The sequence below is a fragment of the Streptomyces sp. TAA204 genome, from assembly GCF_000424965.1.
Genome location: NZ_AUKW01000022.1, coordinates 1 through 57,671, shown reverse-complemented (window position 1 = coordinate 57,671; position 57,671 = coordinate 1). Strand labels below are relative to the sequence as shown.

Annotated in this window: 42 protein-coding genes and 1 pseudogene; 17 read left to right on the top strand and 26 right to left on the bottom strand. The window is 71.1% G+C overall.

Annotated features, from left to right (window positions below; genetic code table 11):
* Window positions 1-303: 303 nt before the first annotated feature.
* The 7 genes from H343_RS36095 to H343_RS0122465 form a co-directional block, all read right to left on the bottom strand.
* Entirely contained in the window at window positions 304-2,364 is a 2,061-nt protein-coding gene (locus H343_RS36095; protein ID WP_486587012.1) for an ABC transporter ATP-binding protein, read from the bottom strand.
* Window positions 2,365-2,495: 131 nt separating this feature from the next.
* Window positions 2,496-3,686: a glycosyltransferase gene (locus H343_RS0122495; protein ID WP_028432979.1), complete on the bottom strand. Its 1,191-nt coding sequence runs from the start codon at window positions 3,684-3,686 to the stop codon at window positions 2,496-2,498.
* Window positions 3,683-4,489 carry an alpha/beta hydrolase gene (locus H343_RS0122490; RefSeq protein ID WP_037904744.1) on the bottom strand — a complete coding sequence of 269 codons (807 nt, stop codon included), beginning with the start codon at window positions 4,487-4,489 and terminating at the stop codon, window positions 3,683-3,685. Before H343_RS0122490 ends, H343_RS0122495 begins: the two co-directional genes overlap by 4 nt.
* Before the next feature lie 5 nt (window positions 4,490-4,494).
* Entirely contained in the window at window positions 4,495-4,749 is a 255-nt protein-coding gene (locus H343_RS0122485; RefSeq protein WP_486587014.1) for an acyl carrier protein, read from the bottom strand.
* An 85-nt stretch (window positions 4,750-4,834) separates the two neighbouring features.
* Window positions 4,835-9,637 carry a type I polyketide synthase gene (locus H343_RS32240; RefSeq protein WP_037904774.1) on the bottom strand — a complete coding sequence of 1,601 codons (4,803 nt, stop codon included), beginning with the start codon at window positions 9,635-9,637 and terminating at the stop codon, window positions 4,835-4,837.
* Between the two features lie 5 nt (window positions 9,638-9,642).
* Window positions 9,643-16,569 (bottom strand): type I polyketide synthase, encoded by a 6,927-nt coding sequence (locus tag H343_RS0122475; RefSeq protein ID WP_037904742.1) that lies wholly within the window; start codon window positions 16,567-16,569, stop codon window positions 9,643-9,645.
* A gap of 391 nt (window positions 16,570-16,960) precedes the next feature.
* Window positions 16,961-17,821 (bottom strand): peptidoglycan DD-metalloendopeptidase family protein, encoded by an 861-nt coding sequence (locus tag H343_RS0122465; protein ID WP_028432975.1) that lies wholly within the window; start codon window positions 17,819-17,821, stop codon window positions 16,961-16,963.
* A gap of 429 nt (window positions 17,822-18,250) precedes the next feature.
* Between H343_RS0122465 and H343_RS32235 the strand changes: the two genes are divergently transcribed.
* On the top strand, window positions 18,251-20,365 hold the full coding sequence (locus H343_RS32235) for a hypothetical protein (protein WP_051265772.1): 2,115 nt from the start codon (window positions 18,251-18,253) through the stop codon (window positions 20,363-20,365).
* A gap of 75 nt (window positions 20,366-20,440) precedes the next feature.
* Here H343_RS32235 and H343_RS32230 read toward each other — a convergent pair whose 3' ends face one another.
* From H343_RS32230 to H343_RS0122445, 3 genes are all read right to left on the bottom strand, one after another.
* Window positions 20,441-21,058: a hypothetical protein gene (locus H343_RS32230; RefSeq protein WP_486587011.1), complete on the bottom strand. Its 618-nt coding sequence runs from the start codon at window positions 21,056-21,058 to the stop codon at window positions 20,441-20,443.
* 20 nt (window positions 21,059-21,078) lie between these two features.
* A complete protein-coding gene (locus H343_RS0122450) occupies window positions 21,079-22,461 on the bottom strand; it encodes a molybdopterin-dependent oxidoreductase (RefSeq protein ID WP_078506030.1) in 1,383 nt (460 codons plus the stop codon).
* Between the two features lie 228 nt (window positions 22,462-22,689).
* Window positions 22,690-23,592, bottom strand: coding sequence for an alpha-lytic protease prodomain-containing protein (locus tag H343_RS0122445; protein ID WP_028432973.1), 903 nt, complete (start codon window positions 23,590-23,592; stop codon window positions 22,690-22,692).
* 512 nt (window positions 23,593-24,104) lie between these two features.
* On the opposite strand from H343_RS0122445, the gene H343_RS32225 reads away from it, so the two are divergent.
* On the top strand, window positions 24,105-27,032 hold the full coding sequence (locus tag H343_RS32225) for a LuxR C-terminal-related transcriptional regulator (protein WP_051265769.1): 2,928 nt from the start codon (window positions 24,105-24,107) through the stop codon (window positions 27,030-27,032).
* Window positions 27,033-27,130: 98 nt separating this feature from the next.
* Here the strand turns inward: H343_RS32225 and H343_RS0122435 are convergent, their stop codons facing one another.
* The 3 genes from H343_RS0122435 to H343_RS0122425 all read right to left on the bottom strand — a co-directional run bounded on the left by H343_RS0122435 (window position 27,131) and on the right by H343_RS0122425 (window position 29,587).
* Entirely contained in the window at window positions 27,131-28,072 is a 942-nt protein-coding gene (locus H343_RS0122435) for a transporter substrate-binding domain-containing protein (RefSeq protein WP_028432972.1), read from the bottom strand.
* 16 nt (window positions 28,073-28,088) lie between these two features.
* Window positions 28,089-28,691, bottom strand: a complete 603-nt coding sequence (locus H343_RS0122430; RefSeq protein WP_158679598.1) for a hypothetical protein — start codon at window positions 28,689-28,691, stop codon at window positions 28,089-28,091.
* Between the two features lie 344 nt (window positions 28,692-29,035).
* Window positions 29,036-29,587, bottom strand: a complete 552-nt coding sequence (locus H343_RS0122425) for a hypothetical protein (RefSeq protein WP_037904740.1) — start codon at window positions 29,585-29,587, stop codon at window positions 29,036-29,038.
* A 357-nt stretch (window positions 29,588-29,944) separates the two neighbouring features.
* Here H343_RS0122425 and H343_RS0122420 point away from each other — a divergent pair, with 357 nt between their 5' ends.
* Window positions 29,945-30,916, top strand: a complete 972-nt coding sequence (locus tag H343_RS0122420) for a phage baseplate protein (protein WP_037904738.1) — start codon at window positions 29,945-29,947, stop codon at window positions 30,914-30,916.
* Between the two features lie 227 nt (window positions 30,917-31,143).
* On the opposite strand, the gene H343_RS0122415 is transcribed toward H343_RS0122420, so the two are convergent.
* The 3 genes from H343_RS0122415 to H343_RS0122405 are packed head-to-tail and all read right to left on the bottom strand — an operon-like array spanning window position 31,144 to window position 32,460.
* Window positions 31,144-31,329 carry a DUF397 domain-containing protein gene (locus H343_RS0122415; RefSeq protein ID WP_028432968.1) on the bottom strand — a complete coding sequence of 62 codons (186 nt, stop codon included), beginning with the start codon at window positions 31,327-31,329 and terminating at the stop codon, window positions 31,144-31,146.
* Window positions 31,330-31,378: 49 nt separating this feature from the next.
* On the bottom strand, window positions 31,379-31,564 hold the full coding sequence (locus tag H343_RS0122410; RefSeq protein WP_028432967.1) for a DUF397 domain-containing protein: 186 nt from the start codon (window positions 31,562-31,564) through the stop codon (window positions 31,379-31,381).
* On the bottom strand, window positions 31,561-32,460 hold the full coding sequence (locus tag H343_RS0122405) for a DUF5753 domain-containing protein (RefSeq protein ID WP_486587010.1): 900 nt from the start codon (window positions 32,458-32,460) through the stop codon (window positions 31,561-31,563). The genes H343_RS0122410 and H343_RS0122405 overlap by 4 nt, the downstream gene beginning before the upstream one ends.
* A 17-nt stretch (window positions 32,461-32,477) precedes the next feature.
* Between H343_RS0122405 and H343_RS32220 the strand changes: the two genes are divergently transcribed.
* The 4 genes and pseudogenes from H343_RS32220 (at window position 32,478) to H343_RS32210 (ending at window position 35,882) form a co-directional block, all read left to right on the top strand.
* The gene (locus tag H343_RS32220) at window positions 32,478-32,825 is read left to right on the top strand and encodes a hypothetical protein (RefSeq protein WP_051265767.1); all 348 of its coding nucleotides are present in this window, start codon (window positions 32,478-32,480) and stop codon (window positions 32,823-32,825) included.
* Between the two features lie 195 nt (window positions 32,826-33,020).
* A pseudogene (locus tag H343_RS34455) lies at window positions 33,021-33,339 on the top strand (helix-turn-helix domain-containing protein); the annotation flags it as partial.
* A gap of 113 nt (window positions 33,340-33,452) precedes the next feature.
* Complete coding sequence (locus H343_RS32215; protein WP_199778977.1) at window positions 33,453-33,809, top strand: hypothetical protein; 357 nt, start codon at window positions 33,453-33,455, stop codon at window positions 33,807-33,809.
* A 429-nt stretch (window positions 33,810-34,238) separates the two neighbouring features.
* Window positions 34,239-35,882 carry an FAD-dependent oxidoreductase gene (locus H343_RS32210; protein WP_051265764.1) on the top strand — a complete coding sequence of 548 codons (1,644 nt, stop codon included), beginning with the start codon at window positions 34,239-34,241 and terminating at the stop codon, window positions 35,880-35,882.
* On the opposite strand, the gene H343_RS0122380 is transcribed toward H343_RS32210, so the two are convergent.
* Window positions 35,872-36,279 (bottom strand): RidA family protein, encoded by a 408-nt coding sequence (locus H343_RS0122380; protein WP_028432965.1) that lies wholly within the window; start codon window positions 36,277-36,279, stop codon window positions 35,872-35,874. The genes H343_RS32210 and H343_RS0122380 overlap by 11 nt on opposite strands.
* Before the next feature lie 166 nt (window positions 36,280-36,445).
* Here H343_RS0122380 and H343_RS0122375 point away from each other — a divergent pair, with 166 nt between their 5' ends.
* From H343_RS0122375 to H343_RS0122365, 3 genes are all read left to right on the top strand, one after another.
* Window positions 36,446-36,826 carry a winged helix-turn-helix transcriptional regulator gene (locus H343_RS0122375; protein ID WP_028432964.1) on the top strand — a complete coding sequence of 127 codons (381 nt, stop codon included), beginning with the start codon at window positions 36,446-36,448 and terminating at the stop codon, window positions 36,824-36,826.
* 173 nt (window positions 36,827-36,999) lie between these two features.
* Window positions 37,000-37,836 (top strand): alpha/beta fold hydrolase, encoded by an 837-nt coding sequence (locus H343_RS0122370; RefSeq protein ID WP_028432963.1) that lies wholly within the window; start codon window positions 37,000-37,002, stop codon window positions 37,834-37,836.
* A gap of 214 nt (window positions 37,837-38,050) precedes the next feature.
* The gene (locus H343_RS0122365) at window positions 38,051-38,980 is read left to right on the top strand and encodes an SAM-dependent methyltransferase (protein WP_028432962.1); all 930 of its coding nucleotides are present in this window, start codon (window positions 38,051-38,053) and stop codon (window positions 38,978-38,980) included.
* A gap of 57 nt (window positions 38,981-39,037) precedes the next feature.
* Here H343_RS0122365 and H343_RS32205 read toward each other — a convergent pair whose 3' ends face one another.
* The 7 genes from H343_RS32205 to H343_RS32195 form a co-directional block, all read right to left on the bottom strand.
* On the bottom strand, window positions 39,038-39,862 hold the full coding sequence (locus H343_RS32205) for an endonuclease/exonuclease/phosphatase family protein (RefSeq protein WP_158679597.1): 825 nt from the start codon (window positions 39,860-39,862) through the stop codon (window positions 39,038-39,040).
* 180 nt (window positions 39,863-40,042) lie between these two features.
* A complete protein-coding gene (locus H343_RS0122355) occupies window positions 40,043-40,726 on the bottom strand; it encodes an HAD family acid phosphatase (RefSeq protein ID WP_028432961.1) in 684 nt (227 codons plus the stop codon).
* Window positions 40,727-40,931: 205 nt separating this feature from the next.
* Complete coding sequence (locus H343_RS0122350) at window positions 40,932-41,888, bottom strand: hypothetical protein (RefSeq protein ID WP_028432960.1); 957 nt, start codon at window positions 41,886-41,888, stop codon at window positions 40,932-40,934.
* Complete coding sequence (locus H343_RS32200) at window positions 41,885-42,826, bottom strand: ABC transporter ATP-binding protein (RefSeq protein WP_037904736.1); 942 nt, start codon at window positions 42,824-42,826, stop codon at window positions 41,885-41,887. Before H343_RS32200 ends, H343_RS0122350 begins: the two co-directional genes overlap by 4 nt.
* Window positions 42,823-43,227 carry a GntR family transcriptional regulator gene (locus H343_RS0122340; protein WP_486587009.1) on the bottom strand — a complete coding sequence of 135 codons (405 nt, stop codon included), beginning with the start codon at window positions 43,225-43,227 and terminating at the stop codon, window positions 42,823-42,825. The genes H343_RS32200 and H343_RS0122340 overlap by 4 nt, the downstream gene beginning before the upstream one ends.
* Before the next feature lie 306 nt (window positions 43,228-43,533).
* The gene (locus H343_RS0122335; RefSeq protein WP_028432958.1) at window positions 43,534-44,154 is read right to left on the bottom strand and encodes an L-threonylcarbamoyladenylate synthase; all 621 of its coding nucleotides are present in this window, start codon (window positions 44,152-44,154) and stop codon (window positions 43,534-43,536) included.
* Between the two features lie 153 nt (window positions 44,155-44,307).
* Window positions 44,308-45,438 carry an acyltransferase family protein gene (locus tag H343_RS32195; protein WP_051265761.1) on the bottom strand — a complete coding sequence of 377 codons (1,131 nt, stop codon included), beginning with the start codon at window positions 45,436-45,438 and terminating at the stop codon, window positions 44,308-44,310.
* Between the two features lie 345 nt (window positions 45,439-45,783).
* Here H343_RS32195 and H343_RS32190 point away from each other — a divergent pair, with 345 nt between their 5' ends.
* From H343_RS32190 to H343_RS0122300, 6 genes are all read left to right on the top strand, one after another.
* Complete coding sequence (locus H343_RS32190) at window positions 45,784-46,146, top strand: SseB family protein (protein WP_037904734.1); 363 nt, start codon at window positions 45,784-45,786, stop codon at window positions 46,144-46,146.
* The gene (locus tag H343_RS32185) at window positions 46,143-46,640 is read left to right on the top strand and encodes a hypothetical protein (RefSeq protein WP_199778976.1); all 498 of its coding nucleotides are present in this window, start codon (window positions 46,143-46,145) and stop codon (window positions 46,638-46,640) included. Before H343_RS32190 ends, H343_RS32185 begins: the two co-directional genes overlap by 4 nt.
* Window positions 46,637-51,070 (top strand): DUF6531 domain-containing protein, encoded by a 4,434-nt coding sequence (locus tag H343_RS32180; protein ID WP_051265758.1) that lies wholly within the window; start codon window positions 46,637-46,639, stop codon window positions 51,068-51,070. The genes H343_RS32185 and H343_RS32180 overlap by 4 nt, the downstream gene beginning before the upstream one ends.
* A 10-nt stretch (window positions 51,071-51,080) precedes the next feature.
* The gene (locus tag H343_RS0122310) at window positions 51,081-51,425 is read left to right on the top strand and encodes a hypothetical protein (protein ID WP_028432957.1); all 345 of its coding nucleotides are present in this window, start codon (window positions 51,081-51,083) and stop codon (window positions 51,423-51,425) included.
* Window positions 51,426-51,933: 508 nt separating this feature from the next.
* On the top strand, window positions 51,934-52,188 hold the full coding sequence (locus H343_RS35365) for a hypothetical protein (protein ID WP_158679596.1): 255 nt from the start codon (window positions 51,934-51,936) through the stop codon (window positions 52,186-52,188).
* A gap of 435 nt (window positions 52,189-52,623) precedes the next feature.
* Window positions 52,624-53,094 (top strand): hypothetical protein, encoded by a 471-nt coding sequence (locus tag H343_RS0122300; RefSeq protein ID WP_028432955.1) that lies wholly within the window; start codon window positions 52,624-52,626, stop codon window positions 53,092-53,094.
* Between the two features lie 187 nt (window positions 53,095-53,281).
* Here H343_RS0122300 and H343_RS32175 read toward each other — a convergent pair whose 3' ends face one another.
* Complete coding sequence (locus H343_RS32175) at window positions 53,282-53,767, bottom strand: VOC family protein (RefSeq protein WP_078506027.1); 486 nt, start codon at window positions 53,765-53,767, stop codon at window positions 53,282-53,284.
* The gene (locus H343_RS0122290) at window positions 53,764-54,675 is read right to left on the bottom strand and encodes a helix-turn-helix domain-containing protein (RefSeq protein ID WP_078506026.1); all 912 of its coding nucleotides are present in this window, start codon (window positions 54,673-54,675) and stop codon (window positions 53,764-53,766) included. The genes H343_RS32175 and H343_RS0122290 overlap by 4 nt, the downstream gene beginning before the upstream one ends.
* A 230-nt stretch (window positions 54,676-54,905) precedes the next feature.
* Here H343_RS0122290 and H343_RS0122285 point away from each other — a divergent pair.
* Window positions 54,906-57,671: SpoIIE family protein phosphatase/ATP-binding protein (locus H343_RS0122285; RefSeq protein ID WP_078506025.1), on the top strand; the 2,766-nt coding region annotated here is incomplete at its 3' end.

The following is a 57,671-nucleotide window of genomic DNA, read 5'->3' as shown; positions in this document are numbered from 1 at the left end:
GGTACTCCCGCCGCGGTCCGGCGGGGCAGAAGGGCGTCCGCCGTATTCGGCGGGCGCCCTTCCTGTGCTTCCCCCGCCGGCCTTCGCAGTCGTGCCTGCCCCGGCCCTCACCGTCCCGCTGCCCCTTGCCTTTCCCGCTGCCGTTCCCGCTGCTGTTGCTCCTGCGATCGTCGGGTTCCGCGATCGACCGGTTCCCGGGAAGGTGGCCGGGGAGTCCGGGGCCGGGCCCGGCGTCCGGTGCCGGTACGGCCGCCGACCCGGCGTACGGGTCACCCGGTCACCCGGTCACAGGTCATCGGCGTTTCACCGTGCGGCCTGGGCCAGTTCGTCGGACGGGCCGCCGTCCTCGCCGACCAGCATCTGTGAAGCGGCGAGTTCACGGTAGAGGCCGTCGGACTCCACCAGTTGCTTGTGGCTGCCGAGCGCGCGTATGTCGCCGTGCTCCATCACCACGATCTGGTCCGCGTGGGTCACCGTGGACAGCCGGTGAGCGATGGCGATGACGGTGCACCGGCGGGCGGCCTGGTCCACCGCCTCCCGGAGGGCCTGTTCGTTGCGCGCGTCGAGCTGCGCGGTGGCCTCGTCCAGCAGCAGCACCTGCGGCTTGCGCAGCAACGCCCGTGCGATGGCCAGCCGTTGGCGCTCACCGCCGGAGAGCGAGACACCGCGGTTGCCGACCTCGGTGCGCAGGCCGTCGGGAAGCCTTTCGAGCAGCGCGTCGAGGCGGGTCACGCGCAGCGCCTCCGCGATGTCCGCCTCCGAGGCGTTCGTCGCCGAGTACTTGAGGTTGTCCTCCAGCGTGCCCGCCATCACCGGGGAGTCCTGCTCGACGTAGGCGATGCGTCTGCGCACCTCGGCGCGGCGCATGGACTCGATGTCCACGCCGTCGATGATGATCCGGCCCGCCGTCGGGTCGTAGAAGCGCTGGAGCAGGGCGAACATGGTGGTCTTGCCCGCTCCGGAGAGCCCGACCAGCGCGGTCTGGGTACCGCCGGGGATGGTGCAGGAGATGCCCTTCAGCGCCGTGCCGCGACCAGGATAGGAGAAGCGCACGTCCCTGAACTCGATGGTCGGCGGGGTGTCCTGGCCGACCGGCTTCAGCTTCATCGTCGAGGAAACCTCCTCCCGGAGACCGGGAGCGGGGGCGGGAGCGCCCTGACCGTGCACACCGGGGACGTCCGGGCTCCCGCCGTTCGCGCTCTGAGTGTCCGCGCCTGCCGGCAGCCGCGGCATCTGCTCCGCGGGCGCCTCCTCCAGGGGGGCCTCGTCCACGTCCGCCTCGACGCCCATCCGCTTGATCTGCTCGATACGGCCGACGGCGCCGAGTCCCTGCTGGAGCATTCCCAGCCCGGCGACGAGCGAGCCGATCGGGCTCGCCAGGTAGAAGACGTAGAGCAGGAAGGCGATCAGCTGGGGCGTCTCCAGGTCCCCGGACGCGACCAGCGCGCCGCCGACACCGAGCACGGCGAGGAACGCCGCCTGGATGGAGACGCCGGAGAGGATCTTGACCAGAGCCACGTAGCGCGCGCCCACCAGGCCCGCCTGGTAGGCGCCGTCGATCGCCTTCTCGGCGACCTCGGTCTCCCGGTCCTCGGCCCCGTTGGCCTTCACCGTGCGGGCGGCACCGAGCGTACGGTCCAGCGCGGAGCCCACGGCGCCGATCGACTCCTGCGCACGGGAGACGGCCTTGCGGATACGGGGCAGGATGCCGCCCATCACCAGGCCGACGGTCACCAGCACGCCCAACGTCACACCGAGCAGGCCCATATGGACGACACCCATGAGGACGGCAGCGCCCATGATGCTGAGCACGCCGTTGGCGATCATCACCAGCCCCTCGGTGGCGGCGTTCTGCAGCAGGGTGCTGTCGGAGGTGACACGGGCGATGAGGTCACCGGGCGGCCGGCGGTCCAGTTCGGGGATGCGCAGCCGGATCAGCCGGAACACGAGGTCCTGCCGCACGCGCCGCACCACTCGCTCGGACGTGCGCTGCTGCCACCACGACTGCAGCCCCGTCAGCCCGGCGCCGGCCACGACCAGCCCGCCCAGCACGGTGACCGGCCCGGCAACGTCGCCGCCGTCCGCGAGGGAGTCCAGCACCTGCTGCGCCACCAGCGGCTGCGCCAGGCCGGCGCCGCTGGCCCCGAGCACCAGCAGCAGTGTGGCGAACAGCACGAGACGGTGCGGACGCGCGTACCCCATCAGCACCCGCAGCGGGGCCCGCTTACGGTGGTCGATCCGCAGGATGCTGGCCCTGGGGTGCCCGGCGCGGCCGGGCCCGGCCGGATACTGCGGTGGCGCGGGTCGGGCCTGGGAGCCCTGGAAGAACCCGAAGGGCTCGTGAGTTCCGGGAGCCGTCGTCATGTGGGTGTCCTGGATTCCTGGGTCGCGGATCGAGGGTCGCGGGTCGGAGGTCTCGGTCGGGGGCGGGCGTCGGGGTGGGAGTCGGGGTCGGGCCGGGAGCCCGGTCGGGGTCGCTCGCGGTCGCCGTCGGTTCAGCCCGCCGCCCGGACGTCCGCTGTCGCCGCGGCGATACGGTCGAGGTGGTCGGCGGCGGCGGGCACGCCTCCCGCCTCACGGAACGAGCGGGCTATCCGCTCGGCCGCGGCCTTGTGGCCCCCTTCCGGGCCGAGTACGGACTCGATCGCCGTGGCCAGACGCGGAGCGTCCACGCGGTTGAAGCGGACCCGCACACCCGCGCCCGCGTCGACGACCTGGCCGCTGACGATGGGCTGGTCGTCGCGGATCGGGGCGAGCACGAGCGGTACGCCGTGCCACAGCGACTCGCACACCGTGTTGTGGCCGCCGTGGCAGACGACGGCGTCGAGGTGCGGAAGCAGGTCGAGTTGGGGCACATACCGGCGTACGAGCACCCCGGGGGGCACCGTCAGCCCGTCGAGCACGCCGCCCGCGTCGACGACGACGCCCTGCACCGTCTCGCGCAGCGCGTCGAGTGCCTCGACGGCCTCACCGAGGAACCGGCCGCCGGTGTCGAGGTTGGCGGTCCCCAGCGTCACCAGCACCTTGCGGCGTCGCGGGTCGAGCTGGGAGAAGGGGAAGTCGCACCGGGTGGTGCGCGGGGCGATCGCGGGACCGACGAGCCGTACCTCGTCGTGGGGCAGCGGCGCGTCCCCGATCAGCTCGCGTCCCGTGAAGGCGATGATGCCGTGCGGGGAGAAGCGGGGGTCACCGTCGCACGCCGGGTCGCCGAAGTCCTCGCGCATGGAGGTGAAGAGGCCGAACAGCCATGCCTCCACCTTCGGCATCGACGAGAGCGGGTCGGTCAGCTCGGCCGAGGTCGTCAGGGAGGTCACGTACGGGATGCCGCGGCGCTCGGCCACCAGCGCGCCCGCGACGGCGTGCTGGTCGCTGACGACGACGTCCGGTGCGAAAGCGTCGATCGCGGAGTCGACGCCGGGCGCCATCAGCCTGGCCAGGGGGAGGAAGAAGTCCTCCCAGAGGAATCGGAACGCGGCCGGTCCGGTCATCTTGGGCGGCCTGCTCAGTCCGGCGTCCGGCATCTTCGTCTCGAAGACGACGGCGTCCTCTCCCGCGAGTCCCCGGACCTGCTCGGCATAGCCCGCCCACGCCACGCGGTGCCCGCGGCGGGCGAGTTCACCGGCCACCCCGAGCAGCGGGTTGATGTGCCCGACGAGCGGGGGGACGACGAACAGGAAGCGAGTCACCGTACTGCCTCGGCCAGTTCGTGCTCGCGGACCCAGTCGAGCAGGATGCTCATCGTGTCCTCCGTGCGCTCGACGAGGACGGAGTGGCCCTGGTCCGGCAGTACGACGGTACGGCAGCGCGCCAGCTTGGCCTCCAGCTCGGGCACCTGGGCGGAGAGTCCGGACTCGTCGCCGAAGATCGCCAGCAGTGGGCAGCCGATCGCCGAGAGGTCGTCGTCGATGACGCGCCCGGCGGGGACGTCGTCGGCCAGCGTGGTGGTCTGCAGGATGCGGCTGGCGTTGCGCGAGAGACGGGCGGTGTGGGCGCCGTGGTTGTCCTTGATCCAGCCGATGACCTCCTCGTGCCTCAACTGGTTCTTGGCGTCGGTGAGTCCCTCGGCCATGTGCCCGGTCCACACGGCGACCGGCGGCTCGGACTCGATCATGGTGACGGTCGCGATGCGGTCCGGATACCAGGCGGCGGCGGCCGAAGCGATCGTGCCGCCGAAGGAGTTGCCCACGACGTGTACGCGCCGGCGCTCGCCGAGAGCGTCGAGCAGCCCGACGAGGTCGTCCACGAAGGACTCCAGCCGGTAGCCGGTGCGCGGCCTGTCGCTGCGGCCGTGCCCCCGCAGGTCGTACATGATCACGTCGATGCCCTGTGCGGCGAAGGCCGGGCCGAGGGTGAAGTAGTAGCTGGCCAGGCTGTCGGTCAGCAGGCCGTGCACGAACACCACGACGGGGGGCTCGCCCTGGTCCTCACCGCGTCCGGCGGCGGGGAGGCGCTGCACGTGAGTGCTGATCTCTCCGGTGCGTATCTTCATCGGGATCAGCTCACTTCCGTGGCGCGCAGCGAGTCCACGACATGGTCGACAAGCTGTCCGACGGTGAGCGCGATGATCTCGTCGAGTTCGAGGTCGCCGACGAACTCGGCGAAGTTGACCCGGTCCCCGTAGTGTTCGCGCAGTGAGCCCGACAGCGCCACCAGGTCGATGCTCTCCAGTTCGAGGTCGTCGTGGAACGTGGTCTCGCGGGTTATCTCGGCCTCGTCGAGCCCGTACTCCTCCAGCAGCGTGCGCAACATGCCGGCGATGTCCGCCAGCACAGCCCCCGGATCGGTCCCCAGCGGCGCGTGCCCTTGCGGCTGCGCCGTCGCGAACCCGGTCGCGTCAGTGGTCATCTCGTACTCCTGTTTCGTCGTAGGCGGCCGTCCACGCGACCACGTACCGCCGCTCGGGCAACCCCGGCGGATTGGATGTTCCTCGAACCCGCACGTCGTACGGTTCGCCCCCGTACATCACCCGGAGCCGGTCGGTGTCCGCCGCCACCACTCGGTAGTCGGACGGACGGCCCCTCAGTCCGGTGCCCCGCAGCTTCGCGACAGCCTCCTTGGCCGCCCACATCCGCGTGAACCAGACCGTCTCACTGTCCACGCCGGACTCCGGGGAAGCGTCGGCCAGCCCGCGCAGCAGCGTGAGTTCCTCCTGCCCGCATGCGGCCTCGACAGTCGTACGGGGCCGCTCCGCGACCTCCTCGATGTCGATGCCGCACGGTCCGCGCCGTGCGATGGCCACTCCGCTCTCACCTCGGTGCGCGATGGAGACGACCAGGTCGTCGCCGACCGCGCGCCCGTGCACGCCCTGTACGAACGGCCGTCCCTCCTCGTCGTTGCCCACGGCGACCTCGGCGGGATAGATGTCGCCCGCGCCCTCCTCCCACAGCAGGGCGCGTACCGCGTCCTTGGCGGCGATCCGGCCGAGGAGGAACTGCCGCCTGCGTACGGGCGGGAGTTGGGCATAGCCCGTACGCTCCGCGCCGCCGAGGACGTTGCGCATCATCAGCTCGCGCGTCGCCAGGTCCGGCCAGCGCTCGTGGACCAGCGACCAGCCTTCGGGCTGCTGTGCCGAGAGGGTGTTGGAGCCGGGGAAGCGGTCCACGGCGCGGATTCCGGGGTCGGTGTCGAAGCGGCGGTCGGTCCAGCCCTTCAACTCGGCCCACACGCGGCCCTCGTGGATGAGCTGCATGTCCGCCACGAGCGTGCTGTCGGTGACATCGGTGATGCGGATGGCGCAGGTGAGGCGCTCGCCCACGCCCGGTTCGGGACCGTGGAAGCGGATGTGGTCCATGCTCACGGGGAAGACCGTGGTGCGCTCGGTGAGCGTCGCCATGATCCAGTACCCCAGGAGCTGGCCGACGTTGTCCAGCAGCGATCCCGGTGCCTCCGGTGCGGTGAGCTCGCCCCGTACGTGGCGCTCGCCGATGGCCGTCAGTTCGCTGACGCCCTGGAAGCGCGGGCCGTGGAACATCCACCGCTCGGTGTAGAGCTGCTCGGCGCGCATGTCGGGGACGCGTTCGGCCGCCGTCCCCGCGGGCCAGGGCTGCGGCGGCGGATCGTGCGCCGCCGCGAGTTCGACGACCGCGCGCGACGATCCGGTCAGGCCCACCTCTACCCGATCGGGTGCCAGCCTCCGCACGGTCACCGGGACGTCGACGGAGGGGATGGCCTCGATCCACTTCAGCAGCCGCACCTCCCGCACGCCCACGGCACGCATGCCGGGCACGGCGCGTTCGGCGATCTCCATGAGGTGCCTGATGACAGTGGTGGCGGGGACGATGGGCCAGCGGTCGGCTTCGTCGGGCCAGCCCGGCCGCTGCCGGAAGAAGCAGTGGTCGAGGAGGTAGGGCATCTCCTCGACGTCGACGCGCAGCACGGACGGCACGTCCGGGGACACCCCGCCCGCGTCCGCGGTGCCCGCCGTTTCCGGCGGACCGGCCGCGGCGGGGGCCTCCCGCCGGGGGACCGGGGCGGACCGGTCACCGCCGTGCGGCGCAGAGCCGCCCGAGCCGTGCGCGGGAGCCGCACCGGAACGCGGCGCGGCGGGACGCCTGACGCCGGAGCGCGCGGGCAGCTTCCCGCGCCGGGCTCCTGCACCGATGAGGTCGGCGGCGGCGGACGCCGTGTCGTTGAGCAGCGCGGAGAGTTCGGCCGCCAGCGGGTCACGCGAGGCGGCCCGGTCGAGCCGTGCCATCGACGCCGAGTCGGGCGCGGCCCCCGAGGGCGCGGCCCCTGCGGCAGCGGGAGCGGGAGCGGACGGTGTACCCGCCGCGTCCGGGGTGGCTGTTGCCGCCGTCCCCGAGAGCGTCCCGCGCATCCGCTCCGGCAGCGAGACCAGCGCTCCGTCCAGGTCGAGCCGGACACCGGGGCGTGCCGTACGGGCCGGTGCCGTTCCCCCGGCGCTTCCGGCACGCGGTGCGCTCGCACCGTTCGCCGTACGTGCTGCGGGAGCAGGCCCGATCAGCGGTTCGACGTCCGGCTGCGCACCGTCCACCCACAGCGCGGTGACCACCCTGCGCAGCTGCGCGAGGCTGTCCCTGCTGCCCGCGTGGGCGGAGACGACGAGGTGGTCGCGCCCGGAGAGGGTGTCGTCGATGAGGGAGCCGAGCTGACCGGCGCCGAGCTGGATGAACGCGCGGTGGCCGGCGTCGTGCATCGCGGAGATCATCAGCCGGAACCGCACGGGTTCGAGCAGGTGCCGTACGAACAGCTCCCTCACGGCGGCCGGGTCCTGCGGGTAGGGGGAGGCGGTGGTCGCCGACCACACCGGCGTCGTCTGCGGGTGCAGGGTGTAGCTCTCCGCCGCGCTGCGGATCGGGCCGAGGTAGGGGGCGAGCATCGGGGTGTGGAACCCGGAGCGGAACGGCAGGACCTGGCAGATCACTCCGCGGGCCCGCAGGCTCAGCACGATGTCGGTGACCTCGGCCTCCGGGCCGCAGATCATCGACTGGTTGGGGGCGTTGTCGTGGGAGAGCACCACGTCGTCGCGTCCGCCGAGTTCCGCGAGGACCGCGTCGGCGGGCATGCCCAGGACGCCGAAGACCGCGCCGGGCACGCGCAGCGCGTCCGGGTCGAACTGAGCGAGGAAGGCGTCGACCTCGTCGGCGGCGTGGATTCCGCCGCAGGCCATGGCCGTCCACTCCCCCACGCTGTGCCCGGCGACCGCGTCGGGGACGACGGCGAGCCTGCGCAGCGCGGCGTCCAGCACTCTGCCGAGCTGGAAGACGGCGGCACCGTGGCGTCCGACGTCACCCACCCGCGCGTCGTCCCCGCCGTGCGGCCACTCCAGTCCGAAGCGCGCGGCCAGTTCGGCGACGCGGGGGTCGAACTCGGCCTCCAGGCCGGGGAAGACGAACGCGGTACGTCCGCCCGCGGCACCGAGCATCGGCTCGGGGCTGAACCACACGTCGCTGCGGCCCCGCCACGGGGCGCCCTTGCCCACCGCCTTGCGGGCCAGCTTCAGGCGGCGCGCGGTGGGGTCGACGATGCCCAGCCGGCACGGCAGCCCGGTCCCGGCACGTTCGTCGAGTCCGGCGGCGAGCACCGCGGAGTCGTCGGAGTCCAGCTGGGACGCCAGCGCCTCGGGGGTGTCGGCGGCCAGCCGCAGCACCCTCTCCGGCTCCGTGACGGTGGTGCGTGCCGTGCCCCCGCCGGGCTGCTGCGCGGTGCCGGCCGTGGACGCGGTCTGCCGTGCCGCGGCCGGGCGGGTGGCGGGTGCCTCCAGCACGACGTGGGCGTTGATCCCGCCGAAGCCGAAGGCGTTGACGCCCGCTCTGCGCGGTGCGCCGGACTCCGGCTGCTTCCAGGGACGGGCCGTGGCGAGGGGCGCGAACTGGGTACGGGTGAGAGCGGGGTGCGGGTCGTCGCAGTGCAGCGTCGGGGGCAGCACACCGTGGTGGACGGCGAGTGCCGCCTTGATGAGCCCGGCGACTCCCGCGGCCGGCATGGTGTGCCCGATCATGGACTTCACCGAGCCGATGGCTGCGGGCGCGGAGGTCTCGCCGCCGGGCGGCCCGAAGACCTCGGCGAGCGTGGTCAGTTCGGCCTCGTCGCCGGCGGGGGTGGCGGTGCCGTGCGCCTCCAGCAGTCCGATGGCGTCCTCTGCGCGCGGGTCGAGCCCGGCGGCGTCCCACGCCTGGCGCACCGCGCGTACCTGGCCGCCGGGATCGGGGTTGAACAGGCTGGCGGAGCGGCCGTCGCTGGCCACTCCGGTGCCCGATATGACGGCGTAGACGCGGTCGCCGTCGCGTTCGGCGTCCCGGAGCCGCTTGAGGACGACCACACCGGTGCCCTCACCGATGAGCACGCCGTCGGCCCCGCGGTGCAGCGGACGTATCCGCTCGCTGCGGGAGAGCGCGCCGAGCTGGCTGAAGACGCTCCACAGCGTGATGTCGTGGCAGTGGTGCACGCCGCCGGCCAGCATGATGTCGCAGCGTCCCGCGTCGAGTTCGCGCACGGCGTGGTCGACGGCCACGAGCGAGGAGGCGCAGGCCGCGTCGACCGTGTAGGCGGGCCCGCGCAGGTCGAGGCGGTTGGCGACGCGCGACGCGGCCAGATTGGGGACGAGCCCGATTGCCGACTCCGGTGCTTCCGGGCCGAGTTGCTCGGCGAAGGCGGACCGCACCTGCTCCAGCCGTGCCTCGTCGAGTTCGGGCACCAGCTCGCGCAGTGTGCGCACCACCTGGTTGCTGGTGCGCACCCGCTGGTCGAGCCGTACGAGTCCGGGCGTGAGATAGCCGCCCCTGCCCAGGACGACTCCGGCGCGCTGCCGGTCGTGCGGCAGCACGGTCTCGCCGCCGGCGTCCTCGATGGAGCGGTGGGCCACGTCCAGCGCGATGAGCTGGTCCGGCTCGGTGCCGGGCACCGAGTTGGGCATGATGCCGAACCGGGTCAGGTCGAACTCGGTGCTCTGGTCGACGAACCCGCCCCGGCGGCAGTAGACGCGGTCGGCCCGCCGCGGGCCCCCGGCGTCGTAGAACTCCTCGTCCCAGCGCCCCGCGGGGACCTCGGTGATGGCGTCGACGCCGCCGAGGATGTTGCTCCAGTAGCTGTCCAGGTCGCCGGCGCCCGGGAAGAGGGCAGCCATGCCGACGATGGCGACCGGTTCACGGGAGGCGGCCTCCCCTCGGGAAGACATCGCGGTCACCATCCCGATGCAGCGGAGACCACCGCGTGCACCGTGGGCGCCCCCCATGCCAGTTCGCGCAGCAGGCTCAGCGGACCCTCTTCGGGGTCGATGAGCTTGATCCCGCGCGCCGCGTAGGAGCGCATCAGTTCGGGAGTGACCATGCCGCCGTTGGTCTCGGACGCCGCCCACGGGCCCCAGTGGACGGTCAGGCCGCGGCGGTCCTCGTTGGACCAGCGCCGGCCCAGCTCCTCCAGGGCGTCGTTGGCCGCCGCGTAGTCGCTCTGGCCGCGGTTGCCCAGCGCGGCGGCGATGCTGCCGAACAGCACCGCGAACCGCGGGCCTTCGGGCAGCTCCCCGACCGCGTCGAGGAGGACGCGGGCGCCGTCGGCCTTGGTGGAGAACACGCGGCGGAAGGAGTCGGGCGACTTCTCCGCGATCAGCTTGTCCTCGATGACACCCGCCGCGTAGACGACTCCGTCGAGCCTGCCGTGCTCGGCGTGGATCTCCTTCACCGCGGCACGCACCGCCTCCACGTCGAGCACGTCGACGGAGCGGTAGCGCGCCTGGCTGCCCGACTCCCGCAGGGCGGCCAGGGTTTCGCGCACCTCCCGCTCGGAGAGGACGGCCGCGACAGCGCGTTCGATCTCGGCGGGCGACTTCATCCCGGAACCGATGAAGGCGGCCCGCAGCTCGTCACGTCCGGTCGCGGACGCCGTCACCGGGTCCTCCCGCTCAGCGGGGGCCGGGGTGCGGCCTAGCAGTTCGATGCGGCAGCGTGAGGCGGCGGCGACCGTACGGGCGAAGCGGGCGGTGATGCCCCGTGCGCCCCCGGCCAGCAGCACGACGGAGTCGCGGTCGAGGCCGGCGGCTGCGGCCTCCGAGACACCGTCCCCGGCCGGTCCGGCGCCGGTGGCGGCGACCGCGCCCAGGTCGGTGCGGGTGAGCCGCAGGGCACGCCTGCGCCCGCCCTCCGCCAGGATCACCGGTTCGCGCTCCGTGGCGCCGAGTTCGGCGACGAGGATGTCGGCGACCGTTTCGAGCGAGTCCTCCCGGCCGACCTCGACGAGGGTGGCCGTCATCTCCTCGTACTCGCGGGCGACGCTGCGGAAGAAGCCCCGCAGCCCGCTCGCGGCGCCTTCGGAGCGGCGTTCGACGGACAGCAGCTTGCGCGGTCCGGCCGCCAGCACCGCCTGGAAGAGCGGGAACGCGTCCGGGAGCTCGAAGTCCGGCGACTCCAGCGGCTGCAGGTGGAGGACGGTGTCGCCGGTCCGCTCCGGGAGCCGGCCGTCGGGCACGGTTTCGGCGTGTGCGCCCGCCGCCTGGAGGCGTTCTGCCAGGAGCGGGGCGAGCGCGCCGCCGCCGAGCAGCGTGACGGTGGTGCCCTCGGCGAGGGCGGCGGTGGGCGTGGGCAGTTCGGTCTCGGTGAACTCCAGCCGCTGCGGGGGCACGACGAGTGCCCCGGCGTCCGCGGGCGCCGCCGTCTCCTCCGCCCCGGCGGCGGGGGCCGCGGCGGCAGGCGCGGCGGTCTCGGCCGTACCGCCTCCGCCGATCCTGGTCATGAGGAGTTCGGTGATACCGGCAGCCGTACGGGCCGTACTCAACTCCTCGACATCAGCGTCCTGATCCACCGGCAGCCCGAGCCGCACCGCCAACTCACCGGCGATCTCAGCCCTCTTGATCGAATCCACACTCAGATCCGCCTCAAGATCCAGCCCCGGCTCGATCATGTCCACCGGATAACCCGTACGCTCCGCCACCACAGCCAGCACCGAACCCAGCACCGCATCCGCATCCAGCGCGGGACCAGCAGCGGGACCAGCCGAAGCCACAGCACCACCCGGCCCACCGGCGGACGGCGTTGCGGACGGGGCCGTGGGAACGGCGTTGGCGGGCGACGCGGCGGGGAGCGCGACAGCCGTGGGGGCGTGAAGGGCGTCGTTCCCGGTCGGTGCGGGGGGAAGTTCGGTGGCTCCCAGGTAGCGCAGCAGCACGTCTCGCTGCGCTGTGACCATTTCCCTGCTGGTACGCAGGAATTCGGCGATGAGAGCGTCCGGACCGGACAGCGGGGCGCCGTCCTGGGTGGGGGATTCCGGCACGATCAGCTCCGTGACTGGGCGGGCGGGTTGCAGGGCGTTGGGCGGGATGGTGCCGTCGGCGAGGCGCAGGAGGTGTCCGTCCAGGGTCCAGCCGGGCTTCCTCCGCGGGGTGGCGGTTCCGGGATCGACGGCGTCGCGCCCCTGATAGAGCTTTCCGGTGCGTACGTCTGCTCCGGCGACGGCCAGCTGTGCGACGCCGGAGAGGAAACCGTACAGTCCTCCGCGCCATGCGTCCTCGAGTGTGACCGTAGTGTGCGGACGGTCACCGAGCACCGCGGAGACGAGCCGGGTCAGTACGCTGCCGGGCCCTACCTCCGTGAAGACGCGCGCGCCGGCGGCGTACATGGCCTCGATCTGGTCGGCGAAGCGGACGGGTGCGGCGATCTGCTCGGCGAGTCCTGCGCGCACCGCGTGGGGGTCGGCGTCGTAGGGCTCGGCCGTGCGATTGGCCCAGACGGGTATGCCGGGCGCGTGCACGGACAGCCCCTCCAGCGTCCGGGCGAACTGCTCGCCCGCGCCGGCCACCAGGGGGCTGTGGAAGGCGCAGGCGACCTGCAGAGGCTTGGCCGAGAGGCCGGCGTCGCGCAGATGGCCCACGGCCTGGGAAACGGCGTCCGTGGGCCCGGATATCACGGTCTGCTGCGGCGAGTTGCGGTTCGCGGTGACGACCTCGCCGTCGAGGCCGGCCAGGGCCAGCACCTCGTCGACCTTCTCCGGGAGGGCGGTGACGGCCGCCATGGCGCCCGCGTCGCCGTCGTCGATCTGGCCGAGTATGGCCTCGGCGCGTGCGGCGCTCGCGGTGAGCACGTCCTGCGGCGTCATCGCGCCCGCGACTCCGAGGGCGACGAGTTCGCCGTAGCTGTGGCCGGCCGCCATGTCGGGGCGTATGCCCAGCGAGGAGAGCAGGTCCGCGGCGGCCAGTCCGACGATGCCGAGCGCGGGCTGGGCGACGGCGGTGTCGGTGATGCGGGCGAGCTGCGCGTCCTTGGTCGCCTTGTCGAAGGCGGCCGGCGGGTGGAGCGCGTCCGCCCAGCGCGAGCCGAGGTGCAGGTAGCGCTGCAACTCCGGGAAGGCGACGAAGAGATCGGCGAGCATTCCGGGACGCTGACTTCCCTGGCCGGGGAAGAGGAAGGCCAGTGAGCCGTCCGCCGGGCCGCTGCCGGACCCGTCGGTGCCGGCGCTGTGCGCTCCGGCGGCGAAGAGCCCCTGCCCGGGGTCGTGGACGCCGTCGGCCGCGCGCCGCAGTTGCGCGGCCAGTTCGTCCTCGTTCTGCGCGAGCAGGGCGATGCGTACGGGCTCGCCGCGTACGGCGGCGGAGTCGCTGACGCGGGCGGCTCCGCGGGCGTGGTCCCGCAGCCGCCAGTTGCCGCCGCTCTCGACCTGTTCGAGCAGCCTGCGCACGGCGCGCTGGGCGGCGGCAGCGTCCTTGCCGCGGAAGGTGAACAGCTCGACGGGCCATTCGTCGGCGGCCTGCACGGACGGCGCCTGGTCGTAGGCCCGCAGCACGGTGTGGAAGTTGGTGCCGCCGAAGCCGAATGCGCTTACACCGGCCACGCGCTCGTCGGGCTCGGCGGCCCAGGGGCGTGCGGCGTCGTGGAAGTGGAACGGGCTGTGCTCCTGGTCCCAGGCGGCGTTGGGCTGCTCGATGTGCAGCGTGGGCGGCTTGATCCCGTGGTAGAGCGCCAGCGTCGTCTTGATCAGTCCGGCGAGCCCGGCGGCGCACTTGGTGTGCCCGATCTGCGACTTCACGGAGCCGATGGCGCAACTGCCTGGTGCCGCCCCCGACTCGGTGAACACTTCGGTGAGGGTGCTCAGTTCCGTACGGTCGCCGACGACCGTGCCCGTGCCGTGGGCCTCGATCAGGCCGACCTGGGCCGGTGAGACGCCCGCGTTGCGGTAGGCGCGGGTCAGGGCGGCGCGCTGCCCCTCGGGGCGCGGCGCGGTCAGGCCGAGCGCCCGTCCGTCGCTCGCGCTCCCGACTCCGTCGATCACCGCGTAGATGCGGTCGCCGTCACGTTCGGCGTCGGCCAGGCGCTTGAGCACGACGCAGCCGACGCCCTCGCCGAGTGCGATGCCGTCGGCGGTCTGGTCGAAGGTCGAGGAGCGCCCCGTCGGGGACAGCGCGTGCACGGAGGAGAAGAGCAGATAGTCGTTGATGCCGTTGTGCAGGTCGGCCCCGCCGCACAGCACGACGTCACTGGTGCCGGTCACCAGTTCCTTGCAGGCCACGTCGACGGCGGTGAGCGAGGACGCGCAGGCGGCGTCGACGGTGTAGTTGGCGCCGCCGAGGTTGAGCCTGTTGGCGATGCGACCGGCGATGACGTTGGCGAGCATGCCGGGGAAGGAGTCCTCGGTCAGCCGGGGGAGCTGCTCGTCCAGCGCCGAGGGCAGTTCGCCCACGTACGCGGGCAGCACGGTGCGCAGGGCGCTGGCGTTGGACAGGTCGCTGCCGGCCTCGGCGCCGAAGACCACGGACGTACGGGAGTGGTCGACCGGCCTGCCCTCGTACCCGGCGTCCGCCAGCGCGCGGCGTGCCGCCTCCAGCGAGAGCAGCTGCACCGGCTCGATGGACGCGAGCGAGGCGGGCGGGATACCGAAGCTGAGCGGGTCGAAGGGGATTTCGGGCAGGAAGCCGCCCCAGCGCGAGGGGGTCTGCTCCCCGTCGCCGTCCGGTGCGTAGTAGCGCTCGGTGTCCCAGCGCTCGGACGGCACCTCGGTCACGCAGTCCTTGCCGGCAAGCACGTTGGCCCAGAACTCGGAGATGTTCTCGGCGCCCGGGAACATCCCCGCCATGCCGACCACGGCGACCCGCAGCGGCTCCGCGGCGGGGCCTTCGGCCGAATCGGTCTCCGCGACGCCCAGTTCGGCGCGCAGTTCACCGGCGCGAGTCCGCAGCGCGGCGGCGGCGCGCTCCCCCACCGACTCGTGGAGCGCGGCGACGGTGGTCACCTCCTCGCGCAGCACGACGACCTCGCCGGCCATGAACATGCCCTCGTCGCCCTGGCGCTGCTCGTCGACGCTGCGCAGTTCGGAGCCGACCCGTTCGATGCCCTTGCTGGCCAGCCGCAGCCGGCCGACGTTGAACTTCTCCAGCTGCTCCCATATCTCGCGGTCGGCGACTCCCTGCTCTCGCAGGCGCTCCTTGAGTCCCTGGAAGTCGGCGGTGAAGGCACTGTGCGCGCAGCGGGTGGCGTGGCCCGGCGCGGTCTCCAGCAGGTCGGTGCGCCCGGCGGCGACGACCTGCTGCTGGAAGAGCGGCCGGATGGCTCCGGCCTGGACCGCCTCCTGGGTGAACAGGTAGGCGGTGCCCATCAGCTGGCCGGTGGCGACCCCGGCGCGGGTCAGCGGGGCGGCGAGGGCGGCGACCATCGAGGCCGAGCGCTCGTCGTGTACCCCGCCCGCGAAGAGGACGGTGAGCTCGGCGGCCGCACCGGGTCTCTCCTCCTCCACGAACTCCCGCAGGATCTGCACCTGTGCCTCCCACAGGGGGAAGCTGTTGCGCGGTCCGACGTGGCCTCCGCACTCCGCGCCCTCGAAGATGAACTTGCGGGCGCCCGCGGCGAGGAACTGCCGCAGCAGCCCCGGCGAGGGGACGTGCAGGAAGGTGGAGATGCCCTCGGCCTCCAGGGCCGCGGCCTGCGCCGGACGTCCCCCGGCGATGATCGCGTGGGTCGGCCGCACCTGGCGTACGACCTCCAGCTGGGCGGACCTGATCTCCTCGTCGGCGAAGCCGAGCACGCCCACGCCCCAAGGCAAGTCGCCGAGGGCCTCCTTGGTCGACTCCAGCATGGTCCTGGTCTGCTCGGCACCGGCGAGGGCCAGCGCGAGGAAGGGCAGTCCCCCGCCCTCGGCGACGGCCGCGGCGAAGCCGGGCTGGTCGCTGACCCGGGTCATCGGCCCCTGCGCGACGGGCAGCCGGGTGCCCAGAGCGACGGCTCCGGGGGCGCCCGCCCCGAGAGCGGTGGCGAGTTCGTCGTCCTTGACCGCGTCGGCGACGGCGGTGCCGATGCCCCGTACGACATCCTTCACGCAGGGCCAGCGCCGGGCGAAGTCCGAGGCGAGGAAGACGTCCTGGCCGACGGGCAGGAACTGCGAGCGCAGGTCGTCCCCGCCGATTCGGGCGGTGAACTCCCCGGCGTCCTCCGGCAGTGCGGGTACGCCCGGACCGCGCCGGCGCAGCACGCGCATGCCGTGGTGGAGCACGGTCTCGGAACCGTCCAGCCCGGAGAGCGCGTCTGTGATCTCCAGGGGGAGTGCGGCCTCGTCCAGCAGGGCCAGTTGAGTGTCGAGCACGACACCGGCCGCGCCGCCGGCGACGGCGGCCGCCGCGGTGTGGGGCCCGATGCCGCCGCAGGCCCACACGGGCAGATCTCCGTCGCGGTCGGCCAGTACCTGCTGGAGGAGCACGAAGGTGCTCAACTCACCGGCGCGGCCTCCGCTTTCCGTGCCGCGGACGATCAGCCCGTCCGCTCCTGCCCCGGCTGCGCGCTGTGCCTCGTCGCGGTCGGTGACCTCGACGAGGACGCGGCGGCCGGCGAACTCCCGCGGCGAGCGCCCCGGGTCGGCGAGCAGCACCGTCTCCGCGATCCCGGGCAGCTCGGCGGCCGTCACTGTGCATCCCGGGCGTACGCGCACTCCTACGGGCCGCTTGGCCCAGCGGCTCACGCGGTCGAGGTTCTCGGCGACGGCCCGGGCGTCTCCCGCGGGCAGTTCCAGTACGCCGAGTGCGCCCGCGGCCGAGGCCGCGGCGGCCAGCCGCGGTGACGGCCGGTGCACAGGGTTGATCGCGATGACCAGACTCGATCGCGAGGACACGTCGGACGCGCCCGTATCCAGCATCCTCATGATTCTCCCGACTGCACGATCGCTCGGTCTCAGCTGACCATGCGTAGTAGACGGGACGGTTTTCCGTGCGGTCAACTGGCGGCTCAACGTGTGCCCGTCACTCTCCGTCAGTGGAGAGCAACGTGTTCAGCATCGGGCATTTCGCCCTCTCCGGCACAGCAAGCAGGGGCTTCTCACGCCCGTAATCCAGAGTCAACGCGCAGGTCATGACGATTGTCATGGCCATGTAACCGTCCGCTTACATGCCACACCTGCACTGTGTGGCAGATCACAACCCGGGGTGGGGTTCCGGAGCACCTGCCGCGCCCGGCAACTCACGATGCGTAGCAGGAGGTTGACCCTGCCCGCAATCGGCGGCGCGACCCGTGCGTTCCGGGGTCCCGATACTGCCCTAGTCCCAGCGGTCGTTGTTGAGGAACCGGGCGAAGCCGCGCCAGGAGTTGACCCCCATCACTCCGTCGACCGGGCCGCTGTAACCATACTCCGCGGCCAGGCGCTGCACAGCCGACCAGGTCTGCGGACCGGGGACCCCGTCAGCCGGTCCGGTGTAGCCGTAGTTGTCGCTCATGTTGCGCTGAAGCGCGGCATAGGTCTGCACACCCGGTTCGCCGTCGACCGGGCCCGTGTAACCGGACTCCTTCGAGAGCCAGTTCTGGGCGCGCTGCCACATCACGACGCCCGGGACGCCGTCGGTCTCCGTACTGGTCTTCGGCAGCCCGCCCCCGCCTCCGGAGCCGCCGAGGAAGACGAGCGGGTCGATCCGCGTCCCGTTCGGGTCGATCATGTGCCAGTGCACGTGCGGACCGGTCGACGATCCCGATCCGGGCGCTCCGGGTTCCCCGCCGGAGCGACCGACGATTCCGCCGCTTGTCACCGAGGCACCGTCGGTCAGCACGAACTCCGACAGATGCATGTACTGCGTCCTGTATCCGTTGTCGTGCTGGATCGTGACGGTGTGCCCGCCGGTCCCGTTCTCCGGGATGTTGGTCACGATTCCGCCGCCGGCGGCCGGAAGGTCGGTTCCGACGGCCATCCCGAAGTCGATTCCGCCGAGTGAGCCCCGGTCGATGTGCTCCTGCCAGGTGCCGGTGATCTCGTACCCGGTGAACGGGTTGTGGAAGCCGGAGTCCGCGCGTGCGGTGCCGGCCAGAAGGCCGCTTCCGCCGGCCGCCGCTCCGAGCGTCACCGCAGTGCCGCGCAGGAGCGTGCGTCTGCTCAGTCTTCTTCCGGGTTCGGCGCAGGAGTCAGTCATGGGGGGCCTCCTAGGCGGATTTCCTTGCAGGTTCGGCGAGTTCTACGCGCGGAGAAATTACGCCCGGGGCCCGTGTGCCACAAGAGACCGGAGCACAATGGCAATTACCTGCCACGGTTTCGCGCGTAGCCCTGGCGACAATGTGCGTTATCGGCTGTTCATTCCCTTCTACGCTGATGTTTTCGGCCGTCGAAATCCGTTCTCGCCACTGTTACTTGCGGTTCGCGCCGTGCCCGCCGACTGTTTTTCGCCCCTTCGGAAACCACCCTCGACAAGCGTGCTACTTGCCGGTATGAGAGCGCATTCATCGGAGCCTCCGCGACGGAAGGGGCATCGGACGCACCGGCTGCCCGCGTTCTCCCCGAGGGTTGCCTAAACCGATTTAAACGGGCAGGGTGCGTGCCCACCCGAGCCGAAGGTGGAGCCGCCATGACCGTCCCCCGCAGAAGAGTCCTCGCCCTCGGAGCGGCAGTGCCCCTCGCCGCCGGGCTCGTCCCCGCGCCGTCCGCAGCGGCGGACGGGCCACGCGGGACGGGCAGCACAGGAGGCGCCTCCGCGCCCAGGCTGGCCAACCCGGCCCACCTCGACTTCCTCCGCGACACCGTGCGGCCCTCCCCGGTCCCCGGCCACGACACCTACCGGCTGCGCGAGGAGCCCGCCCTCGGCGCCCTGTGGACCTACGCCGACCGTCAGGACGACGGCTCCTACCGGCGTACCGGCGGCGGCGCCCTGGACCCGCAGACCGGACACCACGAGCAAGGCGCCTACAACGCAGACGACATGGCACGCGCCGCCGTTGTCTACCTCCGCCACTCCACCGCCACGGGCGCCCCCTCCAGCCTCCGCTCCGCACGCGAACTGCTGCGCGGGCTGTGCTATCTGCAGACCACCGACGGCCCGCACGCCGGGAACCCCGTCCTGTGGCAGCAGGCCGACGGCACCCTGAACCGCAGCGCACACCCGCCCGAGACCCCCGACCCTTCCGACTCGGGCCCGTCCTACTGGCTGGCCCGGCTGATCTGGGCCCTCGGGGAGGGCTACGCCGTCTTCCGCCACCGCGAGGCCCCCTTCGCCGCCTTCCTGCGCGCCCGCATGGACCTGGCACTGGACGCCCTGGAGCGCGGCGTGCTCACCCGCTACGGCAGGTGGGAGACCGCCGACGGACGGCGCGTGCCGGGCTGGCTCATCGTCCATGGCGCCGACGCGACTTCGGAGGCGCTGCTGGGGCTCACCGCATACGTACGGGCGGGCGGCGGCGCCCGAGCCAGGACGGCCGCATCCCAACTGGCCGAGGCGACCGCAGCGTTGAAGGCGGGTTCCACCGGACGTTGGCCCTACGGAGCGATCCTTCCCACCGCGGCGTCCGTCTCGCAGTGGCACGCCTGGGGCGCGCAGATGCCCACCGCGCTCGCCCAGGCCGCCGAAGTGCTCGAACACCCCGGACTGCTGGAGGCGGCCGTCGCCGACACCGCGGGTTTCACACCGGAGTTGCTGACGGCGGGCGGCTGCCACAACGGGCTGCTGCCGGCACCGGTGGACCGTACCCAGATCGCATACGGCGTCGACGCCCGCCTCCAGGCCCTCCTCGCCGTGGCGGCCGACGGCGCACATCCCGGCCTGTATCCGCTGGCCGCGCTCACCGCCGCCTGGTACTTCGGCGCCAACGCGGCGGGCGAGGCCGTCTACGACCCCTCCTCCGGCGTCACCTTCGACGGCGTCTCGCCCGACGGCGGGATCAACCGCAACTCAGGCGCCGAGTCCACCATCCACGGCCAGCTGTCCATGCTCGCGCTCGACGCGCTGACCGGACACGCGCGGGCCGCGGTTCCGCTGGGCCTGGACGGCGTCTCACGGCGCGAGGGACTGCGCGTGGTGGAGGCGGAGAAGGGGCGGCCGTCCGGCTCGGCGAAGGTGGTACGCCCCGATCCCGCCTGGACCGGGGAGTCGGAGTACAGCGGTGGCGCATACGTGGAACTGCGCGAGGGCGGCGGGATCTCCTGGACGCTTCCCGACATGCCCGGCCCGCTGCTCCTCTCCCCCGTCGTCGACCTCGTCGAGGACCGGGGCGCGGGCGTGACCGTCTGGCACCACGGGTCACGAAGCGCCGGGAGCATCGACCACGGCACCGGCGGCGCACAGGGGATCAGCGCGGCACCGGGAGCGCTGACTCCCGTTCCGCTGGCGGTGGCCGGCGAACCGGGAGGACGGCTGAGTGCGCGGGCCGAGGGCGTGGGTGAGGACGCGCTGCGCGTCGACGCACTGCTGGTACGCCCGGCCGTCTCGCATCTGGTGCTGTCCGGGCCCCGCGGGAGCCTGGCCCTGCTGAGCAACGGGGACAGTCGGGACCGCAGGGCCGTGGCCGAACTGCCGGGCAGCGGAAGGGTCACGGTCGAGCTGTACGACCGGCGGGCCCGGCCGGCGGGCAGGCACACGGGCTCGGGGGACTCGGGACACGCGGGGGCCACGGGTGGGGGTTCGCATACCGAAGTGACCGTTCCCGCCCATGGGTTCGCCGTGCTGCGGCGGGAGACGGGAGGGGCGTGAGCAGTCCGCCGTCCCCTCCGGCCGTGGCGTCCGCCGATTCCGCACGCTCGGGCCTGGCCTGCCCTTGGCGGGCCGTCAACTCTCTGCTCGGGGCGCGTCCTTGCCCGGCGGTACCTTGCCCGGCGGCTCCTTGCCCGGCGGTCCGTCCTCACCCGACGTGCCGTGGGGCCCCTCACCGGCCGCGTCGTCCGGTCCGTCACCGCCGTCACCGCGGCGGGGGCGTGAACGCCACGCGCGCAGCAGCAGGCACAGCGCCGAGAGCGCGAAGAGCGCGGCCGTGATCAGCAGCCAGCGCCCCCAGTAGATGCCGGGGTCCAGCCCCGTGTAGGAGGCATAGGGCTCGGCCCGGTCCAGGACGAGCGGGTACCACACCAGCAGCAGCAGGAGCGAGAGAAAGGCGGGCACGCGCAGGTAGTTGACGGCTGTCCGCGCCGGCGCGGTACGCGCCTCGCGGCCGCCGCGCGAGCGCCGCAGCAGAGCCTGCGCGGCACGGTCGGTGACGGTGTAGAGGGGCAGCAGCACCAGATCGTGGACGAGCGCGGCGCCGGCGAACCACACCGCGACCATGACGGGGTCCCCCTCCAGCAGCCGGATTCCGGCGTACGCGGTCAGGGCGAAGGAGCACAGCACCAGCAGCAGATGCAGCGGCGGCGCACCGTAGCGTGAGCGGAACGCGGCGCCGCCGAGGTTCACGCGGCTCTTCAGGCGCCCGTTCACGAGGTGGCCCCGAAGGTCAGCCGGGTGACCCATTTGGTGTTGTGCACACCGGGGTTGGCCGGGACGATGATCCGCGCAGGGTAACCGTGGTCCGGGGAGAGGTCGGCTCCGTTGACCCGCAGTGCGAGCAGCGAACGGGGGTCTCGCGTCTGGTTGTCGCGCAGCGCCGTCGAACGGAACGAGCCGCTGCGCTGCGCCGACTCGACGAAGACGCCGCGCGGGTCGCCGCGCAGCCCCACGAGCCCGGCCAGAGTGGTCAGACGTACCCCCCGCCAGTCCTGGTCCTCGGTGGACCACCCCTCCACGCAGGCGATGGGGAGCGCGGCGGAGTGCTGCGGCAGCCGGAGCAGCTCCTCACGGCTGAGGACGGCCTCGCGGTCGCGGTGGCGCACCGTCAGCCGCCACCGGTCGGAGATGTCGCTTGCGCGGATGCCGACGCTCTCCGCGGTCTTGTTGATCTGGAAGCCGTTCGGCCCCGTGCCGGGGTCGCGGTTCCGCGGGGCCAGCAGAGCCGTCTCCCGCAGCGGTCCGCCGGCACTCTGACCGGCCGTCACCACCAGCAGCACCAGTGAGCCCGCCCCCACCGTGGCCAGCGCGCCGCGCCGCGACATGGTGCCAGGAGCGGGGTCGGGGGTCACCAGGCCGGTCTCGTCGGGCTCTTCCGGTTCCGTCCGGGCGGCGGGGGTGCGCAGTTCGCTGCGCAGACTGCGGCTGCGCAGCGCGCGTACGGCCATGGGGACGCGGAAGGCGATGTGCACGACGAAGGCCCCGATGAAGACCCAGGCACCGTAGAAGTGCAGGGTGTAGAAGGAGCCGGGGAAGATGTAGTGCAGTTGCGCGTCCAGCAGGCCCGTGGCGAACTCGAACAGCGCGCCGCCCACGAGCAGCAGCAGCGAGATCCGCTCCAGGGCGTGGCTCGGGGAGCGCAGCGGCGGCCAGGAGAACAGCTTGGGGATCACCGACCAGAGCTTCGCGAGCAGCACCGGAACCAGCACCACGCCGAGCGTGACGTGTACTCCCTGCGTGAGGCGGTACAGCCACGGCGGGTCGGTGGGCCAGGCGAAGAGGTAGAAGCCGAGCAGGCCCTTGTCCGGCGTCTTGTCGTTGGACGGCCCCAGGTCCGGGTTGTAGGCGGCGTAGGAGAGCAGCCCCGTCACGAAGAGCACGACGACGCCCACCAGCAGGACCAGCCCGAAGACGGACGTCAGCCACGGCCCCCGCAGCGGGCTGCGCCAGAAACCCGGCCGCGTCGGGCCGGGCGGCGGACCGGCGTGCTGCGCCGCGGCGCCGCGAAGGCGGGAGAGCTTCCGCAGCGGGGCCCGGGAGATCCCGCGGAGCAGGTGACGGCGCGGTCTCTCCTCGTCCTCGCTGGCCTGCATGCCCGTCCTCCCGTGGTGCGGCGACGGCCCCGGCGGCACGCGCCAGGTCGACCGTATGCCGTGAACCACGCGGATCGCCGCAGAACACCCGGCAGACCACGCGGATCACCCGCCGCGACGGACCGCGGCCAGAGGGGGGAGGCCGGACCGCCGCGCATACGGCGACCGGCCTGCGCGGTCCCGAAGGAGCCGCACAGGCCGGCCTCATACCACGAGGGAGCGGTCAGCTCAGATGATGCTGACGCCGTAGGCGCTCAGGGCCTCGGTGACCGGCTGGAAGAAGGTCACACCACCCGAGGAGCAGTTGCCGCTGCCGCCGGAGGTCAGACCGAGCGCGCTCGTACCGGCGAAGAGCGCACCGCCGCTGTCGCCGGGCTCGGCGCAGACGTTGGTCTGGATCATGCCTTCGACGATGCCGTCGGGGCCGTAGTCGACGGTGGCGTTCAGGCCCGTGACCGAACCGCCGTGCAGACCGGTGGTGCTGCCGCTGCGCTGCACGGACTGCCCGACCTGGGCGTTGGCCGCACCGGTGATCTCCTGGTAGGAGCCGTTGTAGAGGGAGACACGGCCGTCGGCCGCACCCGGGTCGGAGTGCTGGATCAGACCGTAGTCGTTGCCCGGGAAGCTGCTGCCGACGGTGGTGCCGATCGACCAGGAGCTGCCGATGTTGGTGCAGTGACCGGCGGTCAGCGCGTACTTGGTGCCGGAGCTGTCCTGCACGTTGAAGCCGAGCGAGCAGCGCGCGCCACCGGTGGTGATGGCCTCGCCGCCGGCGATGTACTTCTCGAACTTGCCGGACGTGCGGTTGATCTCGAGGGCGCCGGCGTTCTTGCCCGCTTCCTTCTTGATCTTCGCCAGGTCCGTCTTGGAGACCGTGCTGTCGACGGTGACGACGACCTTGTCGGCCTTCTTGTCGGTGTACCAGGCGGCGCCGCCGACGTGGGCGGTGCGCAGGGCGTCGGACGCGTCGCTGAGCGCGGCGGCACCGTAGGTGGTCGGAGCCGGCTCAGCTGCCGAGGCACCGCCCGCGGGGAGCGCGAGTGCCGCGGCGGCCGCGAGGCCGGACGTTACTGCTATGAGCCGCGCGCGTCTCGCAAGGGTGCGATGGGGGGTTGTGCGCGTGATCCTCACTGAATTCCTCCAGTCGGAGAACGGGGCAGCCCCGTGGGGTATGGGGCCGTTCGAGCGCATGCCGCCGGACACGGCAAGTGGTCGCCGTGTCCCTGACAAGCACTGATTACGGAGTATTCGACGGCCACCACGCTGCGCGCAAGACTCTGTTTCGGACCGGAAAGAGGGAGAGATCAACGGCAGGACGAAATGTCACTTTGATCCAACAGATTACGGGAGAAGCGGACAGCGCAGAGAAAGATGCTCTTACCATTCATCCCGCCCGGCGATTCGGCCACCCGGCTCTGACCATGGCGGGGTGGTTGCCCCCAGGGCTGGAAGCGCATACAACTTTTCCCGACCGAGGCACAGTTGGGTCCACCGTCCGTACGACTGTGTCCGTACATCCGTATGTCCGCACATCCGGACGCGCGGCGGTCCGGACCCGGTCGCCGGTGACCGTGCACGCCGACTGCCGGAGGGCGGGCCCGGCAGGGCGGGAAGTTCGTGACGACTGCGAGGAGCGGCCTCTCGTGTACGAACGGGCGTGGGAACGGCAGTTGGCGAACGCGCTGTCCGCGGACGGGCGGGAGCCCGCGCTGCTGCTGGTCGCGGGAGCCGCCGGCATGGGCAAGAGCAGCCTGGTCCGCCGGCTGCTGGCGTCACCGGGAGCGCGAGCGGCGCAGCGGCTGGTCGTCTCCTTCCGGGCCGCGGGCGACGTGATGGCGAGCGAACCGGACGCGCCGGGCGGGCAGTTGGGCGCCGGCACTTCGGACCCGGCCGGGACAGCCGTACGTGCACCCGTGCGCCGGACGCCGGCCCCTCCTGCCACGGCACCACCTGCCACGGGGCTTCCCGCGACCGTTCGCCCCGCCACGGGCCTCGGCGACGCGGCGGCAACCGGGGCCGCCGGGATGGAGGCAACCGCGTACGAGGCCCTGGAAGCTCTCGAAGACCTCCACGTCTCCTTCGCCGCCGGTTCCCCTCTTCTCCTGGTCGCCGAGGACGTGCACCACGCCGACAGCCGCAGTCTGGAGCTGCTGCGGGGCCTGCTGCACGACCCGCCGGAGCCCTTCGCCGCCGTGCTGACCTACCGCCCCGGCCAACTGGCACAGCCCGGGCTGCCGTTGGGACGGTCGGTGGACTACCCCGCTCGGCTGTCGCTGACCCGCTGGGAGCTGGAGCCGCTGGACGAGCGGCAAGTACGCGACGCCGCCGCGGAGTCGCTGGGCGCCCGGCGCTGTCCGCGCGAGTTCGTGGAGAGGCTGCGCCGGCTCTCGGGCGGCGTGCCCCAGGTCGTCGCCGACCTGCTGCGTACGGTGCGGGACGCGGGCGGTGACCGGGAGCACTTCACCGCGAAGGACGTCGACGACGCCGGTGTGCCGGTCCGGCTCGCGGAGGCCGTGCTGGCCGCGACAGCCGCCCTGCCCGAGCGTCACCGTGCCGTCGTACGGGCGGCCGCCGTGCTCGGCGAGCCGGCGTGTGCGCGGGACCTGGCCGCCGTCGCGGGACTGGACGACGAAGAGGCACACGCCGCGCTGGTCGCCGCGCTGGAGCGCAGCGCACTGCGGGAGACGGACGAAGGACGGTACGGCTTCTGCGTACCCCTCGAAGCGCGGGCCGTCTCCCGGGAGTTGCCCGGCCCGGTACGCGAGCGGCTCCATCTGAGGGCGGCCGCGGTGCTCGCCGCCCGCGAACCCGTGCCCTGGGCGCGTGTGGCCCGCCACTGGCGGGGCTGCGGCCGTACGGAGGACTGGCTGCGGGCCGCGGAACGCGTCGCCGAAGGCGAGGCCGGCGTCAGCGAGGACGAGGCGGCGGTCGCACTGCTGGAACAGGTCCTGGGCGACGGCGGTCTCCCCCCGGAGAAGCGGGGACGGCTGGCGCTGGCGCTGGCACGCGGCGCGATGCTGGGGCTGCGTTCGGACAGGACGGCACAGGTCCTGCGCAGAATCGTCGAGGACCCGGCCATGCCCGCAGCCGCCCGGGGTGAGATACGGCTCGAACTCGGACTGCTGCTGCACAACCAGAAGAGACGCTTCCACGAAGGCAGGGCGGAAGTGCGCCGCGCGGCGGCTGAGTTGGCGCAGCGGCCCGCACTCGCCACGCTGGCGATGACGGCACTGGCGAACCCGTACTTCGCCGGGCCCACCCTGGAGGAGAACCTGAACTGGCTGGAGCGCGCGCAGGAGGCGGCCGACGCTTCCCGCGACCGCACCGCGCTGACGGCCGCCGCCGCCTGCCGGGCCACGCTGCTGATGACCTCGGGTGATCCGGCCGCCTGGCGACTGGTGGAACAGCTCCCCCGCAACAGCCCCGACAGGGCAGTCCGTCAGCAGGTGGCGCGCGGACTGTGCAACAGCGCGAACGGCGCGGTCTTCCTGGGGCACCACCGGCGCGCGGGCGAACTGCTCACGCACGGACTCGATCTGGCCGCGCGCAGCGGAGCGCCGTTCCTCGAACGGGTCGGCTGCGGCACCGGGCTCTTCCGCGACTGGCTGACGGGCCGCTGGGACGGCCTCGCCGAACGGTGCACGGGCCTGGTCGCCGAGGACGGTGTCGCCAACGACGCCCGGGTGGTGCTGGCCATGCTCGCACTGGCGAAGGGGGAATGGGCCACGGCGCACAACTGGCTGCCCCCGGACGGCCCCGAGGCGTCCGACGGCTGCGAGGTCCCGGTGGCGGCCACGGCGGCGGGTGCCCGCATCCGGCTGCTGCTGGCCGGGCAGGACGCAGGCTCCGCCGCAGAGGCGGCCGCCTCTGCCTGGGAGTGGCTCGCCAGGAAGGGGGTGTGGGTCTGGGGCGCCGAACTGGCTCCCCACGCGGTCGAGGCCCATGTACACGCTGACCGGCGGGAGTCGGCTCGTGAGCTGACCGCCGAGTTCGCCGCGGGCTTGTCCGGGCGGGACTCCCCCGCGGCGTCGGCGGCCCTTCTGTGGTGCCGGGCCGTGCTCGCCGAGGCGGACGGCGACGTGACGGAGGCCCACGCGCGTTTCCGCGAGGCGGGAGCGGCGTACGCCCGGCTCCCCCAGCCCTACGCCCGGGCCCTGATGACAGAGGGAGCCGGACGGACCGCCTTTCTGCTGGGCTCCGGTGTGGAAGCCGCCGCTGCCGAACTCACGTCCTGCGTGGAGGAGTTGACGGCCCTGGGTGCCGCCTGGGACGCCGCGCGCGTACGGGCGGTGCTGCGTGCCCACCACCCGGCCGCCCGTCGCCGGCCTCCCGGGCGGCCCTCGTACGCGCAGCGGATGTCACCGCGCGAGGCGGAGGTCGCCGAACTGGCCGCCACCGGGCTCACCAACCGCCAGATCGCCGCAACGCTGCATCTGTCGCCGCGAACGGTGGAACAGCACGTCGCACGGGCGATGCGCAAGCTCGGCATCAGCTCCCGGCAGGGCCTGGCGGAGGCTGCCCCGCGTCTGCGGTCCGGCCGGGCCGAGGGTGCTCACGCCCGTACCGTCTGAGGCAGCACCTGTCCCGGCCGGGCGGCCGCACCTGCGTACCGCGGCACGCGCCACCCGCCAAGGCCGCGCCGCGCCTGCTCCCACCGCAGGTGCGCAGGTCACTTCGCGCCGCAGGACTTCGCCGCGTAGTCTTCGAACTCGGAGTCGGAGGGCTTGTACTTCTGCTCGAAGTCACCCTCGGCGACGCCGGGGAAGTGCTGCTGGAAGGTGATCCGCCAGCGGGTGTCGAGGAAGTTCTTCAGGGCGCGGTTCAGCCGCTTGCAGTCCGCCTCGTGCCCTTCCCGCAGGCCGATGCCGTAGAACTGGCGCTGCTCGATCGTGATGTCGCGCGCGACCTTGACGTCCTTCGCGTACGGCTCCTGTTGCGCGAAGCCCTCCAGCAAGATCTTGTCCGTCCAGACCGCGTCGAAGTTGCCTCTGATCACCTCCTTCACACACGTCTTGTAGTCCTTGCGCAACCCGGGCCTGATCTTCACGCCCAGAGCGCCGCTGATCGACTCACGGTCCTCCGCGGACTCGACGCTGTCGGGGTCCGAGGTGGAACCGGAGGCGCTGCACACCCGCTTGCCCTCGAGGTCTCCCAGCTTCTCGATGCCGGTCTCGTCCTTGCGCACCAGCACTCCCTGGTACGTCTTCATGTACGGGGCCGTGAAGTCGATGTCCTCGTCCCGGCCGTCGGTGATGGTGTATGTGGCCACGACCAGATCCGCGCCCTCGTCGAGGAGGATCTCCTCACGCCGGAGGGAGGGGATGTCGTGCTTGTACTCCTTGAACGGGATGTCGTCGGCGAGCGAGTTCAGCAAGTCCGTCTCGAACCCCGCATATTCGTACTCCTCGCCGCTGCGCGTGTTGAATCCGGGCTGTCCCTTCTTCACCGCGACACGCACCGAACGCTGGTCGAAGAGCGAAGACGCCGACTGCGAAGGGGACTTCGGGTCCGGCTCAGGCCGGTCGGGCCCGCTCCCGCACGCCGCCGACGCGGTGGCGAGTACGGCGAGGCATAAGACCGCGGCGGGCAGACGCAGGGAGTGAGTGGCCATGGGGGTCTCCTTGTGATCACCGGTAGCTGACCTGCTTGGGGACGAGGCTCACCCGGCAGCCCTCCTCCGCGAGCAGAGTGATGCCGACCGAGACGCCCGGTCCGGCCGCATCCAGGGGGAGGGTCGTGGTGAGTTCGCGGTCCGTCCCGGCGGTCCTGCTCGCCGCGAGGTCGGGGCCGTCGAACTTCAGCTCGCTGCCGGGGATGCACGAGGTCGCGCCCGCGACCTCGTGACGGACCTCCAGGGTGAGGCTCAGTTCGGAGTGGCCGCCCGGCTCGGCGTCCACCCGCAGCTCAGCGGTGGCTCCGGCGTCCAGACGGGTGCCGTCCCTCAGCTCCGCTCGGTCCGTCACGTCCACGGGGAGGAGCGTGAGCGCACCCCAGGCGAGGGAGGCCAGCACCGCGGCCAGACCGAACGCCTTGAGGAACGCCAGCCGGTGCTGCGTGACATCGCGCCTGTCGTCCCGCTTTGCGACGACCTCCATGGTCGGCACCAGCAGGAAGACCGCACCGAGAGCTGCCGCGGCGGTCGCGAAGTCCCCCTCGACGCGCTGCGCCCAGACGGCCACGCCGAAGGCGGTGGAGAGCAGGGCGACATAGACGGCGAGGAGCGTGCGCAAGTAGCGCTTGTCCTCCCGGCTTTCCTCACTGTCCGGAGGTCCCGGGGTCACCGGCCCGGCCGGTCTCTCCGGTCCTCCCTCTCCGCCCCCGGAGGGCGGGACAGTCCGCGCGTCCACATGGCACCCCCCGGCGCGAAATGTTTGTAACCGCCAAGGATGCCACAGGCGGGCAGGCATGGGACGTCAATTGCACGGCCCTTCCCGTCACTTGGGACGCACCCCAGCACGGCCCGCGCGGGCGTACCGCCTGCCGGATCTCCCGGGCTGGACACTCCCCGCCGGCCCCCGGACATCAGAGAGGGCCGGACGCCCGTGCGTCCGGCCCGCCCCGAGTCGAACGGCGCTCAGCACATGGTCGGTCGCATGACCTCGTACGCGCTCGCCCAGTTGGCACAGCCCGGGTCGGAGTGCCCGTACCAGTTGTGCCCGAACTCGTGCGCCGAGAGCAGGCCGAAGTCGCTCACCATGGTGGACAGCATGATCCGCTGGCCCTGGCCCCAGTTGCAGCCGACGACGTTGGTCGCACTGCCGCAGCCGGTGATGTAGCCGCCGGTGCACTCCACCGGCGTGCCGCTGCCCGAGGTCTCGGTGCCGCTGCCCCAGAAGTTGGCACCCTGACGGATCGCGCCCTCGTAGCCGCTGCACGAGGCGGTGATGTGGTAGCTCCAGGCGGGCACCCGGGCGTCGCGCTCGGTGACGTCCGGGGGCGCGGCATTGGTGAGGTCACCGGTCGGGAAGCCGTCGGAGGTGACGGCCTGTCCTGCCTGGGCGGACTGAGCGGCCGCCGGCCGTGCCGCGTCGCCGATGTCGGCGGCACTGGCCGACACGGGGAACGCGAACAGCAGGGCGACCACCATGCCGACAACGCCGGACAGTCTTCGCATTAGCTTGGGCATGACAAGAACTCCTCTGTGGGGGGCGACGTGCACGGCCGCACCGGCGAACCGGTCGAATACACGCCGCGAGACTCCTCGGGCCCGAAGCTCAAGCCCATGCGGCCGACCGGGCAGGACGTTACTCACGGAAACGCCGAACGCCTATACGGATGGGCCGACTTACGGATACGCAAGAAACCCCGCCTCACCCACCCGGCCCGGACCGGGCGCCGCTCGCCGCCAAGTACGTCGGCGCCCACGAGCGTTGGGCGGTCCGACATCTCCGCAGGAGTCCGGCACCCGCTGACAGGGCCCTCCTGCCCTGCCATCATCCGGAGTCGCTGATACGGCACACACTCGATGACACGGGGGTCGTCAATGTCCGGATCGAAGCTGTCACGGCGCGGGCTGCTGAAGGTGGGCGGTGCGACGCTGCTGTCCGCCGGAACGGTCGGCGCGCTGAGCGTCGACACCGCTTCCGCCGCCGTACCGACGTCGAAACGGTTCGACCTGTCAGAACCGTCCTACGACGTCTTCCGTGGCGTGATGCTGCACGAGTCGCACCACGCCATGCAGGGAATGGCGTTCGACGCCGAGAACCGGAGACTCTTCATCGCCCAGATCCGCAACGGCAGTTCGGGCGACGACCTGTGCGTCAACCGGCTCGACGAGAAGGGCGAGGTGACCGGCTCGATGCACATCGACAACGCCGGCCACGGTGTGTCGATCGGCGTCGAACCAGTGGGCTCGGACTCCTACCTGTGGGTCGAGTGCGACTCGCACGAGAACGACGACAGCGGCCGCGGCACCGCGCTGGCACGGTTCAAGTTCGTCAGCGGCGCCGCACCGTCCTCGGTGAAGAAGTTCCTCACCGGCAGCAAGACCATCACCTGCGCCACCGACCCGGTCAACAACCGCATCCTGGTGCGCCGCAGGGAGTCCGGGGGCATGACCTTCCGGCTGTACGACTTCGCCGACCTGGACCTGGAGAACGGCACCTTCGGCAAGGAACTCGCGAAGATCACCCAGCCGGAGCTCGGGGACGGCTCGGTGACCTTCCAGGGCTACACCGTCCTCGGCAGCCACCTCTACACACTCGACGGCGACGGCCACGCCGACCCGGCGGACATCAACTCCCATGTGACGTCCGTCGATCTGAACACCGGCAAGGTCGTCGAGCGGTTCCTGACCAAGGCGGGGAAGTCGCTGGTCTACCGCGAACCCGAAGGCATGGCGATCATGCGCACCACGGGCGGTGAGGCCCGCCTGTGCTTCGGCTTCGCCTCCCGCACGAGCGTCGGCGACATCGACCGCTACGCCAACGTCTTCCACAAGAACGTGCTGATCTGACGCGGGCGCGCACCGCGGCCCGCCACGGCGCCCCCGACTCCCCGCCCGCGCACGGCGGCTGGGCCCGTACGTGGGCTCGGCCGCCCCGGCGTGGGCCAGCCGGCGGGCCAGTCGCCGTGGGAATGCCACCGGGTCCTGGAACGCGGCCGGCTCTGCCGCGGCTCGGTACAGCGTCACGTCTGCGAGGGTGCCGCCCAGAGCCAGGGCTCCCGGGCCGGCCCCATCGTTCAGCCGAGCGCGACCTGCCGCACAAACCGCGCCCAACTGGCGTGCCCCACCGCGAAGTGGAGACGCGTCTCATCCTTGGAGTCCCGGACGTGCACCGCCTGTCGGGTGACGGCGACCTCGATGCAATTGTCACCCTGAGTCCCGCTGTAGCTCGACTTGAACCAGTTGCCTTCGGACGTGCTCATAGCCCTCCTCTGATCCGCTGCGCCAAGCTGTTCTGGGAGCGCCTGCGGCTCAATCGCTCGCCGCATGCCGCACGAACCTCGACCAACTGGCGCGCCCCACCGCGAAGTGGAGACGCGTCTCATCCTTGGAGTCCCGGACGTGCACGACCTGTCGGGTGACGGCGACCTCGACGCAGTTGTCGCCCGACGTCCCGCTGTAGCTCGACTTGAACCAGGCCAGTTCGGCGTTGCTCATAGTGCTCCTCTGATCCGCTCCAGCAGGCCGACGGAATCCAATGGACTGAGGGCCTGTGAGCGGAGTGTTGCATACCGTTGGTGCAGGACGGCTGCCTCTTTCGCGTCAGCGATCAGCCTGCCATTCTCCTGTCCTTCGGAATAGGCCAGACGTCTCCCATCAGGCGTCTCGATCAGCGCCATCGGCCCATCGAGACCCGCGTGGCACTCGCAGATCACTGGCATGATCTGAATCGACACGTTGCGAAACGCGGCGAACGACAGCATGTGGTCCAGTTGATCGCGTGCGACCTCGATTCCTCCCAGACGTCGCTGCACCACGTGCTCATCGACAACGAAGCTGAACGAAGTGTTGGGCCGGCCTCTGATCAACTCCTGACGGAGCATTCGCGCGGAGACCTGCGCCTCCATCTGGTCGTCAGACAGCGGTGGGATGCGGTTGTCGAAGGCTGCCCGCACGTAGCGCTCCGACTGCAACAGCCCCGGCACCAGCCTGCACTCGTACGTACACAGGCTGACCGCTTCCTTCTCCAGCCGCGCCCAGCGCCGGAACCACGCCGCCAGTCCCGGCTCTCCCCGCGTCAGATGCCGGGCTGCCTTCCGCAATGCGCCCGTATTGCCAAGCGCCTCCTCCGACCGCTCGACGAACGTCTGGTCCGGCATCCGGCGGCCCAGCTCCACCGACTCCACCATGTGTTTGGAGAAGCTGATCCGCACCCCGAAGTCCACGCGGCTGAATCCCGCATGCTCCCCGAGAGTGACTTCGCAGACGTCCCCCCGGAAGAGATGACCCGGGCTCAACGCCAGGAACTGGCGGCCCGATACAACGGCGGGCCGTTCTGGGAGAGCGAGAAGGCCCAGGCCTATGGTCGGGGATTCGACAACGACCTCGATCATGCCAGGAGCGCACTGCGATGAAGACGGATCGGGTCGGGGCAGAGGTTGAGGACGCGGGCTGCCTGTGCTGGGTCTACGGCATCCCGCTGGTGATTCTGAATACCGCTACTGCAGGCATGTGCTACTACGCTCTGACCATCCAGCCGCAGGGACGATGGGACGACGACGCACTTACCGGCATCGAGGTGGCCTGCATGCTCGGTCTCGCGGGCTCCGTTCTCGTCCTCGCGCTGACCGTGCCCGCTGTGGTGAAACGCGTGATGAACCGATGGTGGCTCGCGCCCCCTGTGGTCATGCTGCTCCTCGCTGCAGGGAAGCTCGCGTACGTAATGCACCACTATCCCGTCACCCCCTCCGCTCCCTGAGCCGCCTTGCGATGGAATGCGACCGGCCGGGCCGTACGCCCCTCCCGAGCACGAGCAGGTCACGTTGTACAGTGAGGTGTTTCCAACCTGACGCGGCGGGTGGGTAGTTGGGTGGAGCAGCGGTGTCCGGACAAGAAGAAGCTCCTGGTAGACGGGTTCACGACCAAGATCGCCTGTCCCACCAGGAGCTTCCGCGTGCTTGTCTACCCGTCCGGCGTCGATGTGTCCACCTCGACCCTGCGCTACCTCTCCGCCCGCCTTCGCGCCCGGCGCCACGAGATGGGGACACGATGGCAGCAGCTGTCTGCCGGACGGCAGACCCTGCTCGTCCTGGCCCATCTGCGGTGCGGCCACACCTACGCCCAACTCGCGGCTGGCTTCGGCGTCAGTACCACCACCGCCTACCGGTACATCGCCGAAGCGGTCCGAGGTCCTGGCCGCCCTCGCCCCGACTCTCGCCCAAGCCATGCAGACCGCCTCGGCCAAGGCGTTCGTGATCCTGGACGGCACGGTGCGCCACGAGGCGCTTGATGACCGGGCGGAGGTGAAAGGACCCCGCCGCCGGACTGTCGCAGCAGTCCGGTTGAAGCTGAGGGCAGCCTGCCAGGAGAAGAACCTCTCGCCCGGGTGATCGGCATCCACAATCTCGCGCTGCGCCCCGATGTCCGAGCAGATACCTTCGAAACCTTCATCGCTGAAAATCATCACCGCATCGAGGACTATCCCGACTGGAAATTCCGCCTGCTGAAAGGCGAGCGCGGAAACCGGCTGGATCAGTATGTAGTGCTGATGGAGATTGCCAGCCTCGCAGCGCTCCATGCGTTCTATCCTGATGCGGACATCGCGACTGATGAGGCTGCTGTATTCGCCAAGAACTATCGCGACACGAAGCAGATGTACGAGGAATGGAAGCAACTGGCTTCGTTCTCCGGCTCACCGCAGATCTACACCGATTACCTGTCGGTGGCGGAAAGCCTGAACTGACGCAAGTGAGGTGATCTCACCCCGGTGTGAACACGCCGATGCCGGCTTTCCTGAGGCGAGCCTCGAAGATCAGGGGCTCACCTCGGGCTATTGCGGGCAGGTCAGGAGACTGCCCGAGTCGCGGAAAGCTTGCGAGCCCTTCCTCCTTCTCTTCCCCCAGCGTCCAACCGTCCGGCTACGCCTCAGCGCGCTGCCGGTGGAGGCCGACGGCCGACTCGTGGGACGCATGCTGCGGGAGATGCCCCGTCGGAACAACCCGTCGCGGCGCGGCGGGAGTTCACCTGGGCAGAGCGCGGCGACATGACGCCGGCCGCACCCGCGACTATGGCTGGTTTCCCGGTAGGTGACACGCCGAGGGTGCCGCTTGGGTGGAGGGCGGGGGAACTTGGGCAGCGGAGGGCGGGAGGACCGCCCGGAGGGGGATGACGCGTGTACGACTACATCATCGTGGGTGCCGGCTCGGCGGGGTGCGTACTGGCGGCCCGGCTGACGGAGGACGAGGACGTGCGGGTCCTGCTCCTCGAAGCCGGTCCCCCGGACGACGCACCGGAGATCCATGTCCCGGCGGCCTTCGGCAAGTTGTTCCAGACGCAGTACGACTGGAGCTATCTGAGCGCCTGCGAGCCGGGCCTGGACGGGCGCCGACGGTTCCTGCCCCGGGGCCGGATGCTCGGCGGTTCGTCCTCGATGAACGCGATGATCTACATCCGCGGCAACCGGCGCGACTACGACGCCTGGTCCGCCGCCGGAGCCGACGGGTGGAGCTGGCGCGACGTCCTGCCGTACTTCCTGCGTGCCGAGGACTTCCGGGGCCCCGCCGCACCGCCACGGGAAACGGTGTCCGCCGGAGCCGCGAAGTCCGACGGGTCCGACGGCGCGCCCCCGCACGCCACCGGCGGCCCCCTCACAGTCAGCGAGGGCCGCTCCCGGCACCCCCTGACGGCCGCCTGGGTGACCGCCGCCCAGGAGGCCGGTCACTTCTGGACCGCCGACTTCAACGGTCCGGAGCAGGACGGCGTCGGCCACTACCACCTCACCCAGCGCGACGGCATGCGGTGCAGCGCCGCCGTCGCCTATCTGCGGCCCGCTCTGGGCCGTGCGAACCTCGAGGTCCGCACCGGCGTCCGCTGCACCCGCGTCCTGTTCGACGGCGACCGCGCCACCGGCGTCGAGGTGGACTTGGGCGGCGAGTTGCAGCAGGTGCACGCCGAGCGGGAGGTGGTGCTGTCGGCCGGCGCGTACAACTCGCCGCAGCTGCTGATGCTTTCCGGCATCGGCGTGGCGGGCGAGCTGGCGGCACTGGGCATCACGCCCCGGGTGGACCTGCCTGTGGGAGAGAACCTCCAGGACCACCCGCACGCAGGGCTCAGCTACCTGACCGACACCGAGTCGCTGATGACTGCCGAATCACCGGAGAACCTGCGGCTGTTGGAGACCGAGGGACGCGGCCCGCTGACCTCCAACGTCGGTGAGGCCGGCGGTTTCGTCCGTACGCGGGAGGGGCTGGACGCTCCGGACGTCCAACTGCACGCCACGCCCGTGATGTTCCACGAGGAGGGCATCAGCCCGGTCACCGACCACGCCTTCATGTTCGGCGCGGCACTGCTGACACCCACCAGCCGCGGCAAGGTCTCCCTGCGCTCGGCCCTCCCCGGCGCCGCGCCGCACATCCTGCACAACTACCTCGCCACCGAGGACGATCGGGCCACGATGGCCCGGGCGCTGCGGATGCTGCTGGACATCGCCGACCGGCCCGCCCTGCGCAAGCACCGCCGGGCGGACTTCCGCGTTCCGCGCTCCGCCCGCGACGCGGACCTGCTGGACTTCGCACAGCGCGAGGTGCAGACCCTCTACCACCCGGCGGGCACCTGCCCCATGGGCCCCGTCCTCGACTCCCGGCTCAGGGTGCACGGGGTGACCGGCCTGCGCGTGGTGGACGCCTCCGTGATGCCGACCGTCGTCCGCGGCAACACCAACGCCCCCACGATCATGATCGCGGAGCGGGCGGCGGACCTCATCCGCGGCCTGGAACCGCTCCGCTCCCCGGACGGAGCAGACGCGCTCAGTCGATGACGGCGGTGGCCTCGACCTCGACCAGATGGCCGGGGTCGGCCAGTGCCGCGACGCCGAGCAGCGTGCCCGGCGGCACCGGGGTGCTCCCCAGTTTCGCGGACGCCCGCTCGACGCCCTCCAGGAACAGCGGCATCTTCCCGGGCGTCCAGTCGACGACGTGGACGGTCAGCTTCGCCACGTCGTCGAAGGAGCCGCCGACCCCGGCCAGGGCGGTGGCGATGTTCAGATAGCACTGCTCGACCTGGGCGGCGAGGTCGCCCTCGCCGACGGTGACCCCGTCGGCGTTCCAGGCGACCTGTCCGGCGACGAAGACCAGCTTCGAGCCGGTCGCGACCGACACCTGCCGGTAGGCGTCGATCTCCGGCAGTCCCTCGGGGTTCACCAGGGTGATGGCCATGTCGCCTGCTTCCTTGTCGCGAGAGTGTCGGGAGGGCGCCGGGAGTACCCGAGGGCTCGCTCCCACGGGACTTGGCACCCGACATACTCTCTTGTGGGTACTCGGGAACCGTAGGAGAGTGTCCGCTGACGTGGAAGAACGCACTTTTGAGTGACGGGGGAACTTCATGGTGACCAAGCAGGTCAAGGGCTCGTCCGGCGAAGGGGATCTGACGCGCGCGGACTCCCTGGCGCGGGAGATCTTCTCCGACGTCGCCAACAAGTGGGCGTTCCTGATCATCGAGACCCTCGGCGAACGCACCCTGCGCTTCAGCGAACTGCGCAACCAGATCGAGGGCATCAGCCACAAGATGCTGACGCAGAACCTGCGGATGCTGGAGCGCAACGGCCTGGTCGAGCGGGAGGTGCACGCCACGGTGCCGCCGCGGGTCGAGTACACCCTCACCGGGCCCGGCCAGGGCCTGCGCGCGACCGTCGACGGGATGTGCGCCTGGACCCAGCAACACCTCGGCCACATCGAGGCGTCCCGCCACCGCTTCGACGGCTGAGGGGGGTCGGCGGCCGGCCGGCTGCCGGAACCGGTGCGCAACCGGCGGGCCGCGCGCGGCAGTTCCCCCTGCCGCGCGCCCGTCACCGGCCGTCGGCCGGTCGCGGGGCGGCTAGGCTCTCGACTGGAGCGATCCATCAAGTCACGAAGAGTCAACGGCCACGAGGAGGCCCCGTGCCCGAGGTGTCGCTGTCGGCGGGAACGATCACCTACGAGGACACCGGCGGCGACGGCGGGACGCTGGTCCTGCTGCACGGGCTGATCATGGACAGCTCCGTCTGGCGCGAGGTCGTCCCCCGACTGACCCCCGGCAGACGGTGCGTCACCCCCACCCTGCCGCTCGGCTCCCACCGCACCCCGATGCACGCGGACGCCGATCTGTCGCTGCGCGGCATGGCGTTGCTGGTGGCGGAGTTCCTGGAACGGCTCGACCTGCGGGACGTCACCCTGGTGCTCAACGACTGGGGAGGCGCCCAACTGCTGCTCTCCGAGGGGCGGACCGAGCGCATCGGCCGTCTCGTGCTGACCGCGTGCGAGGCCTTCGACAACTATCCGCCGGGGCTGCCGGGCCGCGCCGTCCACCTCGCGTGCCGGGTGCCCGGCGGACTCAAACTCACCATGGAGGGGCTGCGGTTCAAGGCGGCGCGCCGGGCGCCGGGCGGGTGGGGGTGGATGAGCAAGCGTCCTGTGCCGGACGAGGTCATGGACGCCTGGTTCGAACCGGCGCGCACAAGCCGGGAGATCCGGCGCGACCTCGCCAAGTACGTCCTGTCCGTGCCCGACAGGGCGACACTGCTGGACGCGGCGGAACGCATGCGCTCGTTCGACGGGCAGGTGCTGGTGGTGTGGGCGACGGAGGACAGGCTGATGCCGCGCGAGCACGGCCGCCGGCTCGCCGGACTCTTCAACGACGCCCGGCTGGTGGAGATCGACGACAGCTACACCCTGCTCCCCTTCGACCAGCCGGAACAACTGGCCGGACTGCTGAGGGAGTTCAGCTCCGCCCGCTGACGGCGCCGGCGCCCGGGACGGCCCACTCCCGGCCGCGGGTCCTGCCCGGCCCCCGCGTGCGGCAGGGGCCGAAAACCGATTAGTTGCCTGTGCGCACCATCTATTAGTGTGCGGCCCGGCCGCCTCCTGTGCAGCCGCCGGGCCGCGCTTCCCGCCGCCCCTCGGCCTGCCGGCGGCGGCGCACCAGTCACGCCTGTGAGCACGGAGGTGTTCGTTGAGTACGGACCAGCAGTGGGACATCGTCACCGGAGTCGGCCTGACCGCTCTCGCGGTGGCCGCAGGCAGAGCCGCCGAGTCCGCCCGTCCGGACGCGCTGATCGCCGACCCCTACGCGTCCCGGCTCGTCGCCGCGGCCCGCCCCTCGACGGCCTTCCCGCTCCCCGGCGTTCCCGGCCTCTCCGAAGGCCCCGACAGCTCCGACGGCTCCGGCCGCTCCGACGGGCAGGACCCGCAGGGCCCGGACGAGGAGCTGTGGACCGCCACCTCCGACTACATCGGCCTGCGCTCACGGGTCTTCGACGACTACTTCCAGCGCGCCTCCGCAGCCGGCGTCACCCAGGTGGTGATCCTCGCCTCCGGGCTCGACACCCGCGCGTACCGGCTGCCCTGGCCGTCCGGCACCGTCTGCTTCGAGATCGACCAGCCGGCCGTGCTCGCCTTCAAGGCGGACACACTGCGCGAGGAAGGCGCCGTCCCCGGCTGCGCCCACCACCCCGTGCCGGTCGATCTGCGCCACGACTGGGGCGCCGCGCTGGAGGCGGCGGGCTTCGCTCCGTCCCGGCCGACGGCGTGGCTCGCCGAGGGCCTGCTGCCGTACCTGCCGCCCGACGCCGAGAGCCGGCTCCTGCGGGAGGTCACCCGCCTCTCGGCCGCCGGCAGCCGGCTGGCCGTCGAACGGATCGACGACGTGACGGGCCTGCTCGGCGATCCGCTCCTCCGGGAACGCGCGGGCGGCTTCGGTCTCGACCTCCCCGCCCTCTTCCCCGAGGGGGAACGCGAACCCGTGGAGGATCAACTGACCGCTCTGGGATGGCAACTGGACCACCGCTCCATACCCGACAGCGCCGAGGCCCTCGACCGTCCACGGCCCGCACTGCCGATGCTCGCCGAGCACGTCACCCACACCTTCGGCCAACTCCCCTGACGCGGCGGCCGGTCGGGCGGGGCGGCTCCGGCCGTCAGACCGCCCCGGCCGGCCGCGTCACGCTCCGTCCTCCGCGCCGAGGTGCAGGGTCGCCTGCACCGGGAAGTGGTCGCTGGGGAACTGCCCCTCCGGGGCGAAGGTGTTGATCCGCGCGGAGAGGGTGCGGAAGCCGGGCGAGGTGAGGATCCAGTCGATGCGCGGCCCCGGCCGCGCACCCCGGTAGTCGTGCCAGGTGCGGTGCTCCTCGCCGCGCTGCTGAGGTGGCGCGGCGGTCCAGGAGTCGGTCAGTCCGCCCTCCGCCAGCAGCGTTCCGTGGACGCCGCCCGGCGCGCCGTCCGCCGGGGCGTTGAAGTCGCCCGTCACCACGCACGGCAGTTCCGGGTCGAAGGGCGGCAGCGGCGGCCGCGGATCGTGCGTCTGCTGGACGAGCAGCCGGGCGCCGGCAAGCCGCGCCTCCTCACTGACGTTGTCCAGGTGGGTGTTGAGCGCGTAGAACTCCCTCCCGTCGGCGAGGTCGCGGAAGCGCACCCAGGTGACCATCCGGGGCGAGCCGGCGCCGGGCCACAACTCCCCCACGGCATACGGGTCCTCGGCGATCCAGAAGTGCTCGTACTCGACGGGCTCCAGCCGGGCGGTGTCGAAGAAGACGGCCATGAACTCGCCGCGGCTGCCTCCCTCCCGGCCCGCCCCGATCCAGTCGTAGGACGCCCCGGTCTGCCGCAAGTCCGCGTGGATGTCGCGCAGCTGCCGGTACTTGCCTTCCTGGGTGCCCAGCACATGCGGCAACTCCCGTGCGAGCAGCGCCGCCACGGCCGGACGGCGGCGCGGCCAGGAGTGGGGCACCGCGGGGTCGTACTCGGGGAAGCGGAGGTTGAACGTCATGACGCGAAGGTCCATGCCGACATCCGTATCACCGGCGGCACGGACACGGGCGGCTGCGGCACCGGGTACCCGTAATCCGGGTCACCCGACCGCGCGCCGCCCCGGGCCGGACGTCGCAGCAACGCGGCCCGGGGCGGCGGGGAGAGCGGGACGCCGGGAGACCGGGAAGCCCGGCGTCCGTCAGGACAGGTCGCCGTCGTAGTCCGGGAGTTTGAAGGTCTTCTCGGCGTGGCCGCCGACGATGTCCGTGGGGCTGTTCCCGATGTTGGCGATGATCGTGTAGCCCTTGGACTCGATCTCGGCGCGCTTTGCGGTCTTGTACTTGCTGACCTCGTCGAAGAGGTCGGGCAGGTCCCGCACGTACAGACCGTCGACCGGGAAGCCGGCCTCGTCGAGGTTCCACTCGGTCAGCGAGTAGATGATGCCGGGCCGCGCGGTGACGAAGTAGACGGCCACACCACGGGATTTGGCGTACTTCGCGAGCCCGAGGGTCTGCTCCATCGCGGGTGTCGGCAGCTCCCACAGCGGGTGGAAGTCCGTCTCCAGCGAGGTGTTGTCGATGTCGAGGACGATCGCCATCTTCTCGCCCCCGCCCTGCGAGATGCGCTGTTCGAGGTAGGGGCGGGCGGTGTCCGTGACGGCGGTGACGTCGCGCTGCCAGGTGTCGTAGTCGACGTCGGCCGAGCCGTCGTGGCCCTCTCCGCGCGGCTCGGCCTCGGCCACGGCGGCGGTACGGGGCGCGGACTGCGGGGCGGCCGGTTCGGGGGCGGCCAGGGCGGGGGCCGCACCGGTGAGGGTCATCGTCACCGCGGTCGCCCCGGCGACGCACACCGCCATCCGGGTCTTCAAGTTACGTCCATGCATGGGGGGTTCACTCCTGAGTCGCAGAGCCACAGGGGGTCGGCCCGTCACCGGTACGGCGAAGGGCCGTCGGCATGTTCGCGTCTCATCATGAACACAAGGGAACGCTCCGACTACCGGTCGGTAGGATGACATGTTCTACGTCATCCGAACGGACACCCAGGACGGCCGGACGCACACCGGGGCGAGCCGACACCGCGGCCAGCCGCTACGGCACACGGCGCCGGAGCAGCCAGAAGGCTGCTGCGGCGGCCAGCACGGCCAGTACGAGGACGAACCCCGTCTCGGTGAGCTGCGCGGGCCAGTAGTGGGAGGCCGGCCGGGCGCCGAGGCAGGCGTCGACGGAGTACTTGTGGTCGGCCTGGTCCCACTGGCAGGGCCGCACGGCGAAGCCGAACGGCCCCTCCCCCTTGCCCGTCTCGGTCTCCGCGGGCCAGATCCGGGTGCGCCACGGGTCGATGAGCCAGGAGGTGCCCCAGGTGGCGACGGCTCCCACGGCGAGCGCGGCCAGCGGGCCGCGCGTGAGGAAGGCGGCGAGTGCGCCGGCCGCCAGGCCCAGCGACACGTGGGCGAGGACCGCGGGCCCGACGGCGAAGTAGAGGTCGTTGGTCTCGTAGCCGGCGGAGAGCAGCTTGTGGGCGCCCGCCCAGTCCAGGAGCGAGCGGAGCTGGAGGACGAGGAGGCCGGTGCCGGCGGCGAGGAGGACGGCGGGAGCGGCCAGCTTCTCCGCAAGCCAGCGGACAGGGCTGACGGACTGCGTCCAGGCCAGCTCCGCCGTGCCGTTCTCCAGTTCGCGCGCGATCAGTGCGCCACCGGCCCAAGCGGCAATGACGGGCGCGAGATTGCGCAGAAGCACCGCCACGTTCTCGACCCCGGCCCCGAAGAGGCGCAGGGCGATCGCGCCGTCCTCCCAGAAGGGCATCTGGTTGCAGGGGCGTTGACCGGGGGTGCCGCAGCCTGCCTGGTACTGGGCCGCTTCCGTCCCGTACGGGCCGAAGCGCAGCCAGAGCATGACCGCCGCCGTGATCACCACGAAGGCCGCCCATGTCCACACCGCGGCGCGGTGCAGCCTCAGCAGCGTCCAGAGCTGCCGGCTGACGGTGCCCGCACCGCCTGCGGGCGGTCGGACGGACGGGCCGGAACGGGGGGTGGTGGTGCTGCTCATGCGGCGTTCTCCTGCGGTCGGGCGCTCTGCGGGCGCTGTACGGACGAGGGGGTGGCTGCCTCGGTGAGGAAGGGCGGGGCGGTGGTGTTGCGGAGGTGGGCCAGGAGGACTTCCTCCTGCGTGGGGCGCTCGGCGAACCGTTCGTCGGACGGTTCGCCGAGCGGCCGGACGAGCGCGGCGGTACCCCGGCCGGCGGGACGCTCGTCGATCACGGTGTGCGCGCCGGTGTCCAGGGCGGAGGTGCCGGTGAGCAGCGTGTGCGCTGCCACCACTTCCTCGATCTCGCCGCCCAGCCGCAGCCGGCCTCCGGCGACGAGGAGGAGAAAGTCGCAGGAGCCCTCCAGTTCGGCGATGACGTGCGACGACATCACGATGCTGGTCCCGTGTTCGGATGCGGCCGACATCAGCGCTCCCGTCAACTGCCTCCGGGCCAGCGGGTCGAGGTCGGCCATCGGCTCGTCCAGCAGCATCAGCTCGGCCTGCTTGCCGAAGGCGAGGGCGAGCGCCACCCGGGTGCGCTGTCCTCCTGAGAGGGAGCGGACCCTGGCGGCGGGGTCGAGTCCACCGTGGCCGTAGGCGATGCGTTCGGCGGCCTGCTGGTCCCAGCGGCCGGAGGAGCGGTTGAGTTCGGCGCCGTGGCGCAGTGTGTCGGCGACGGAGAGCTGAGGGTGGAGCGGCTTGGCCTGGGCGACGTGGGCGACGCGGTCGCGGGCCTCGACGGGAGTGCGTCCGAGCACCGTCAGAGTGCCGGCAGTCGGACGCAGCAGGCCGGAAGCGAGCCTGAGCAGGGTCGACTTGCCCGCGCCGTTCGGGCCGACCAGGGCGCACACGCGCCCCTGCGGGAGCCGGAAGGCGCAGTCGTCCAGGACCTTCTTTTTCCCTCGTGAGTACGACATGGCAAGGCCGGTCGCCTCCAGGGCGGCCACGGTTCGGGTCATGGGGTCTCCTGCGGGAGGTGTTTGTTCAGCACGGAGTCGAAGAGGGCCGCCAAGTCCTCCCGGTCCAGGCCGTCTTCGCGGGCACGGACCATCCAGTCCTCCAGTTCGGCACGGTAGGGGGAGTCGGCGGCCGGCGAGGTGCCCAGCGACTCCCGTACGAACGTGCCGAGTCCGCGGCGTGCTTCGACCAGCCCTTCACGCTCGAGTTCGCGGTATGCCTTGAGGACGGTGTTGGGGTTGATGGCCGTCGCCTCGACGACTTCGCGGGCGGTGGGCAGTTGGTCGCCGGGCTGCAGCAGGCCCAGACGCAGCGCCTGCCTGGCCTGCTGGACGATCTGCCAGTACGTGGCGACACCGCTGCGGCGGTCGATTCGGAACTGGATCGTTCCTGCTGGGGTCACGCACCGCACCCTTTCACTAATTGAGTAGTGAAAGGGTGCATGGCGAGGGTGCGGACGTCAAGCGTCAAGTCCCTCTGAAAGCCCTCGCATCGGACACGGAGGCGTGCCACCCCGGGCACGGTGACCACCGGTGAGCATGTCGTCGAGAGGTGACCGGCGCACCCGTCCGCGCCGCCGTACAAGCAGACGGAGCCGCCGTGGTTCCCGGACCCTCGTCCGGGAACCACGGCGGCTCCGCCGGTGGACCGCGCTCAGGGCACGGCACGCGTCAAGGCACGCCGGACGCCCTTCGGCGCGAGAGGACGGTTACTCGAACCGCGCGATGTCTCCCGCGCCCCGGCGTACGATCTCGACGTCGCCGGCGGAGAAGTCGATGACGGTGGTCGGCTCCGTGCCGCAGTCACCCGAGTCGATCACGGCGTCCACCACGTGGTCGAGCCGCTCCTTGATCTCCCAGCCCTGCGTCAGCGGCTCCTCCTCGTCGGGCAGCAGCAGCGTGCTGGAGAGCAGCGGTTCGCCGAGCTCGGCGAGCAGCGCCTGCGTGACGACATGGTCGGGGATGCGGACCCCGACCGTCTTCTTCTTCGGATGCAGCATCTGCCTCGGCACCTCCTTGGTCGCGGGGAGGATGAAGGTGTAACTGCCGGGCGTCGCCGCCTTGATCGCGCGGAAGACGTCGTTGTCGATCTGGACGAACTGCCCGAGCTGCGCGAAGTTCTCACACACGAGGGTGAAGTGGTGCCGGTCGTCGAGGTTGCGGATCGACCGGATGCGGCTGATGCCGTCACGGCTGCCCAGCTGGCATCCCAGTGCGAAGCAGGAGTCCGTCGGGTACGCGATGAGTGAGCCGGAGCGGATACTCTCGGCCACGGTTCCGATGGTGCGGCGCTGCGGGTTCTCGGGGTGCACGTCGAAGTACTTCGCCATCCACCGACCCTACGCGACCGCGACGCCGGCGCTCAGGCGAAAGACGCCCGGCGACGGGAGGGCTACGCACCGCCGCCGTCAGCCGGGGCGCCGTGGTCCCGGCCGGCTCTGAGGGGCCGGGGCAGGGCAGAGCCCCTGGGGCCTTGATCCCTCCTACCGGCCCACGGCCGTCGCGCCGCTCCGCTCCCCGCCGTACGTTCCCTCGGCGTCCGGGAGTTGAGAGGGAGCGGATTCCGGCCGCCGTGCCGGGAGGTGACTCCCACCGGCCGGCTCCCGCGCGTACAGCCACGGCAGCCGCGGCTGCACCAGCGGTCTCGCCAGCCACCGCACCGGAGGCGAGGCAAGCGCAGCGGCCAGGGCGCAGCCGAGGACGAGGACGGCGAGCTGCTCCGGCCACGGGCCCACCCACGTCAGGCCGGTGAAGTGGAAGAGACCGCGCAGGAGGAGGGGATGCAGCAGGTAGACGAAGAGGCCCCCGGAACCCAGGTACGTCACCAGGGGCAGCTGCCGTCCCGGCACCAGCCGGACGAAGCTCAGGGCGATCAGTGCCGCGCACACCAGCACCGCCCCCCGCAGACCCCACGCCCACACCGGGGCGAAGGACGGCATGTCCTGGTACGGGGTCTGCATGCCCAGCCAGCTCGTTTCGATGCCGTACCGGAGGAACCAGCCCGCCGTCGCCGTCGCCGCCAGCACCCCGGCCGCCGCGTGCCGGGACCAGGACGCGCGCAGGAGCTCGTCCGCAAGACCCTGGCGCAGCTTCCAGCCCAGGAGGAAGAAGGGGAGGAAGGTGACCGTGCGGGAGGCGGAGAAGGTGTGGGTGAAGTCGTCGAGGTAGCCGACGGCGAGAGCGGCGACGAACGCGTTCGCCAGCGGGTACCGGAGCACGGCGAGGTACGGCAGCAGCAGCCGCCACACGAACAGCGACAGCAGGAACCACAGACCCCAGGCGGGTTTGGAGGTGAAGAACTTCCACTCGCCCTCCAGCAGCCGGACCTGCGCCGTGTGCAGCAGGCCGATCAGCAGGTACGGCGCCAGCACCCCTTCCGTGAGCCGGCGCAGCTCCAGCGCCCCGAGTGGCCCGGCGCTGCTGAAGTACCCGGCCACGAGGACGAACACGGGGACCCGCATCGCCCAGCTCGCGATGTACAGCCATCGCAACCCGTCGATGTGGCCGAGAGGTTCGATCATGTGCCCGACCAGGACGAGCGTGCCGGACAGGAAGCGGATGTTGTCCCAGTGCGGGTCGCGTGCCCTCCCCCGCCGTGCTGCTGTTCCGCGCACCGTACGGCCGCGGGAGGCGGCCTCCTGCCGCTCCCGCCCATGGCGTGTGCCTACCCGGATGGCGACGTCACCTCTCCCGCGATTCCACAGCAGTTGCCCGGGGGACGCTAAGGGCGCCACCTTCAGGGGACGTGGCCCCACGGTGAGCCCCGGATGAACACGGGCGCTCCCGCCGGTGCCGACTGCGGGCGGCGAACCGGTAGCGGGGCACGAACTGCGGGCGTGGGCCGAAGCCTTCCCGCCCTGCCGCCGGCCCGATACCGGCTCGAGGACGCCCGTACATGCGTGGAATCATGCTGCGCAGGGTTCCGGGGGGAACCGGTGCGGTGCGACTGGGGGGGTTCGATGACACTGCGGGATCTGGTGCGCCGTGAGGTGACCGCACGGATGTCGCCCGAGGATCGGCTGGACACGGCGCGGGCGATGCGGCTGTATTTCCAGCGGCCCGAAGACCCGGGCTTCTTGGTGTCCGAGACCGAAGCCGGCCCCGTGGTGCCGGTGTTCACATCCTGGGAGCGGCTGGCGCTGTTCGCCGGTGCGTGTGCATGGGCGTCCACCACGCTCGCCGATCTGGTGGAGCTGCTGCCCGCGGGAGTCCGCCCGCTGATCGATCCGCTGGGACCGCGTCCGGTGCTGCTGGACGTGGAAGCACTGCGGGGCATCGAGTCGGGCGGCGAAGAGTCGGCAGACGGGGGAAGTGAGCAGTGACAAGTCGTGACGCGATAGACGGCCGTCAGCCCGGGGGCACCACGAACTCCGAAGGAGCTCCGCGGCCGGGCGACGGCTACAGGATCGAGATCGCTTCGGTGCGCAGGATGCTCGACCCGCTGGAGGAGTCGGTCGTTGCCGCACGCAAGATCAAGGGCGACTGGAAGTCGCTGTCCGAACTGATTCAGAATTCGGCAACGTTCGAGATCGAGGTCTCGGCGAAGAAGGTGCTGTCTTCGTGGGGTTTTGCCATGGGGCGCGTGGCGGAGCACACGGACGCCGTCGTCGAACGTCTGGATCAGACGATCGCGGCCTACGTCCTGGCTGATGTGCTCGGCGTCAAGCATTTCACGCCGACCGAGGACAACATCGCCAAGCTCCCGGTCGGCGAGGCCGGGAAGTGGGCCTGGGACCAGGGAGTCAGGCCCGAGTTCGACCCACCGCGCAAGATCATGCAGGAGCCCTGGCCCGAAGAGGACGGGCCGGTCGCATGAGCTCACGTGACGCCGTGGACGGGGGCACGCGGGAGCGCATACCGCCGCACAGCGAACCGGGTGACGTCATCTTCGGCAAGCCCGCTGACGTGGACGAACTGGTACGCAAACTGCGTGCTTACGCAGGGGCTTTCAAGGAGGGCCGCGAACAGCTGGACGTCCTGGAGACCAAGGACTGGTCCGGCGAAGGGGCGGGAGCCTTCGAGCGGGCGACGGAGAAGCTACCGGGTGAACTGGAGTCCGCACACAAGTACTTCGGCGCGGCGGCGAACGCCCTGGACGCCTACGCCGAAAAGCTCCGCTCCGTCCACAAGCGCTGCAAGCCCCTCATCGAGGACGTGGACGAGGCGCGGGCCGCCTCCAAGCGGCACTGGAAGAAGGTCACGGACTACAACGACGCCGTAGAGCGTCAGGACGAGGTGCTGCCAGAGCGTCCGCCGGAGGACGACCCGGGCGTGGCCGCGATGAACGCCTGCCACGCCCGCCTGGACAAACTGGAAGCGGAGCTGCAGGGGGTCGTCGACTCCGCCAAGGCCAAACTCGACAAGGCGGCGGAGAAGGCTCCGGACAAACCGGAGGGGTGGGAGGCCGTCAAGCAGAAGGGCTCCGACTTCGTCGACGGCTTCAAGGACGGCGTCGGCGGAATCCTGGAAGGCTTCGAACCGCTGGCCGACGGTGACTTCAAGGGCGTCGGCATGCAGTTGGCCGGCGTGGCGGACGGTGCCGCCTACGCGGCCCAGAATCCCAAGGAGTTCGCCAAGGCGGCCGTCAACTGGGACGAGTGGAGCCGCAATCCAGCTCGCGCGGCCGGGCAGCTCTCCCCGGAGGTGCTACTCGCCCTGGCCTCGGGGGGTGCCGGTGCGCTGCGACGTGGAGGGGCCGCCGCGAAGGAGGCTGCGGAGCGCCTCAGCAACCGGGAGAAGGGGCTGGGCCGGGACGGCAGCGCCCGGGACCGCGCCGACGGCGAGCCGGGCAAGCACGACAAGCAGGACCGCGAAAGGAGTAAGGCGGGCGAGCCCATCGACGTCGCCACCGGCGAGATGGTCATGTCCGCCACGGACGTCTCCCTGCCCGGCGCCATGCCTCTGACGCTGACGCGCAACTACGTCTCGGGGCATCCGTGCGGGGGCTGGTTCGGCCGCACCTGGGCCGCCACCCTCGACCAGCGTCTCGAGCTCGACGACAGCGGCCTCGTCTACATCTCCGACGACGGCATGCTGCTGACCTACCCCGTCCCCGAACCGGACGTGCCAACTCTCCCCGCCAGCGGCCCGCGCTGGCCCGTGTGCTGGGACGGCAAGCCCGACGGCACCATGACGCTCACTGTCCCGGAGCAGGGCCGCACCCTGCACTTCACGCGATTGCCGACCGGTGGACGCGAACTGGCACTTCAGGCGATCACCGACCGCAACGGGCACAGCATCACCGTCGGCTATGACGCCGGCGGCACTCCCGAGGAGATCGTCCACTCCGGGGGCTACCGCATAGCCGTCGACACCGACCCGGCACTGCTGCGCATCACCGCCCTGCGCCTGCTGGCCAACCGGCAGGACAACGGCAGTCGGAACGGCCAGGGCACGACCCTGGTGTCCTTCGGCTACGACACGGTCGGCGATCTCACGGAGGTCGTCAACTCCACGGGCGAGCCACTGCGTTACACCTACGACGACGAGCACCGCCTCACGTCCTGGACGGACCGCAACGGCACGACGTTCGCCTACGTCTACGACCACCGCGGACGTGTCCTGCGCACCGTCGGCTCCGACGGCATGATGTCCGGCCGCTTCCACTACGACGGCGCCTCCCGCACCACCGCCTACACCGACTCACTGGGCAACCGCACCACGTACGTCTACAACGAGGCGTACAAGGTGATTTCGGAGACCGATCCTCTCGGCCACACCACGCACACGGCGTGGGACGAGACCAACCGCCACCCCCTCGCCGTCACCGACGCACTGGGCCGTACCACCCGCTACACCTACGACGAGGACGGGCACCTGACCGCGGTGGAACTGCCGGACGGCACCACCGCCACGGCCGCCTACAACGAACTCGGCCTCCCTCAGCAGATACGCGAACCCGACGGCGCGGTGTGGCGCCACACCTACTCCCCCGAAGGCAACCGGACCTCCACCATCGACCCCGCCGGTGCAGAAACCCGTTACTCCTACGACGGCAGGGGCCATCTGGCCGCCATCACCGACGCCCTGGGCCACACCACCACCCTCACCACCGACCCGGCGGGTCTCCCCCTCACCCTCACCGACCCGCTCGGACACACCACACGGGTCCGCCGTGGCCCGCACGGCCGCATCACCGCCCTCACCAACTCCTTGGGACACACCACCCGGCAGGGCTGGACCATCGAGGGCAGACCCGCCTGGAGGCAGCGCCCCGACGGCACCCGCGAGACCTGGGAATGGGACGGCGAAGGCAACCTCGTCACCCACACCGACGAGGCCGGGAACACCACCGAGTACACCCACACCCACTTCGACCTGCCCGCCAGCCGCACCGACCCCGACGGCACGCGCTACGCCTTCACCTACGACACCGAACTACGCCTCGCCACGGTCACCAACCCCCAGAACAAGCAGTGGAGTTACGCGTACGACGCCGCAGGCCGCCTGACCTCTGAGACGGACTTCAACGGCGCTACCCGCACCTACGACGTCGACGCGACCGGACAACTCCTCGCCCGGACCAACGGCATGGGCGAAACCCTGCACTACACGCACGACCTCATGGGCAGGCCCGTCGAGCAGCACGATGAAGCCACCGGCGAAGTGACCACCTACACCTACGACACCGTCGGCAGCCTGCTCCACGCGGCCAACGCCGACACGTGGATCACACTCGAACGCGACCGGCTCGGCCGCATCCTGACCGAAACGGTCAACGGAGCGACCTCGTCCTACGCCTACGACGCCCTGGGCCGGCGCACACGCCGCACCACACCCTCCGGCCTCACATCGACCTGGACCTACGACGCGGCGGGCCGGCCGACCCGTCTCGCCACTGACCACGGCGCGCTCTCCTTCACCCACGACGCCGCCGGCCACGAAACACAACGCCACATCGAAGGTGTCGTGCACGAGCCCGACGTGACCCACGAGTCCACCGGCCTCACCTTCACCCAGGACTGGGACCCCACCGGCCGCCTCACCACCCAGACACTCCACTCCCGGGCCCAGGAACTCCTCCAGCACCGCAGGTACCGCTACCGCCCTGACGGCTACGTCACAGAGATCCGCGAACTGACCTCCGGCACAAGCCACTTCGAACTCGACCCCGTCGGCCGCGTAACCGGCGTCCAGGCACACGGCTGGAGCGAGACCTACGCCTACGACACCGCCGGCAACCAGACCCACGCCGAGGCACCTGACCACCCCTCCCCCGGCGAACGCACCCACGACGGCACCCTCCTGCGAAGCGCCGGCCGCACCGCCTATACGCACGACGCCGCAGGCCGTCTGACCAGCAGGACCCGGAAACTCCTCAACGGCCGCTCCCGCACCTGGACCTACACCTGGAACGCCCAGGACCGCCTCGCCACAGCGACCACGCCGGACGGTGAACGCTGGAGCTACACCTACGACCCACTGGGCCGCCGCATCACCAAGACCGGCCCGAGCGGCACCACTCTCACCTTCACCTGGGACGGCACACGCCTGGCCGAACAAGCTGCCCTCGACGGCGCGACCATCACCTGGGACCACGCCCCCGGCACCCACCGCCCCCTGACACAGACCGACCACACCGCCCCACGCCCCGAGCCCGGCACCTCCCGAATCACCGGCCTGGAACAGGGCACGCCGCCCCGCTTCCACGCCGTCCTCACCGACCCCACCGGCACCCCCACCGAACTGGTCACCCCACAAGGCCACATCGCCTGGCAGCACCGCACCACCCTCTGGGGCACCCGCCTCCCCTCCCCCGCAGGCGAGGTGTATTGCCCCATCCGCTTCCCCGGCCAGTACCACGACCCCGAAACCGGCCTCCACTACAACTACTTCCGCTACTACGACCCCGAAACCGCCCGCTACATCACCCCCGACCCCCTCGGCCTCACTCCCGCCCCCAACCACCACACCTACGTCCACAACCCACACGTGTGGGGGGATCCTCTGGGGTTGGCAAAATGCTCAGCAAGAGTGCGAGGGGAGTTCAGTGATCTGCCAAACGGAAGTTCGAGTCGCACCAAGCTTGTCGATACAGCTGAGGATCTAAGAGGGCTCTTTGAGGGCTGGACAGAGGGCGCCGAAAAACTTCCACCTCGCGGCCCTAAGATTCCGGAGGTGTACAAACTTGATGACGGGACGATCGTCCAATGGAGGACTTCCTCCACGTCTGGCGGTGAGACCATCGACTTGGTGTACCCGGAAAGCAATAAACCGCGAAAAGTCCACATTCACACAACACAATAGGGGAGTCCATATGGAACCCTTCATGATTTCGCTCGTAAGGGAATTGCTCCTCGAAGGAGAAGAGGACTGGGTGATGGTCGACTCACTCATCGGAACTGCCGAAGAATACGTCGACGTTCACGGTGGCGATTTCAAGACCCTCTCTCTAGACCTCTTGAGGGAAATCCTCACCAAACAACTGATGAATATCGGCAATCTCGGCGAAACCGGGTTTGAAGCCTGGTCATGCACCGTCGACGAGTCCGTCGACAGGTTCAAGGAGGGCTGCGACGCCTATAACTGGAAGCCCATGGGTGCACTGTGGTGGTTGGCGAATACAGAATCAGGAGAGGAGTGGTTGCGTTCGCACCGGTAGGGAGATGTGGAACGTCTTGCCGACGAGATCGCCGCTCATGCGGATGAAAAGAGTCGAAGCATTCCGGGAGTTGACGATCTGGACGTCGCAACGCATCTCGAGGATTCAATGTCCGGCTCACAGGGGCACCGCCTCCGAGACACTCCGGGCGGCGTACCCAAGTGGCCTGGCGAGATGACGAATCCGGCACCATGGTAATTCGCAAGAGAGATGCTGGTACTTTCATTCGGCCGGACGACGGCTACAGTTGCTTCCTGCGTCAGTTGAATGAGTAGGAATAGTTTGAAAAGACAGTCGAGCACTCCAGTGACAGATCAAACACTTGCTGAACTGACCCCACGTAGATACGAATCGTGTGGCGGAGCGAGACAAGGAGCGGTTGGAGGTAGAGCGCAGTAGGGTAGCCCCCATATATTGCGGCAAAAATGACCGCTCCAATGCACTCAGTCAGCAATATCCTGCAAGAGTGGGAAAACTGATCAATGCCATGGAGCACGACTGAGAATCCGTGGACTACCTCAATGATGACTACATCTATGCGCTCAATGTGCGTGCCGCGCTCGGAGAGGTACTCAATGAGCTGAAGCCAAATCCTCCACAAACCCTGGTGGAAGCCCTTAGCACGCTCGATCGCCGATTCCTGGATCAAACGATTCAAGAGGACCCCGGAGGAGCAGGCGCAATTGAACCCTATTTGACGCCCATGACTGACCGCGCCCCAGAGTGGCTGTGGAATCGGCGTCCTCGAACCCCCTTCTGGTAGGCAGACCGCCGGTCCTGGCGCGCGGCACTCAGCCGCTCCAGCAGGGATCCTGCCCCAAAGGGCAACTCAGAGGGGGCGGAATGCAGGGCTGCCACAGAGTCCGGACTCGGATTCGAGACGACGACGGTCGTCGAACTCCGCCCTGCGGCCCAGACCGCCCGTGCTCGTGCGTCACTTTCCCCGCAGCGCCGCCAGGATGGCTCAAAATCCCCCCAGGCCCCCTTGCGCTCGCCCGCTTCACGCGTATCAATGGCATCGCGCGAACTGACCGGCCATCAGACACTGTGGCGCCCCGGAGTGCGGCCCGAGCCGCGGACCGCTCGCGTTCCTGGAGACCACAGCGCGCAGGCACCCCCCACACCGCGTTCCTCGCGCGTCAGACGTGACGTGACGAAGCGGTGGTCATGCAACTCCCTTCAAGCGGAAGGCACTTCCATGGGACGCAGCAGACCGGCTCTCGCAACAGCACTCGGCACGGCGGTACTCGCGGCGGGCGCGCTGGCGTTCGCTCCGACCGCGTCCGCCGTCGACCCCACGACGGCGACCGTTTCGGCCGACTGCGGAAGCGCGGGCGCAGGCGAGGCCACGCTCACCGCCACACAGGACGGAACCGCCGCGACGATCACCCTCTCCTCGTCGGCGGTCAAGGCCCCGATCGACGTGGGCGCCGGCTCCGTCAGCACCACGCTCACCCTCTCGAAGAACGGCACCGACACCGCGACCTTCACCGGAGACTCCAACCCGGCGATGGCGGCCGGGGACGACGTGAACTCCGGCCCGCTGGACGGGACCGTCGCCGCGGGCGACGTCCTGGAGGCACAGTCGGTGGAGTTGGTGATCTTCGGGGTCATCACGGTGAGCTGCACCGCCACTTCACCCCAGTCGCCCGGACCGTTCACCTTCTGAGTCAGCTCAGGCAGCTCAGGCAGCAGGGGTGACTCAAGACAGCTCAGCCGGCTCAGGAAACCGAAACATCTCAGGCCGCTGAGCAGTCGCGCACCAGGAAAGCGGCGGGGCGGCGTCCGCGCCGCCCCGCTCGCCCACCCGACGGCCAGGACGCCCGCTCAGGACGCCCGCTCAGGGCCGGCTCGGCTCAGGTCGTCGGCTCGCCGCGGTAGATGCCGAAGCACCAGAGGTTGCCCTCCGGGTCCCTGATGATGAACTGCCGGTTCCCGTACTCCTCGTCCGTCAGGCCCCGTTCGATGGTCACGCCGGCCGCCTTCACCCTCTCGAAGAGGCCGTCGACGTCGTCGGTGACGACGTAGCAGGCGAACGCTCCCGGGTTCCAGACCCCCTCGCCGTCCGGCTTCTTCGACCCGAGCATCACGCCTCCTCCCTCGGGCCAGTCGAGCTGCGCATGGGCCACCAGGTCACCGTCGGTGTAGACGGCGGTACGGCGGAAGCCGATCTTCTCCACCAGGAAGCCGATCAGTGCGGGAGCGTCGTCCGCCTGGAGCGTGGGCCAGACGGTCGGTGCGGGGACGCGCGGGGTGGAGGTCCCACCCTTCGCCCCACCACCCGATCCCGTGGCGTTCGTGGCGTTCGTGGCGTTCGTGGCGTTCGTCGGGGAATTGTTCATGCGTCCCACTCTTCACCGCCGCTGCCGCCCCCGGCTTGGATATTCCGGTGCTCCTCGGCGAGCCATCCCGTCGGGCTCAGCCCCGTGAACTGCCGGAAGTCCCGCACCAGGTGCGAGTGGTCGAAGAATCCGCACCGCGCCGCGATCCGCGACAGGTCGGGCGGCGCCCCGCACGCGACCGCCGAGGTCACCTCCCGCCGTGCCCGCTCGAACCGCATCAGCCGGCTGATCTGCTTGGGGCCCGCCCCGACCTCCCGTGCGAAGACGGCGGTCAGCTGCCGCCGGCTCAGTGCCACGTGCCGTGCCATGCCGTCCAGGGAGCCGGCTCCGCGGTGCCGGGCCATCCACGTCCACGCCTCAGCCACCTCCGGACGTACTTCCGCGCGACGCCCGGCGTCGTCCGCCCGTCGCCGGAGGTAGGTGGTGAGGATCTCGAAGCGCCGCGTCCAGTCACGCTGTTCCAGCAACCGCTCGTGGATCTCCACGGCAGCGTGGCCCAGTACGGCGTCGCCGCGTCCGGCCGTCTCGGTCAGCTCACTCGCGGGAACTCCGAACAGCGCACGCGCCGCGAGCGGATGGACCGCCAGTTGCAGACCGGTCTCGTGGCCGGGCTGGTTGATGTACACGGGCCGGTCGTGCAGTCCGCCGAGGACGATCTCCGTGCTGAAGGCGTCGCGGGAGCACGCCTGCTCCGGGCTCTCGCCGCCCACGACGGGGCCTTCGAGGGAGAAGATCAGCGTCAGGTACGGCGAGGGCAGCCCCCGGTGCAGCCCGGGGGCCGCACCCTCGGACCGGTACCCGACGGTGGAGGCCACCATCGCGCCCAGAGTCCTCGGGGCAGACACGAACTCGACGAATCCGTCCGCCGTCGATGCGGCGGTGCTCTGCCCTTCCCGTCCGGGGCTCATGGGGCCAGTGTAGGAAGTGCAGGCCGCGGGCGGCCCCTCACGTATGTGCCTCGTCTCCCGACCCGTACCGTCCCGTCCTTCTCCGCTCCGTTCCGGTCTCCACTCCCTCCCGCGCTCCGGCCCGCCCCCCGAAATCCCGGCCACGTAGCGCTGCGGACTGGCCCTGTGACGCTTCGCCCGCGAGGATCGGTGCTGACACCACTTTCACCGAAGGGTGGGACAGGGCAGACATGGGCATCGCCGGACTGCTGGACCGGCTCAGGGCCGTGCGCCCTCGTGCCGGCCTCCGGTACCGGCGGCGCCCGGACGAAGAGCGCGAGTCGCCGGAGCCCGCGGCGCCGCCCGTGTCACCCGGGCGACGCCGGCGGCCGGCTCCCGGTGAGCGAAGCGTCGCCCGCCAGGTCTTCCTCTCGCAGATCGTCATCGTGCTGCTGCTCGTCCTCGCTGCGGCGGCGGCCCTCGTGCTTCAGGCCCGGACCGACCGCACCCAGGCCGCGCGCGACCAGTCACTGGCCGTCGCCGAGACCTTCGCCAACTCGCCGGGGGTACTGCGGGCGCTGAGGTCACCCGACCCGACAGCGGTCCTCCAGCCGCGTGCCGAGGCCGCCCGGAAAGGCTCGGGCGTCGACTTCGTCGTGGTCACCGACACGGACGGCATCCGCTTCACGCACCCCATCAGGAACCGGATCGGGAAGAAGTTCGTCGGGACCATCGCGCCCGCCCAGAGGGGCGGGGTGCAGATCGAGACGATCGAGGGGACGATCGGCCGCATCGTCCAGGTCGTCGTTCCGGTGAAGCGTGCCGACGGCTCCGTCGCGGGCCTCGTCTCGGCGGGGATCAAGGTCGAGAGGGTCAGCGGTGCGGTGAACCGGCAGCTGCCGATCGTCCTCGGTGCCGCGGCTGTCGCGCTGGGCCTCGCCACGGGTGGGACGGCGCTGGTGAGCAGGAGGCTGCGCAGGCAGACCCACGGCCTGGGTGCACCGGAGATGACCCGGATGTACGAGCACCACGACGCCGTCCTGCACGCCGTCCACGAGGGCGTGGTCATCGTCAGCGGCAGCGGCCGCCTGCTGCTGGCCAACGACGAGGCGACCCGTCTGCTCGGTCTCCCCGCCGACGCGCAGGGACGCCAGGTCACCGAACTGGGCCTGGAGACCCGTACGGCGGAGCTGCTGGCCTCGGGACGCGTCGCCACCGACGAGGTGCTGCCGGCCGGCGACCGGCTGCTCGCTGTCAACAGCCGCTCCACCGACCGCGCCGGAGGTCCGCCGGGCTGGGTCGCCACGTTCCGGGACTCCACCGAGCTGCGCCTTCTCTCCGACCGGGTCGACGTCACACGCAGACGCCTCCGGCTGCTCTACGACGCCAGCGGCAGCATCGGCACCACCCTGGACGTCACCCGCACAGCAGAGGAGCTGGCCCAGGTCGCCGTGCCCCGCTTCGCCGACTTCGTCACCGTCGACCTGGCCGATCCCGTGCTGCGCGGGGACGAACCACCTCCCTGCACCGGCGGCGACACAGGCGGCGGCACCGGCATGCGCCGCACCGCCCTCAGCGGAATCCGCGACGACCCTCCCCTCTTCGCCGTCGGTGACCTGATCAGATTCGTCCCGTCCTCGCCGCAGGCCCGGAGCTTCGGCAGCGGCCGGGCGGTGCTGGAGCCCCGCCTGGACGATTCGCCGGGGTGGAAGGCGGTGGCTCCGGAGCGTGCCGCGCGGGTCGTCGAGTACGGCATCCACTCGCTGATCGCCGCTCCGCTGCGCGCCCGCGGCGTACTGCTCGGAGTGGTGAATTTCTGGCGCTCCGAGAAGCCCGGCCCCTTCGAGGAGGACGATCTCTCCCTCGCCTCCGAACTGGCCGCCCGCGCCGCGGTGAGCATCGACAACGCCCGCCGCTACACGCGCGAGCACGAGATGGCCGTCACGCTGCAGCGCAGCCTGCTTCCCCGCGCGCTGCCCGTCCAGAGCGCCGTCGAGGTCGCCTCCCGCTACCTGCCGGCCCAGGCGGGCGTGGGCGGCGACTGGTTCGACGTCATCCCGCTGCCGGGCGCGCGCGTCGCGCTGCTCATGGGCGACGTCGTCGGCCACGGCCTGCACGCCGCCGCGACCATGGGACGTCTGCGCACGGCGGTCCACAACTTCTCCGCACTCGATGTGCCGCCGGAGGAACTGCTGGGGCATCTGGACGAGTTGGTCGCCCGCATCGACCAGGACGGTGCCGAGGCGGGGGACGGTACCGCCATCACCGGCGCGACGTGCCTCTACGCCATCTACGACCCGGCATCCGGACGCTGCGTGATGGCCAGGGCCGGACACCCGGCTCCCGCCCTCGTGGGCCCCGACGGCACCGTGGAGTGGCTCTCCGTACCGCCCGGTCCGCCCCTGGGCATCGGTGGCCTGCCCTTCGGATCGGCGGAGTTCCCGCTGGAGGAGGGCAGCCGTCTGGTGCTCTACACCGACGGGCTCGTCGAGCGCCGTGGCCAGGACATCGACGCGGGGCTCACGCAGCTCAGGGACGTACTGGAACACGCGCCCCCGGCGCCCGGGGCGACGTGCGACGCGGTGCTGGAGGCGATGCTTCCCGCGCGTCAGGGCGACGACATCGCGCTGATCGTCGCCCGCACACGGAAGCTGGAGCCGGCACAGGTCGCCGAGTGGGACGTGGCCTCCGACCCCGCGGCCGTGGCGGGCGTACGGGCCGACGTCACACGGAAGCTGGAGGAATGGGGACTGGAGGACGTCGGCTTCGTCACCGAACTGATCCTCAGCGAACTGATCACCAACGCCATCCGCTACGGCACCGGCCCCATCCGCGTACGCCTGCTGCGCGACCGCGCCCTGATCTGCGAGGTCTCCGACACCAGCAGCACCTCACCCCACCTGCGCTACGCCGCCACCACCGACGAGGGCGGACGCGGCCTCTTCCTCGTCGCACAGTTCGCGGAACGCTGGGGCACCCGCTACACCGCCGAAGGCAAGGTCATCTGGACCGAACAG

Excerpts from the sequence above, each read along its gene's own strand:
- H343_RS36095 (WP_486587012.1), bottom strand. The coding sequence starts at position 2,364 with ATGACGACGGCTCCCGGAACTCACGAGCCCTTCGGGTTCTTCCAGGGC.
- H343_RS0122490 (WP_037904744.1), bottom strand. The coding sequence starts at position 4,489 with ATGAAGATACGCACCGGAGAGATCAGCACTCACGTGCAGCGCCTCCCC.
- H343_RS0122485 (WP_486587014.1), bottom strand. The coding sequence starts at position 4,749 with ATGTTGCGCACGCTGCTGGAGGAGTACGGGCTCGACGAGGCCGAGATA.
- H343_RS32240 (WP_037904774.1), bottom strand. The coding sequence starts at position 9,637 with ATGTCTTCCCGAGGGGAGGCCGCCTCCCGTGAACCGGTCGCCATCGTC.
- H343_RS0122475 (WP_037904742.1), bottom strand. The coding sequence starts at position 16,569 with ATGAGGATGCTGGATACGGGCGCGTCCGACGTGTCCTCGCGATCGAGT.
- H343_RS0122465 (WP_028432975.1), bottom strand. The coding sequence starts at position 17,821 with ATGACTGACTCCTGCGCCGAACCCGGAAGAAGACTGAGCAGACGCACG.
- H343_RS32235 (WP_051265772.1), top strand. The coding sequence starts at position 18,251 with ATGACCGTCCCCCGCAGAAGAGTCCTCGCCCTCGGAGCGGCAGTGCCC.
- H343_RS0122450 (WP_078506030.1), bottom strand. The coding sequence starts at position 22,461 with ATGCAGGCCAGCGAGGACGAGGAGAGACCGCGCCGTCACCTGCTCCGC.
- H343_RS0122435 (WP_028432972.1), bottom strand. The coding sequence starts at position 28,072 with ATGGCCACTCACTCCCTGCGTCTGCCCGCCGCGGTCTTATGCCTCGCC.
- H343_RS0122425 (WP_037904740.1), bottom strand. The coding sequence starts at position 29,587 with ATGCCCAAGCTAATGCGAAGACTGTCCGGCGTTGTCGGCATGGTGGTC.
- H343_RS0122420 (WP_037904738.1), top strand. The coding sequence starts at position 29,945 with ATGTCCGGATCGAAGCTGTCACGGCGCGGGCTGCTGAAGGTGGGCGGT.
- H343_RS0122415 (WP_028432968.1), bottom strand. The coding sequence starts at position 31,329 with ATGAGCACGTCCGAAGGCAACTGGTTCAAGTCGAGCTACAGCGGGACT.
- H343_RS0122410 (WP_028432967.1), bottom strand. The coding sequence starts at position 31,564 with ATGAGCAACGCCGAACTGGCCTGGTTCAAGTCGAGCTACAGCGGGACG.
- H343_RS0122405 (WP_486587010.1), bottom strand. The coding sequence starts at position 32,460 with ATGATCGAGGTCGTTGTCGAATCCCCGACCATAGGCCTGGGCCTTCTC.
- H343_RS32220 (WP_051265767.1), top strand. The coding sequence starts at position 32,478 with ATGAAGACGGATCGGGTCGGGGCAGAGGTTGAGGACGCGGGCTGCCTG.
- H343_RS0122380 (WP_028432965.1), bottom strand. The coding sequence starts at position 36,279 with ATGGCCATCACCCTGGTGAACCCCGAGGGACTGCCGGAGATCGACGCC.
- H343_RS0122375 (WP_028432964.1), top strand. The coding sequence starts at position 36,446 with ATGGTGACCAAGCAGGTCAAGGGCTCGTCCGGCGAAGGGGATCTGACG.
- H343_RS32205 (WP_158679597.1), bottom strand. The coding sequence starts at position 39,862 with ATGACGTTCAACCTCCGCTTCCCCGAGTACGACCCCGCGGTGCCCCAC.
- H343_RS0122355 (WP_028432961.1), bottom strand. The coding sequence starts at position 40,726 with ATGCATGGACGTAACTTGAAGACCCGGATGGCGGTGTGCGTCGCCGGG.
- H343_RS0122350 (WP_028432960.1), bottom strand. The coding sequence starts at position 41,888 with ATGAGCAGCACCACCACCCCCCGTTCCGGCCCGTCCGTCCGACCGCCC.
- H343_RS32200 (WP_037904736.1), bottom strand. The coding sequence starts at position 42,826 with ATGACCCGAACCGTGGCCGCCCTGGAGGCGACCGGCCTTGCCATGTCG.
- H343_RS0122335 (WP_028432958.1), bottom strand. The coding sequence starts at position 44,154 with ATGGCGAAGTACTTCGACGTGCACCCCGAGAACCCGCAGCGCCGCACC.
- H343_RS32190 (WP_037904734.1), top strand. The coding sequence starts at position 45,784 with ATGACACTGCGGGATCTGGTGCGCCGTGAGGTGACCGCACGGATGTCG.
- H343_RS32180 (WP_051265758.1), top strand. The coding sequence starts at position 46,637 with ATGAGCTCACGTGACGCCGTGGACGGGGGCACGCGGGAGCGCATACCG.
- H343_RS0122310 (WP_028432957.1), top strand. The coding sequence starts at position 51,081 with ATGGAACCCTTCATGATTTCGCTCGTAAGGGAATTGCTCCTCGAAGGA.
- H343_RS0122300 (WP_028432955.1), top strand. The coding sequence starts at position 52,624 with ATGGGACGCAGCAGACCGGCTCTCGCAACAGCACTCGGCACGGCGGTA.
- H343_RS32175 (WP_078506027.1), bottom strand. The coding sequence starts at position 53,767 with ATGAACAATTCCCCGACGAACGCCACGAACGCCACGAACGCCACGAAC.
- H343_RS0122290 (WP_078506026.1), bottom strand. The coding sequence starts at position 54,675 with ATGAGCCCCGGACGGGAAGGGCAGAGCACCGCCGCATCGACGGCGGAC.